This window comes from Microcella sp. (genome assembly GCF_030645145.1).
GTDB lineage: Bacteria > Actinomycetota > Actinomycetes > Actinomycetales > Microbacteriaceae > Microcella.
In genome coordinates, this window is record NZ_JAUSMI010000101.1 from 1 (window position 1) to 41,755 (window position 41,755).

31 protein-coding genes and 1 pseudogene are annotated in these 41,755 nt (G+C 68.9%); 5 read left to right on the plus strand and 27 right to left on the minus strand.

Features of this window, described 5'->3' with window-relative positions; translation table 11 throughout:
- Positions 1-95: 95 nt before the first annotated feature.
- Together Q7T15_RS06950 and Q7T15_RS06955 are read right to left on the minus strand one after the other, a co-directional pair.
- On the minus strand, positions 96-1,511 hold the full coding sequence (locus Q7T15_RS06950) for a phosphomannomutase/phosphoglucomutase (RefSeq protein ID WP_304694655.1): 1,416 nt from the start codon (positions 1,509-1,511) through the stop codon (positions 96-98).
- Between the two features lie 53 nt (positions 1,512-1,564).
- On the minus strand, positions 1,565-1,777 hold the full coding sequence (locus Q7T15_RS06955; RefSeq protein WP_304694657.1) for a DUF3499 family protein: 213 nt from the start codon (positions 1,775-1,777) through the stop codon (positions 1,565-1,567).
- A 34-nt stretch (positions 1,778-1,811) separates the two neighbouring features.
- Between Q7T15_RS06955 and Q7T15_RS06960 the strand changes: the two genes are divergently transcribed.
- Positions 1,812-2,270 (plus strand): metallopeptidase family protein, encoded by a 459-nt coding sequence (locus Q7T15_RS06960; RefSeq protein WP_304694659.1) that lies wholly within the window; start codon positions 1,812-1,814, stop codon positions 2,268-2,270.
- Between the two features lie 21 nt (positions 2,271-2,291).
- Here the strand turns inward: Q7T15_RS06960 and Q7T15_RS06965 are convergent, their stop codons facing one another.
- From Q7T15_RS06965 to manA, 6 genes are all read right to left on the minus strand, one after another.
- Positions 2,292-3,680: a DUF5719 family protein gene (locus tag Q7T15_RS06965; RefSeq protein ID WP_304694661.1), complete on the minus strand. Its 1,389-nt coding sequence runs from the start codon at positions 3,678-3,680 to the stop codon at positions 2,292-2,294.
- The gene (locus Q7T15_RS06970; protein ID WP_304694663.1) at positions 3,673-6,555 is read right to left on the minus strand and encodes a glycosyltransferase; all 2,883 of its coding nucleotides are present in this window, start codon (positions 6,553-6,555) and stop codon (positions 3,673-3,675) included. Before Q7T15_RS06970 ends, Q7T15_RS06965 begins: the two co-directional genes overlap by 8 nt.
- A 112-nt stretch (positions 6,556-6,667) precedes the next feature.
- On the minus strand, positions 6,668-6,985 hold the full coding sequence (locus tag Q7T15_RS06975; protein ID WP_082514747.1) for a WhiB family transcriptional regulator: 318 nt from the start codon (positions 6,983-6,985) through the stop codon (positions 6,668-6,670).
- A 235-nt stretch (positions 6,986-7,220) separates the two neighbouring features.
- The gene (gene galE / locus Q7T15_RS06980) at positions 7,221-8,192 is read right to left on the minus strand and encodes a UDP-glucose 4-epimerase GalE (protein ID WP_304694667.1); all 972 of its coding nucleotides are present in this window, start codon (positions 8,190-8,192) and stop codon (positions 7,221-7,223) included.
- 42 nt (positions 8,193-8,234) lie between these two features.
- On the minus strand, positions 8,235-10,436 hold the full coding sequence (locus Q7T15_RS06985) for a cell wall-binding repeat-containing protein (protein ID WP_304694669.1): 2,202 nt from the start codon (positions 10,434-10,436) through the stop codon (positions 8,235-8,237).
- Between the two features lie 97 nt (positions 10,437-10,533).
- The gene (gene manA, locus Q7T15_RS06990) at positions 10,534-11,673 is read right to left on the minus strand and encodes a mannose-6-phosphate isomerase, class I (RefSeq protein WP_304694671.1); all 1,140 of its coding nucleotides are present in this window, start codon (positions 11,671-11,673) and stop codon (positions 10,534-10,536) included.
- Between the two features lie 115 nt (positions 11,674-11,788).
- Here manA and Q7T15_RS06995 point away from each other — a divergent pair, with 115 nt between their 5' ends.
- From Q7T15_RS06995 to Q7T15_RS07010, 4 genes are all read left to right on the plus strand, one after another.
- A complete protein-coding gene (locus tag Q7T15_RS06995; protein ID WP_304694673.1) occupies positions 11,789-12,970 on the plus strand; it encodes an acyl-CoA dehydrogenase family protein in 1,182 nt (393 codons plus the stop codon).
- Positions 12,971-13,050: 80 nt separating this feature from the next.
- Positions 13,051-14,343 carry an O-antigen ligase family protein gene (locus Q7T15_RS07000; RefSeq protein ID WP_304694675.1) on the plus strand — a complete coding sequence of 431 codons (1,293 nt, stop codon included), beginning with the start codon at positions 13,051-13,053 and terminating at the stop codon, positions 14,341-14,343.
- The gene (locus Q7T15_RS07005) at positions 14,340-15,611 is read left to right on the plus strand and encodes an O-antigen ligase family protein (protein WP_304694677.1); all 1,272 of its coding nucleotides are present in this window, start codon (positions 14,340-14,342) and stop codon (positions 15,609-15,611) included. Before Q7T15_RS07000 ends, Q7T15_RS07005 begins: the two co-directional genes overlap by 4 nt.
- Positions 15,612-15,994: 383 nt before the next feature.
- Positions 15,995-17,359, plus strand: a complete 1,365-nt coding sequence (locus Q7T15_RS07010) for an O-antigen polymerase (protein ID WP_304694679.1) — start codon at positions 15,995-15,997, stop codon at positions 17,357-17,359.
- Between the two features lie 206 nt (positions 17,360-17,565).
- On the opposite strand, the gene Q7T15_RS07015 is transcribed toward Q7T15_RS07010, so the two are convergent.
- From Q7T15_RS07015 to Q7T15_RS07105, 19 genes and pseudogenes are all read right to left on the minus strand, one after another.
- Positions 17,566-18,813: an oligosaccharide flippase family protein gene (locus Q7T15_RS07015; protein WP_304694681.1), complete on the minus strand. Its 1,248-nt coding sequence runs from the start codon at positions 18,811-18,813 to the stop codon at positions 17,566-17,568.
- The gene (locus Q7T15_RS07020) at positions 18,810-19,715 is read right to left on the minus strand and encodes a glycosyltransferase (protein WP_304694683.1); all 906 of its coding nucleotides are present in this window, start codon (positions 19,713-19,715) and stop codon (positions 18,810-18,812) included. Before Q7T15_RS07020 ends, Q7T15_RS07015 begins: the two co-directional genes overlap by 4 nt.
- Positions 19,716-20,077: 362 nt before the next feature.
- Complete coding sequence (wecB, locus tag Q7T15_RS07025; RefSeq protein ID WP_304694685.1) at positions 20,078-21,202, minus strand: non-hydrolyzing UDP-N-acetylglucosamine 2-epimerase; 1,125 nt, start codon at positions 21,200-21,202, stop codon at positions 20,078-20,080.
- A complete protein-coding gene (locus Q7T15_RS07030) occupies positions 21,199-22,287 on the minus strand; it encodes an NAD-dependent epimerase/dehydratase family protein (RefSeq protein ID WP_304694687.1) in 1,089 nt (362 codons plus the stop codon). Before Q7T15_RS07030 ends, wecB begins: the two co-directional genes overlap by 4 nt.
- On the minus strand, positions 22,284-23,333 hold the full coding sequence (locus Q7T15_RS07035) for a polysaccharide biosynthesis protein (RefSeq protein ID WP_304694689.1): 1,050 nt from the start codon (positions 23,331-23,333) through the stop codon (positions 22,284-22,286). The genes Q7T15_RS07030 and Q7T15_RS07035 overlap by 4 nt, the downstream gene beginning before the upstream one ends.
- Positions 23,334-23,335: 2 nt before the next feature.
- Positions 23,336-24,568, minus strand: coding sequence for a glycosyltransferase family 4 protein (locus Q7T15_RS07040; protein ID WP_304694691.1), 1,233 nt, complete (start codon positions 24,566-24,568; stop codon positions 23,336-23,338).
- A 3-nt stretch (positions 24,569-24,571) separates the two neighbouring features.
- Positions 24,572-25,540 carry an NAD-dependent epimerase/dehydratase family protein gene (locus Q7T15_RS07045; RefSeq protein WP_304694693.1) on the minus strand — a complete coding sequence of 323 codons (969 nt, stop codon included), beginning with the start codon at positions 25,538-25,540 and terminating at the stop codon, positions 24,572-24,574.
- Positions 25,537-26,556, minus strand: a complete 1,020-nt coding sequence (locus tag Q7T15_RS07050) for a UDP-phosphate glycosyltransferase (RefSeq protein ID WP_304694695.1) — start codon at positions 26,554-26,556, stop codon at positions 25,537-25,539. The genes Q7T15_RS07045 and Q7T15_RS07050 overlap by 4 nt, the downstream gene beginning before the upstream one ends.
- Entirely contained in the window at positions 26,553-28,382 is a 1,830-nt protein-coding gene (locus Q7T15_RS07055) for a nucleoside-diphosphate sugar epimerase/dehydratase (protein ID WP_304694697.1), read from the minus strand. Before Q7T15_RS07055 ends, Q7T15_RS07050 begins: the two co-directional genes overlap by 4 nt.
- Complete coding sequence (locus Q7T15_RS07060) at positions 28,373-29,305, minus strand: hypothetical protein (RefSeq protein WP_304694699.1); 933 nt, start codon at positions 29,303-29,305, stop codon at positions 28,373-28,375. The genes Q7T15_RS07055 and Q7T15_RS07060 overlap by 10 nt, the downstream gene beginning before the upstream one ends.
- Before the next feature lie 53 nt (positions 29,306-29,358).
- Positions 29,359-29,967: a low molecular weight phosphatase family protein gene (locus tag Q7T15_RS07065; RefSeq protein WP_304694701.1), complete on the minus strand. Its 609-nt coding sequence runs from the start codon at positions 29,965-29,967 to the stop codon at positions 29,359-29,361.
- Positions 29,964-31,394, minus strand: a complete 1,431-nt coding sequence (locus Q7T15_RS07070) for a polysaccharide biosynthesis tyrosine autokinase (RefSeq protein WP_304694703.1) — start codon at positions 31,392-31,394, stop codon at positions 29,964-29,966. The genes Q7T15_RS07065 and Q7T15_RS07070 overlap by 4 nt, the downstream gene beginning before the upstream one ends.
- Before the next feature lie 98 nt (positions 31,395-31,492).
- Entirely contained in the window at positions 31,493-32,536 is a 1,044-nt protein-coding gene (locus tag Q7T15_RS07075; protein ID WP_304694705.1) for an LCP family protein, read from the minus strand.
- Between the two features lie 28 nt (positions 32,537-32,564).
- A complete protein-coding gene (gene galE, locus Q7T15_RS07080) occupies positions 32,565-33,545 on the minus strand; it encodes a UDP-glucose 4-epimerase GalE (RefSeq protein ID WP_304694707.1) in 981 nt (326 codons plus the stop codon).
- 38 nt (positions 33,546-33,583) lie between these two features.
- A complete protein-coding gene (locus Q7T15_RS07085) occupies positions 33,584-35,641 on the minus strand; it encodes an acyltransferase family protein (protein ID WP_304694709.1) in 2,058 nt (685 codons plus the stop codon).
- A gap of 27 nt (positions 35,642-35,668) precedes the next feature.
- Entirely contained in the window at positions 35,669-38,011 is a 2,343-nt protein-coding gene (locus tag Q7T15_RS07090) for a cell wall-binding repeat-containing protein (RefSeq protein WP_304694711.1), read from the minus strand.
- Positions 38,011-39,783, minus strand: coding sequence for a cell wall-binding repeat-containing protein (locus Q7T15_RS07095; RefSeq protein WP_304694713.1), 1,773 nt, complete (start codon positions 39,781-39,783; stop codon positions 38,011-38,013). The genes Q7T15_RS07090 and Q7T15_RS07095 overlap by 1 nt, the downstream gene beginning before the upstream one ends.
- A 102-nt stretch (positions 39,784-39,885) precedes the next feature.
- On the minus strand, positions 39,886-41,076 hold the full coding sequence (locus tag Q7T15_RS07100) for a hypothetical protein (protein ID WP_304694715.1): 1,191 nt from the start codon (positions 41,074-41,076) through the stop codon (positions 39,886-39,888).
- Positions 41,073-41,755: pseudogene (locus Q7T15_RS07105) on the minus strand (glycosyltransferase family 2 protein); the annotation flags it as partial. The gene Q7T15_RS07100 and the pseudogene Q7T15_RS07105, both read right to left, overlap by 4 nt.

Genomic DNA, 41,755 nt, shown 5'->3' on the forward strand with positions numbered 1-41,755 from the left:
GGCACGCGCGGCACGCGCGGCACGCGCGGCGCGGGCGGCACGCGCGGCGAGGGCCGGGCGCCGCGCGGGCGGCACGGGCGGCACGCGCGACGCCGCTACGCGCGGATCAGCCCGAGCACCTCGTCGCGGACGGCCGCCATGACCTCGGGCGTCTGCGCCTCCGCGTTGAGCCGCAGCAGCGGCTCGGTGTTCGAGGGGCGCACGTTGAACCAGAACCATCCGTCGTCGACGCTGCCGGTGAACGTGAGCCCGTCGAGCTCGTCGATCTCGGCGCGGCCGGCGAAGGCCTCGACGATGCGCGTGTAGGCCGCGGGGACGTCGGTGACGGTCGAGTTGATCTCTCCGCTCGCCGTGTACGGCGTGTACTGCGCCGCGAGCCGCGAGAGCGGCCCGTCGAACGCGCCGAACTGCGACAGCAGGTGCATCGCGGCGAGCATGCCGTTATCGGCGCCCCAGAAGTCGCGGAAGTAGTAGTGCGCCGAGTGCTCGCCGCCGAAGATCGCGCCCGTCTCGCGCATCCTGTCCTTGATGAGCGAGTGCCCGACGTGGGTCCGCACCGGGATCGCGCCCGCCTCCTCGATCGTCTCGGCGACGATGCGCGAGGTGATGAGGTTGTGGATGACGCGGATGTCGCCGGTGTCGCCGGCGGCGCGCACGCGCTCGATCTCGCGCTTCGCCACGATCGCGGCCACGGCGCTCGGCGTGACGGGCTGCCCGAGCTCGTCGACGACGAAGCAGCGGTCGGCGTCGCCGTCGAACGCGAGGCCGAGGTCGGCTCCGTGCTCGAGGACGGCCTTCTGCAGGTCGACGAGGTTGGCGGGCTCGAGCGGGTTCGCCTCGTGGTTCGGGAAGGTTCCGTCGAGCTCGAAGTAGAGGGGGAGGATCTCGATCGGCAGCGGCGCGAGGCCCGCGGCGGTTCCGAGCACGGCGGGCACGGTCATCCCGCCCATGCCGTTGCCTGCGTCGACGACGACGCGCAGCGGGCGGATGCCCGACAGATCGACGAGGGATCTCAGGTACGCGGCGTAGTCGGCCAGCACGTCGCGCTCGGAGTAACCCCCGGGCTCGGCGACGGCCGGCACGGCCCCCGCCTCGAGGTACGCCTGCGCGCGGTCGCGGATCGCGCCGAGCCCGGTCGCGAGGCTGATGCCCTGAGCGCCGGCGCGCGAGAACTTGATCCCGTTGTAGGTCGCGGGATTGTGGCTCGCGGTGAACATCGCGGCGGGCGCGTCGTACCGGCCGGAGGCGAAGTACGACTCGTCGGTCGAGCACAGCCCGAGGTTGACGACGTGGGCGCCGCGAGCCTGGGCTCCGCGCGCGAAGGCGGCGACGAAGCCCGGCGACGAGTCGCGCATGTCGTGGCCGACCATGACCTCCAACCCTGCCGCTCCGATCTCGTCGACGAACGCCGCGCCGAGCGCCTCGACGACCTCGTCGGTCAGCTGGGAGCCGACGAGCCCCCGGACGTCGTAGGCCTTGATAAACTGGCTCAGGTCGGGTGCGGTGCTCACGCCTCAACCGTAGCGGGGCGCGGCCGGGCGACCAGCCCGGCGGCGGCCCTCGCTCAGCCGACCTCGCCGAGCGCCGAGTAGCGCACGACCTGCCAGCCCTGCGGGGCGGAGAGCGACTGCGAGTGCCGCGAGCACAGGTCGTAGCTGTGCGGCTCGGGCCGGGCGCTGAGGGGGCCGAGGACGGCCATCGAGTCGGCGTACACGTAGGTGAGCGTGCTCACCGCCGTCTCGCCGCACGCGACCTTGCTGCACCCTCGACCGATCATCTCCCTCAGCATACGGCGGCGATACGCTGGAGCCATGCCGTTCGCCTCGCGTCGTCCGCGCTCGTACGCGAGCCCGCGCGCGCTGCCGAGCGCTCGGGCCCGCGCCCGGCACGGCCGCAACGGCCGCTCGCCGGTCACCGGCCCCGACCTGCCGCTCGCGCACACCCGCCTCGACACCTTCGAGACCAACGTGCAGGCGACCGCCGACTACCTGCAGGATCTCTGGCCCGACGAGCTCGCCGACCTCCGCATCGAGGTCCTGCCGATGCCCGACCAGCCGCCCGGCGTCTCGGGCGTCGCGCGCTGGCGGGTGATCCCCCACCACCGGCTCGTGGTGCTCTACCGGATCCCGATCGAGCGCATGAGCCGCCTGCACAAGGAGGACGACTGGCACCGCCGCCTCATGGTCGAGTCGTGCGTGTTCCGCGCCGTGGGCGAGCTCATCGGCAAGGATCCGTGGGATCTCGCGCCCGACCGCTTCCGCCACTGGTAGCGGCGGTCGTCGCGCCCCGGGCTACGGGAAGACGGTGATCGGGCGCGGGGCGGCGACCGGGGCGAGGATGCGCGAGGACGCGAGCCCCGCATCCGTCAGATACGAGATGGAGGCCCGCACCTCTCCGCTCACGATCATCACGGGCGCCGTGCTGCCCGCGAGCTCGAGGCTCGCGCGCGACCGGGGACCGAGCTCGATCAGCGCGCCGTCGACGGTCACGATCGCGGCGTCGTCGGGGGCGACGAGGTGGAGGCGCGCGCCGGCTCCGGGCGCGACCGCGAGGAGGATGTCGCCGTCGGCGTCGTCGAGCGGCGGCGCGGCGGTGAACCAGGCCGAGTCGATGCCGGCGTCGCTCGCGACCGACGCTCGAGCCGCGGCCACGACGGGCGCGGTCGCGTCGATGATGACGCTGTAGTCGCCGTCCGCGAGCTCGCCGAGCGCGAGGTCGATGACCGCTCCCGGCTCGACGCGGGCCGTGAGTGCGGCACCCTCTCCCCCGGTGTCGGGCAGGAGGCTCACGGTGACGTCGGCCGCCTCGTCGCCGGGCACGAGCAGCCGCAGCACGGTCGAGACGTCGATGGCGCCGAGCGCGGCGGCCGCCACCGCGAGCCCCTCGCTGTCGACGACGGGGAGGACCGGGATGACGACGCGCTGGGACGGCGCGGCGACGGGCGTGACGACGTCGACGCCCGCGGGCTCGAGCCCGATGATCGTCGACTGCTGGAGGGTCGCCGCGACCGACCCGCCGCGGCTCGTGACGCCGACGACGGGCGATGCCTCATCGGGCGCGATGCCGGAGAGCGGGATGACGCGCTGGGCGCCCGGCGGGACGATGAGCCCGGACGTGCCCGCGGTGTCGAGCGGGCCGTCGGCCCCCCACACCGCGAGGTCGACGGTCGCGGCTACCTCGCCCGGGTTGCTCAGCACGATCGTGCTCGAGCGCCCCGTCGTCGTGCTGCCGCCGACGAGCCACGAGGTGGGCGCGGGCGGGAGGCACTCGGCGACGGCGAGGCCGCGGAGCTCGGCCTCGTCGAGCTCCTGCCGCTCGGTCGCGGCGACGTCGTCGGCGGGCGCCTCGGCGGGGAGCTCGACGATCGCCGCGCCGCCCCCGACCGCGTCGCTGTCGGAGACCGCGCGCTCGACGAGGCCCTCGCCGGCGCTGCGCCGCACGGTCTCGCCGACGGCGATGATCTCGGGCTCGGGGCCGCGCGACAGGCCGAGGATGGGGCCGCCGCACACGAGCGACTGCGTCGCGCGCACGGGCGTCACCTCGACGGCGCCGGGCTCGGCGGTGACGACGGGCCCGGGCACGGCGAGCACGCCGACGACGAGCGCCGCCGCGGCACCGGCGCCGAGCAGCGCGACGCCGACGCGACGACCGCGCGCGAGGAGGAGCAGCCGATCAGTCATCGTCGTCCTCCGGGTCGAACGTCGTGGCGGGGTCGTCGATCGTGCCGTCCTCCGCGCGAACGCGCCGCGGGCGCGGCCCCGTGGGCACGGCGAGCAGCAGCGTCAGGGCGAGGATGCCGAGCTGGCCGACGAGGATCGGGAGCGCGGTCGCGGGGCGCGCCGCGATCGCGGCCGGGGCCTCGTCGTCGGCGACGACGCGCCACAGCCGCCCGGCATCCGTGTCGCCGACCGCGACGAGGAGCACGTTCGCGTCGAGCGCGGCGGAGACCGACGCGGGGGCGACCGAGTCGGCCGGGTCGCGCGGCGCGTCGGAGCCCGTCGTGCGCGAGCGCTCGGCGAGGAGGACGAAGCGGACGTCCTCCTGCTCGAGGAGGGGCGCGAGATCGAGGCCGCTGCGCACGGCGAGGTTCGCGGCGAGCTCGGCGAGGCGCTCGCGCTCGGGCGCGGGCGCGGCTGCGTCGGTGCCTGCGTCGCCCGCGAGACCCGCGGTCGCGGGGAAGGTCCGGTAGCCGATGAGCGGGTCGCCGGAGCCGCGCTCGAGGCGCGCGGCGAGCCCGCCGTCGACGGGCGTGAGGACGAGCGTCGCGATGCTCTCGTCGGCGACGGCGTCGGCGGCGACGATCGCGGGGAGCGTGCGGTCGGGTCCCGGAGCGACGACCGCGGTGCCGAGGACGAGGGTCGCGAGGGCGGGGCTCGCGGCGAGGACGCTCGCGACGACGAGGACGAGCGCGGGCACGGCTCCGGCGCGGCGGAGCCCGTTGAGGGCGACCCCCGCGGCGAGCGCGAGGCCGAGCCAGTAGAGACCGAGCGCGGGGGCGGTGTCGAGGCGCACGGCGGCGCCCTCGGCGGTCACGACCGCGATGCCTGAGACGAGGACGGCGACCACGAGACCCGACGCCGCGGCCACGAGCGGGATGATCGCTCGCGACCCGGACCGCTGGGCGAGCGCGACGAGGGCGAGCGCCGCGAGCGGAGCGGCGAGGGCGGCGAGGACGGCGGCCACGACGATGGGCGGCGCGTCCGCGGGGAGGAGCCCCGCGATCGGTCCGAGCGCGATCGAGAGGTCGGGCCAGCCGAGCAGGAGCCCCGTCGGCGCGACCTCGGCGGGCTGCGCGGGCAGCCCGGGGTCGGCGAGGAGCCCGAGCGGCGTGCCGCGCAGCACGTGCGCGATCGCGAGCGGCGCGAACAGGGCCGCCGTCGGCACGGCGAGCGTCAGCAGGCGCACGACGCGACGCGGGTTCGCGACCATCCAGGCGACCCAGACGACGGCGAGAGCGAGCCCGAGAGTCGGGGCGGATGCGGTGGTCACCGCCGCGAGGAGCCCCGCGACCGCGGTCGCGCTCCACGATCGCGGCGCTCGGGCGGCCGCCACGATGAGCCACGGCAAGGCGAGCAGCGCGACGAGGGCGGGGAGCCTCGCGTCGACGAGCGACACGACGACGGCCGGGGCGAGCGCGTAGACGGCGGCGACCGCGGCGGCAGGGCCGCGGCGCTCGACGAGGTTCGCCGCCGCCCACCACGCGCCGAGGGCGGCGAGTGCGGGAGCCGCGACCCACAGCGCGACGACCGCGAGCGAGGGCTGCCAGAAGGTCAGCGACCCGAGGGCGGCGAGGACGAAGGCGAAGGGGTCGGAGGGGGCCTCCGCGGTCGCGAGGGTTCCCGCCCAGAGGGTCGGGGCATCCGGAGCCAGCGGGCCGAGGGCGCCGCCCGCGAGGGCCGGCGCGGTCAGCAGCGACGACATCAGGAGGCCGCCGGCGAGGGCGAAGCCCGCGACGACGAGGCCGCCTCCGGGGAAGAAGTCGGGGCGGGGACGGGCCTGCGCCTCACCCGCGCCGAGAGCGGCGTCGCGCGTGATCGCCCGGCGGCGGCGCACCTCCTCGGGCGACATGCGCAGGGCGTCGATCGCGGCCCAGCCGACCGAGCGTGTGCGCGCGATGCGGCGGCGGGCGGCGGGGACGGCCGCGCCCGAGAAGGCGACGGAGAACGCGGCGCCGAACTCGCCGAGCACGCGCGTCGGGCGCTTGCCGAGCAGGTGGCCGAGCGAGCGGAGGACGGCCGCCGGCACGAGGCTCAGCCAGAGCAGCGGCACGAGCGGTGCGGGCGCGTACACGAGGCGGCGGTGCAGCTGGGCGGCGCGGCGCCAGCGGGCGACCGTGCGGGCGTGGACGCGCGGTCGCTGGAACTCGGCGATCGAGCCGTGGACGAAGACGCGGGCGAGCGGCACGCCGACGACGCGGTGGCCGGCGAGGCGAGCGCGCACGCACAGGTCGAGGGCCGCATCGATCGTCGGGAGGGCGGGGTCCATGCCGCCGAGGGCCTCCCACGCGCTGCGGCGCACGAGCAGGCCGGCCTCGCCCATCCCGAGGACGTCCTGCAGGCGATCGTGCTGCGCCTGGTCGAGCTCGCGCTCGGCGATCGCGATCGAGGCGCCCGTGCGGGTGAGGGTCTCGCCGTACTCGGCGATGACGGTGGGATGCGCGGCGTCCATCTGCTTGGCGCCCGCGATCGCGACCGACGGCGCGATCTCGACCGCGCCGAGCAGTCGCTCGAGCGCGCGAGCGTCGGGGGTGGAGTCGTGGCGGAGGAGCCAGAGCCACTCCTCGACGCCGCCGTAGGGCGAGCTCGTCGTCTCGGGCTCGGGGAGGGCGGCGACGGCGCGCGCGATGCCGTCGCCGAAGGTCGTCGAGCGGGGCGCGGTGACCGCGTGCGTCGGGGCGAGATCCATGAGCGCGGCGGTGGTCGCGGCATCCTCTGCGGCGTCGACGACGACGAAGCGGTCGGGCCGACGGGACTGCTCGGCGAGCGCCTCCAGCGTCTGCTGCAGCGCCTCGCCGCCTCGACGGGCGACGAGCACCGCGGTCACTCGGGCTTGCATCGGCCCGAGCCTACGTCGGTCTGGAGCGGCCCGGCGCAGACACGCGCGGTTCGGGCGCGCTCGCTCAGAACGTCGACCGCGTCAGAGGGTCGATGACCTGCCGTCGATGGGATCAGGCGCGGCGGCGGAGTTTGCGGCGCTCGCGCTCCGAGAGCCCGCCCCAGATGCCGAAGCGCTCGTCGTTCTGCAGCGCGTAGTCGAGGCACTCGCCTCGGACCTCGCACGTCGTGCAGATCTTCTTCGCGTCGCGGGTCGATCCGCCCTTCTCGGGGAAGAACGCCTCGGGGTCGGTCTGCGCGCACAGCGCGTCGGCCTGCCAGGCGAGCGTGTCATCGTCATCGGTCGCGCGCACGCGGCGGACGCCGGGGACTCCGAGTCGGACGGGGTCGACGAACCAGTTCTCCGGAACCGTATTGCGGTACTCGCTCATTCGTGACTCTCCTTCCCCCGGGTGGCTGCTCCCCTGCACCCCGCCGGGATGCCCCTAATTACACTCGTGTGATTCCCTCGCGTCAAGTCGCGAATCGTAAAAGGGTCGACCCCGGGTTCAGGGTTGCGACGCGCCGCCGAAACCGTTACAGAGCGAATGTCGGAAACGGGTCGCATACCAGTCCCCGTTCGGGGGTAAGCGGTTGCAGAAGGAGTCGTGCGGCGGGCCGAGAGCGTCAGAGGGCGGATGCCCGGCGCGCCTCCCACGCCGACCGCACCATCTCGGCGAGCGAGTGGCGCATGCGCCAGTCGAGGTCGCGCGCCGCGAGCTCGCCGCTCGCCACGATGCGCGGCGGGTCTCCGGGGCGGCGGGGACCGATCTCGGGGTCGATGGCGATGCCGGTCTCGGCGGCCATCGCATCCATGATCTGGCGCACGGAGACGCCGTCGCCCGAGCCCAGGTTGTAGGCGCGCTCGAGCGGCTCGCCCGCGTCGAGGCGACGCGCGGCTGCGACGTGCGCGAGGGCGAGGTCGGCGACGTGGATGTAGTCGCGCACGCACGTGCCATCGGGCGTCGGGTAGTCGGTGCCGTTGATGCGCGGGGCGCGGCCCTCGAGCAGCGCCTCGAACACGAGCGGGAAGAGGTTGTGCGGGCTCGTGTCGAACACGGCCGGGTCGCCGGAGCCGACGACGTTGAAGTACCGCAGGCTCGTGTGGCGCAGGCCCGCGGCGACCTCCTGGTCGGCGAGCAGCCACTCGCCGATGAGCTTCGACTCGCCGTACGGGCTCGCGGGGGCCTTGGGGGTGCCCTCCGTGACGAGGTCGACGTCGACGGCGCCGTAGACGGCGGCCGAGCTCGAGAACACGCACTTCTCGACGCCGTGGCGCTGCATGGCCTCGAGGAGCGTGATCATGCCCGTGACGTTCTGCTCGTACGTGTGCAGGGGCCGCTGAACGCTCACGCCCGCGTACTTGAAGCCCGCGACGTGGATGACGCCCGTGACGCCGTTCTCGACGATCGCGCGATCGACGGCGTCGGCGTCGGCGTCGAGGATGCTCGCCCGCACGAACGGGACCCCCTCGGGCACGAACCGCTCGTGCCCGCTCGAGAGGTCATCGAGCACGACGGCCTTCAGGCCCGCATCGAGGAGGGCGCGCACCACGTGCGCACCGATGTATCCGGCGCCGCCGGTCACCAGCCAGGTCATGCGGTCAACGCTAGCGGCCCGGAGGTCATCCGGACCGCGCGCTCAGTACTGCGTGGCGACGGTCGTGTGATGCACCCAGTACCACGAGCCGTTGAGCTTCACGCGGTACCAGACGCGGTTACTGGAATCGGCGATCAGCCGAGTGCCGGTCGGAGCCGTGCCCACCACCGTGCCGCCCGGGCCGTTGCGGAGATTGGCCGTGACGGTCGTCACGAGGTTGACCGACGACCAGGTCGCGGGCTCGATCGGCCGATCGCCGAGATGCTCGAACACTGTCCGCGAAAGCCGTGCGATGGCCCAGTTGGCCGCATTCTGATCGCCGAGAACAGCCACGGAGTACGTGCCGATCGGCGCACGCACGATGCCGGCGTCGCCCTCGACGAGTCCGCTCGTGATCCAGAGCTGACCGGTCTTGTTCCCGAATCGGGTGCCGGCCGGAACCCCGGAGGGGATCTTCGAGCGCCACAGCTGCTCGTTCATGAGCGATTTCATGAGGCTCGTCGAGCTCGGCGAGAGCAGCACGCCCTTCTCGAGCTTCTCGAGGAGCACGGCGAGGTCATCGGTCGAGGCCTTCTTCGCCGACTGGTAGTTGCCCGCCCCGTCGTAGCCGACGTAGAAGGTGTTTCGGAAGCCGGACATCCAGAGCTGCCGGTTGATCTCGGTGTTGCCGATGAGGGCGAGCAGGTCGGCGTGGCAGAGGTTGTCCGAGATGTGGATCATCGTCCGCAGGCACGAGCCCACGCTGACACCCGAGCGGGTGAGCGTGTCGAGGCTGATGCGCCCCTGGTCGACCCGCATGAGGACGACGTAGGCGGCGAACAGCTTGATGACGCTCGCTGGCTCCTTCCGTGCCGACCCGCCGATGCTGACCGACCGGTTCATGCCGCCGTGCTCTCGCACCGTGATCGAGTACCGACCGGGAAGCCCTGCCATCTGATCGAGGAGCTTCTTCGTGAGCTGCGCCGCCGACTCGGTCCGTGACGGGATGCTGCAGCCGCGCAGCTTCTCGACCGACGGCGCCACGACGCTGTCGCCGCCGAAGATCGTGACGCGACCGACGGAGAGCCGGTCGAGCGCTTCGACGAATGCGCCCGCCGTCGGGCATCCCTGCGGAACGAGGAGGAGCGGCGCGCCCAGGCGCCCGGCATAGGCGGCGCCCGCGAGCGCGTCCGGGAAGTTCATGCCCGAGGCGAAGAACGCGTGGTCGGAGGCGGTCATGAAGCGCTTGCTGATGGCTTCGGCGACGGCGAACCGATCACTGCCGCCGATCCGGTCGACGCGCGGCACTGCGGAGCGAAGCCCCGCCTCGATCCCGGCGCTGACCGCGCCGGGCCCGCCCAGCACGGTCGCATCGGTGATCCCGAGTCGCGTGAGCAGCTCGCGCGTAGCCGCGTCGAGGTCCGTCAACCGGCCGTCGACGAGGATGACCGGCGCACCCAGGCGGCCCGCGACGCCAGCGCCGGAGAGCGCGTCGGGGTAGTTCTGGCCGGTGGCGATGAAGGCGCGCTTCGCGGTCGGGAAGTAGGTCGACGCGAGTACGCGGGAGACCACGTACCGATCGGCGCCGCCCACGCGCTCCACGGCGATCCCGAGAGCACGGATGCGCGACTCGACGGCGGCGGTCACCGCGCCCTCGCCGCCGAGGATGACGACCTTCGCCGGCGCGAGCCGCACGATCTCGCTCTCGACCCTCGCCGGCAGCGCTGTCGACGGCGTCAGGAGCAGGGGGCCTCCGTGCGCGACGGCTGCGGGGGCGCCGGAGAGCGCGTCCGGGAAGTCGAACCCGTGCGCGAGGAAGACGATCGGCGCCCCCTCGGGGAACGCACCCTCGGAGATCCGGACGGCTACGTCGAACCGGTCCTGGCCCGAGATGCGGTCGACGGTCACGCCGCCGACGACGGTCGCCCCCGGCTGGGGCGCCGCAGCTGCGGCGCCCTCGAGGATCACGGGCGGCTCGGGGGTCGGTGCCTCGTCGGACTCCGGCTCGGCCTCGCCCGACTCCGGTTCCTCCGTCGGCTCCGGTGCGTCGCTCGGCGACGGCTCGGCCGTCGGCTCGGGCTCGGCGCTCGGCTCGGGGTCAGCGCTCGGCAACGGCTCCACACTCGGCGACGGCTCGACGCTCGGCTCCGGCTCGGCACTCGGCGCCGGCTCCGCGCTCGGCGACGGCTCGACCGCGCCGATCGGCTCGAGCGCGCTGATCGCGGCGTTCGCCGGCGACGGCAGCAGCATTCCGAATGCGGCCACGGCCGCGATGATGGCGAGCCGTCGGCTCGCAGAAGAGTTCCCCATGACGTATTCCCCCCGGTGTGCGTCACGCGAAGGCTACATCAGCGCCGGCCGTTCAGGAGGTCGCGATCGCGATTCGGCCCGTTCCGGAAATCCGCAGCGTCTGCTCCTCGGCGACGAGAGCCGACTCGCCGCGACGCAGTTGACCGAGGTCGCCGAGCGTCACCGCTCCCTCGAGGCACAGCACGATCGCGGGGCCGTCGAGCCGCGCATCCGCCCCCTCTGCCAGGGCGACCGTATCGAGGACCGTCAGCGACAGCGGGACGCCCTCGGGGCGGTAGACGGCGATTCCGGGGCGCGGATGCTCGGGCTCGAGCAGGGGCGGCGGCAGCGGCCGCGCATCGAGCACGCGCGTGAGCTCGGGCACGTCGACGTGCTTCGGGGTGAGCCCGCCACGCAGGACGTTGTCGCTCGCCTCCATGAGCTCGAGGCCGAGCCCCTCGAGGTAGGCGTGGATGTTCCCGGCGGGCAGGTAGAGCGCCTCCCCCGGCCGCAGGACGACGGTGCGCATGAGGGCGGAGACGGCGATGCCGGGGTCTCCCGGGTGGTGGGCGCTCAGCCGCGCGACGGTGTCGAGCCAATCGGGGCGGTCGGGCCGGTCGGCCAGATCGACGGAGCGGTCGGTGAGCGCGTCGACGATGGTGGAGACCCCCGGCGAGCGCGCTATGAGCCACGCGACGACCTCGGGCAGGGCGTCGTCGTCGGTCAGGCGCTCGAGCAGCGGAGCGAGCCGCGCGTCGTCGAGCGCGGCGAGGTCGGCACGCGCCTCGGCTACTGGCCGAAACCCGCAGAGGGCGCGGAACGGGTCGCTCAGCGCGACGAGCAGCTCGGGCTTGGCGAACGGGTCCTTGTAGTTGCGCGCGGGGTCATCGATCGGCACGCCCGCGGCGTTCTCTTGCTCGAACCCGGCGCGCGCCTGCTCGGTCGTCGGGTGCGCCTGCAGCGAGAGCGGGGCGGATGCCGCGAGCACCTTGAGCAGGAACGGAAGCCGACCGCCGGGCGCGTGCGCCGCGGCCCACTGCGCGAGATCGTCCTCGTCGGCGCCCTCGACGATCCACGCGGGCGAGCCGGGGTGCGCGCCGAGCCAGAGCTCGGCCTCCGGGCCGCCCGACGGCTCGGTGCCGAGGAGATCGGCGATCGCCGTCGTCGAGCCCCACGCGTACGGGCGCGGGGTGTTGGTGATGCGGATGAGCATCCCGTCGTCTCTCTCTTGCAGGGTCGCGACAACGCGCCCGACGGAACCGCCGACGACGTTGACTCTTCGACCCAACCACATCGACGCGGAGCGGTCTCGACCATAGCCTGACGGAATGACTGACTTCCCTACTCTCGCCAGCGACTTCCTCGGCTTCGAGGCCGACCTCGCCGACCACGAGCGCGAGGCGCTGGTGGCTCTCCGGCAGCACGCCGAGCAGAGCATCCGCCCCCTCGTGAACGACGCGTGGGACAAGGCGGAGTTCCCGCACGAGATCCTGCCGGGCCTTCACCAGCACCCGATCTTCGGGCAGCTGTGGGAGGAGACCCGCACGGGCGACTACTCGGCCGTCTACGGCGGCTGGACGGCCCTCGAGCTCGCCCGCATCGACGCGAGCATCGCCACCTACGTCGGCGTGCAGAACGGCCTCGCGATGGGCTCGATCGGCGTCAACGGCTCGGCCGAGCAGAAGGCGGAGTGGCTGCCGAAGCTCGCGAGCGGCGAGGTCACGGGCGCGTTCGGCCTCACCGAGCCGCTCTCGGGCAGCGACGCCGCGCAGGGCCTGCGCACGACCGCGACGCCCGATGGCGACGGCTGGGTGCTCAACGGCTCCAAGCGCTGGATCGGCAACGCGACCTTCAGCGACATCACGATCATCTGGGCGAAGTCGACCGAGGACGGCCAGGTCAAGGGCTTCATCGTGCCGAACCCGACCCCCGGGTTCACGGCGACGAAGATCGAGCGCAAGCAGTCGCTGCGGATCGTCCAGAACGCCGACATCACGCTCGAGAACGTGCGGGTGGATGCTGCGCTCAAGCTCGAGAAGGCGAACTCGTTCCGCGACACCGCGGCCGTTCTGCGGCTCACGCGCGCCGACGTCGCCTGGGCTGCGATCGGCACCGCGATCGGCGCGTACGAGGCGGCGGTGGCGTACACGAAGGAGCGCGTGCAGTTCGGCAAGACAATCGCGCACCACCAGCTCGTGCAGGACCTCCTGAGCCGCAGCCTCATGAACATCACCGCCTCGATCGCGATGTGCACGCGCGTCTCGCGCATGCAGGACGCCGGAACGCAGCGCGATGAGCACGCCTCGATGGCGAAGGCGTTCTGCACGACGGCGATGCGCGAGACGGTCGCGCTGTGCCGCGAGGCGCTCGGCGGCAACGGCATCGTGCTCGACTACGACGTCGCGCGGTTCCACGCCGACGCCGAGGCGCTCTACAGCTACGAGGGCACGCGCGAGATGAACAGCCTCATCGTGGGCCGCGCGATCACGGGGGTCGGCGCGTTCGTGTGATCGGCGGTCACACCGCCCGTGCCGCCGGCACCGCTCGCGAGCGAGTCGGCGACCGGAGCCCCGCCGGTAGGCTGAGGGTCATGTCCTGGCTCCGCGAGCGCCGCGTCGCGCTCGCCGCCGTGACCCTCTTCGTCCTCCTCGCCGGCGACGGCGTGCGCTACCCGCTCACCTGGTTCGGGTGGGGCGCGATCATCGCCGCTCTCGGCGTCTGCTGGATCGCCCTCGCCGTGCGCTCCCGCCTGTCGTGGCGCGGCGTGCCGATCGCGCTCGCGCTCTTCGTCGGCCTCGCGGTGCTCAGCATCATCTGGTCGGCGTACCGGCTCGAGACGGCGATCGGCGCGGGGCTCCTCGTGCTCACGGCGCTCGGCGGCGTCGTCATGGCCCGCACCCTCACGCTCGAGCAGGTGGTGCGCGCCCTCGGCGTCGCCCTGCGCTGGGTCATCGGCCTCTCGCTCGTCTTCGAGCTCGTGGTCGCGACGATCATCCGGCAGCCGGTCCTCCCGTGGTGGACGGACTACGAGGGCGAGATCCCCCGCGCCTTCTACTGGTCGCGCAACGAGCTGTTCGAGGTGCTCGACGGCGGGAGGATCCAGGGCATCGTCGGCAACGCGAACCTCCTGGGCTTCGCCGCGCTCCTCGCGATCATCGTCTTCACGATCCAGCTGGTCGACCACCGGGTCGGCCAGGCGGCGGGCTACGGCTGGCTCGCCGCCGCCGCTCTGGCATTCGTGTGCGCGGGGTCGGCGAGCATGATCGTCGCCGCGGCCGTGGTCGCGATCGTGGCCGGGCTGCTGATCGTCGCACGGCGCCTCGGGGCTCGCGCGCGCATCCGTCTGCTGGCCTTCAGCGCCGTGGCGGCCGTCGCCGCGCTCGTGCTCATCGCCGTGTTCCGCGACGCGGTGCTCGGGCTGTTCGGCCGCTCGGGAGACCTCACCAACCGCGTCGACATCTGGGCCGCCGTGACCGAGCTCGCGCTCGAGCGGCCGTGGTTCGGCTGGGGCTGGGTCAGCTACTGGGCTCCGTGGGTCGAGCCGTTCGACGGGCTCGCCGTCATCAAGGGCGTCGAGTACCTGCAGGCCCACAACGCGTGGCTCGACGTGTGGCTGCAGCTCGGGGTCGTCGGCGTCGTCGTCTTCGCGGTGCTCGTCGTCACGATGCTGCTCCGCACCGTCTCGTGGGCGGTGGATGCTCCGCTCGGCGACGTCGCCGACTCCCCGGCCCTGCGCCTCCTTCCGGCGCTCATCGCCACGGTGCTGCTCGTGCAGAGCCTCGCCGAGTCGCGCATCCTCATCGAGGGCGGGCTACTGCTGCTCGTCTGGCTCGCCGTCGCGAGCCGCACCCACGGTCGCGCCCTCGCGGGGATCGGGCGATGAACGACCGCGCCCGCTCGATCGTCGACGCCGGGCGCTCGGCGCTCGCGTCGCCGCGCTTCACGCAAGCACTGACCGAGGTCGCGATCGCCGTCGCGCTCTGCATGCACGCCGTTCGGGCGTTCCTCGGCTGGCCGGGGGCGCTCGCGGTGCTCGCGGGCCTGGTCGTGCTCGCGGCCCTGTCGCTCGCGGGCCAGCCGGAGCGCGTGGAGTGGCAGGGCATCCTGCCCATCTCGCTGCTCGCGCTCGTCGGCTTCATGGTGGCGAGCGGCTTCTGGAGCCAGTACCCGCTCGCCACCTGGGGCGGCGTGCCATACATGCTCGCGTTCGCCTTCCTCGGGCTCTACATCGCGCTCGCGCGCGACACGATCCAGATCGTGCGCGGGGTGGGCAATGCACTGCGCGTCGTGCTCGTGCTGTCCTTCGCGCTCGAGATCCTGTCGGGCATCATCATCGACACCCCGCTGCGGTTCTTGAGCATCGAGGGCAACCTCGCCGTCGGCGGCCCCATCGAGGGGCTCGCGGGCACCCGCAACTACTTCGCGTTCTTAGGCGGGCTGGCTGCGCTCAGCTTCTGGATCGAGTTCCGCACGCGATCGGTGCCGCGCGGTCTGACGATCTTCTCGCTCGTGCTCGCGGCAGCGACGATCGTGTTCGCGCGCTCACCCGTGACGGGCGTCGTGCTCGCGGCGGTGCTCGCCGCGGGGCTCGTGCTCGTGCTGCTGCGCCGCCTGCCCGCCGAACGGCGGCCGGCCGTGCAGAGCGTGCTGCTCATCTCGGCGGTGGTCGCCGCAGCTCTCGGGTGGTTCTTCCGGCAGCAGCTGCTCGCCCTCGCGGGGGCCACGGCCGATGTCACGATCCGCACGAGCGTGTGGGCCGACCTGGAGAAGTTCATCGGCCAGTACCCAGCGCAGGGCTGGGGCTGGCTCGGCGCGTGGCGCGAGGACCGCTACCCGTTCCTCGTCGTGCGTGATGCCGTCGGCCGTCAGCCCGACTCGGCCCTGAACGCCTACGTGGATGCGACGCTGCAGCTCGGATTCATCGGCCTCGGCCTTCTGCTGGTCGCGCTGGGCCTCGCCTTCGTGCGGGCGTGGCTCGTGGCGACGGAGCGCCGCTCGACCGTGCACGTGTGGCCCGCGCTGACTCTCGTACTGCTCGCGACGACGAGCATGACCGAGAGCTACCTGCTCGTCGAAGGCGGCTTCATGCTCTTCGTGATCGCGGCCCTCGTCGCGGCGCGCGAGCGGTCGTGGCGCGGGCGGTTGCGGTGAGCCCCACCCCCGCTAGGCCACGGAACGCACGGCGCACGACGGCACGCGGCCGAGACTAGTAATCTGGCAGGACTCGAGCTCTCGATTCGTCTTCCGCCTCCCACAGGCGCCACTCGAGCTGTCGGCGCCCTCTTGGAAGCGGGTCCCCGTCGGATCCGCCGCCTCGGCTTAGGCCTATACGACCTCGCTTGGTCCTAGGCGTACGCTGGTTGGGCACGACGTGACTGCCCGGCCCGTACGATTTCTTCAAACCGATTATGTTCCGCGAAAGAAATTCCGTTGCCGAGCCGAGGCCATGAAGGGAACATTTCCACTATGACTTCAGACTACATGCCGGGAGGGCCGGATTGACCCTGGGTGCAGTAGCAATACTTCTACTGTCCATGGCCGCAATTGCATTACTAATTGTTGCGAGCGGGCGGGTCGGTCTCCTTTCAGCCGTCGGTCTATTCACCGCAACAAATTGGGTAATGGCAGTCGGCACTATCGCGCGTTTGGACTTCACTCGCGAGGATGACCTGTTTCATGCGGTTCTTCTGATCGCGACCTCGCTCGTCTTCACCATCGTCGCAATCGCCGCGCTGTTTACACTCAAGCATGAAAGGTTCGAGATTTCATCAGTCCGCCGGCCGCATCTCTCGGTAGATCGGACAGCCATCGCAGCCCTCATCGTGATTTCTCTGCTGATCTCAGTGGCATACTATTCGGCGATCGGTTACCTGGCCTTCTTCGACGGACTTGCAAACACATTCCGCGGGGCAGACAACGATGTCGCCTCGCTTCGTCTCGAGTCTTACAGCGGCAGTCAGTACTTTTTTCCAGGGTACGTAAATCAGTTTAAGAACAGCCTTCTGCCCGCGCTCGTCATCGTAGCGGTCACCCAAATTTGGGTCAGTAGACTGCGGCTGAGGTTTGTGCTCACCGCCACTCTTATATTGGCTTCCTTGATTATGCTCCTTGGCACGGGTCAACGCGGCGCTTTTGTTCTCGTAGGCATAGCGCTGGCCATCTACGCCGCTCTCTCTTTTCCAAGCACTTTCAGGCGAATACTTTTGCAAATCGCCGTCCCAGTACTGGCAATCTTTCTTCTATCCACGGCAGCAACTGGTCGTGCGTCCGTAGGCGTTCGATCCCAGAATACCGCGCTGGACCAAGCAACAGAGCTTTGGAACCAGCTCGCTTTTAGGATATTCGGCAGCAACCAAGAGTCGTCAATTATCGGATTTCGTTATGTGTCATCACTCGAACCAGTTGGCGGTGCCGATTGGTGGTCGACTCTCGTTGGTCTCCTGCCAGGGCAGTCCACATTGTCCATTGACAATGTTATATTTGGGCTAATATATGGCTCGCAACGCGGAACTGCTCCTTTATCGATCTGGGGTTCCGTTTTCCACAACTTCGGGTTCGTTGGTGCAGTTATGTGGGCTGCTCTCATGGGACTTGCAACAGTGTTAATCAGTCTAAAGGCTCACAAGTTGCGAGGCAGCGGCTCGCTAGTCAGCATCGTCGGGGCCGCCGGGACGAGTGCGGTTGTCGGCACGTGGATCGCAGGCTCACCGCTTTTCCTCCTGAATTCAGGAATCGTCGTTTATGCATTCCTCTGGGCTTGGGGACGCCAAGGCGATAGGCGGTTCAACAGTGCAGTAGCTCCTACAACAGCGCCCGCAACACGGGGCCGTTTGAGACCAAGACGGCTGACCGATTCCGGCCCACGGGCCCGCAACGCGAACAGTGCCGTATTCCCGTAGGCAGTCTGCAGCCGCCATCGGACCGCACGCCTCTTAGCCAGGGCGACTCAATCTTAACGGGCCTGGTTTGCTCGAATCTGTGATTTCTATTCCTGGCCGGCGGCGCCATGCACGGAATTGCGGGCACTGGACTCTTGACTAATCAGCGCCGGTTCTTGCGAAGCATTTCAGTTGCGAACACTTCGAGTAGAGCATCACCTCGCTCTTCATCCGCCCGAAAGTGAGACGGCGCGAAAACAAAGGCACCATAGGGCTGCATAGGCTGCAAAAGACGAGATGGAGAACGCCCATGCCATCCCGGAGGCGTCCGCTCCCGCGGCGAATGCGCCAAGAATTACTACAACTACAACTATGAAACGTGATGCATCCCAATAAAACTGCGCTCGATGGTGTCCATGGACGATCATAGTCTGGCTTAGCGGCACGACAATTAACTGCGCTCCCACTCCTAGCGACAATGCCTGAGCGATGAGGCCCGCCTCAACCCAGGCGTCGCCGAACACTGGCTCAAAGGCTAGAGGTGAGAGAAAGTAGACGGCAAGCCCCACAGTGGCCCCCGCAATGAGAAGTAGCAAGCTGGTCTTCAGAAACAACGAGCGAGAGTTTCCCTGCATATTTCGCAGAGAGAAGGCGGTCTCGGCGGTGTAGACCTGCGCGAGTGATTGCCCGAGGAGCGCCGCAGGCGCGGATAAGATCCGCTGCGCGAAACCAAATAGTCCCGCGGCCGCTGGACCCAGTAGGAGGCCAAACAGCAGTATCGGGGCCTGTGTGCCGAGGGTGTTCAGCAAGGATGACGGTGCGACAACCAGGGGGAAGTGGGCCGTGCGCTTCACGACAACACCTAAGCCCGTTTGACGAAGCCCCCGAACATCGCGCGCCAGACTCAGGCCTCCAACGCGTGCCGAATAAACGGTGCCAATGACTCGACTTAGGAGGTAGCCAACGGTAAGTCCCGCGGGAAATGAAAATGCACCGAGCCCGACCTGCGAGCCCGCCAGGGAGCCATTCAAGATCAACGATCGCCAGGCAGCCTGTCCGTAGCGACCGCGTCGGACCAGGTATGCGGAGGAAAGCTCGAAGAGTCCCGCAAATACAACAACAACTGGAATGAAGAAGTATTCGACGGCCAGCGTATCGACTAGCCCAGTTGCGCTACCGACCGCAATAACGAGGAAGACTATTGCGATAGCTGTGGCACCCGCAGTTAGGTAGCAGGCACCGAGCATCGCAGCTTCGCGCGCCTGGCGATTATTGGCCGATGTCGCCACCGCAAGGTCGAGCCGTCCCGAGAGAATCACCATCAGCATGGCTGACACCGAGACAATGATAGCGTAAATGCCGAATTCTGACGGGTCGAAGAGGCGCGAAAGTACCGGTGAAACTAAGATCACGATCAGTTGGCCAGCAGCGACGCCGGCCCCGATTTTCACAACCCCCGCGAGGAGTCTTCTCATACGACGGGCCGACCAGGCTCGCTCCCACGGTTGACCCGAGCCGCCATCGCTTCCAGTACCGGTCGCACTTCGGCTTCCCAGGTCAGTTTCTCGTCTCCGAATGCTCGGCACCGAATCGCATATTCGCTCAACAGCCCGCGGGTCTGACTTATCGACGTAACCGAGTCCGCAATGGATCTTGCGGTCACCTCTGTGAGCCATCCCACGCGGTGAGCGTCGACGAAACGCCTGTTCTGCGGCAAGTCACCCGCGAGAACGGGTCGGCCAGAAGCCACACACTCTAAGATCTTATTGGAGAGCCCGTCGTTTCCCGGGGTAGCTGGGTCATAGAGCACGAATCCGAAGTCGTGAGCGAGATATAGCGCTGATACGTCTTCATTAGCAATTGGTCCAACCCAGTTGATCATGTCCTGAACATTGCGGGAGGCGGCTCGAGCTCGGAGGTCGGCGAGGTAGGCCTCTCGACCGGGGCCGGCGATTGTCACCGAAAAGGCTACCCCTCGGTCTCGGAGGATCGCGAGGGAGTCGACCAGCTGTTCGAGTCCTCGACTCTCAAAAAGTGAACCGATCAGCACCCCCCGAAGCGGTGTCCCCGGCTTCGCCAATAATGGTTCGAACGGGGCACGCCACGACTCCAGTGGCGCGTTTCGCACCTCCGCGACTGCGGAGAACCCGAGATTCCGCAGGAAAGCTGCGTCTTCACCCACCGCGATCGTCGCGAGAACCGACTGTTTGCTCGCCGACGCAAGCCGTCGTCGTTCGACTCGGGCGAACACCGTCGCAAGAGAGCCCTTGGCGACTACCTCTCCCGGGCGTTCGGGAACGTCAATGATCAGGTCTGAAGCGAACTTTCGTCGATGTCTTAACGCCAGCCCGAGTAGGGCAGGCGTGGTGACGTACACGAACCTGCTCGGTTGTCGGAGCACCGCCTTCGCAAGTCTGCGGTGTGCTGGTGCATATGCGATGAGGAGGTTCCATATTCGGCTATTTATTCCACTGGACTGTTTGATCGGGCCGACCTCGACTTGGCTGACATTCACGCCGTCTATCGCCCAGGAGCCCGGGCGATCGCGAACACCGGTCCGCCCCACCGCAGCGAGGGATAAGAAAGCAGTCCGCCACTCTTGCGCAATGACAAACGCGGCCTTGCGGGCTCGAGTTGCAAAGCGATATGGAACCAGTGAAAGCACAAGGACGTCAACGGGGCTTGCTCCGACATTGCTTACTCGCAAGTGCATGCTTTCGTTTGCCGATCGAAACGGGGTCACGATTGCCGAATGCCCGCGCGGCGGTGGTGAGTGCGAGTGTTCGAGAGGATAGAGGCGACCACTCGACGCGATGTGTCAGAGACCGCGTATTCGGCTGGAACGGTCGCCGGCTCGCGGGCACCAACAGCAAAAGCAATTCCTTCCCTGATGGATGCCAGGTGAACCCCAGCGGTTATGATCCCTCCGACATCCAATGCCTCCGGGCGTTCGATCTGGTCGCGCAGGGTCACAGCTGGGAACCCGAGCAGGATCGATTCCTCGCTGATCGTGCCACTATCGGAAAGCACGACCATCGCGTTGCACTGGAGCTGCAAGTAGTCGTGAAAGCCGAAGGGAGCGTGCATTCGGATCCGTGGACTGGTGTCGAGTCCGCTAGCTTCCAGCCGTTTCCTGGTCCTCGGGTGCGTCGAAACCAAGACATCGACATCATGCTCGACCGCGAGCGCTTCGAGAGCCGCCACGGCGGCCGTCAGACGGCTGGGCTCGTCAACGTTCTCTTCTCGATGGAGGCTGACGAGGATGTATCGGCCCGGTGCGACCTCTGCCCGCCTCAGTACATCGCTCGCCGACACGGCAGCCCGATTGGCATCCAACACTTCCCTCATCGGAGAGCCGGTCAGCAGGACGCGCGACGGGTGGATACCCTCTGCGAGCAGATTGCGGCGAGCGTGTTCGGTGTAGACGAGGTTGTAGTCGGCGACGTGATCGACGAGACGTCGATTCGTCTCTTCGGGAACGTTCTCGTCGAAGGAACGATTTCCCGCCTCCATGTGGAAGACGGGAACTTTCATCCGCTTGGCCATTACGGCGGAGATGGCGCTGTTGGTGTCGCCCAAGACGAGCATCGCGTCAGGAGCGTGCTTGAGGATTGCCGCCTCGGTCTTCAGGAGGATGGACCCGAGGACGGCCCCGAGCGAACTCGTGTCGGCCTCGAGGAACACGTCGGGCCGGCGGAGCCCAAGGTCTTCGAAGAACACCTCGTTGAGCTCGTAGTCGTAGTTCTGCCCCGTGTGCACGATGATCTGCTCGCAGTGCTCGTCGAGCAGCTTGATCGTCTCGGAGAGTCGGATGATCTCGGGCCTGGTGCCGATTACGGTCATGACTTTCAGGCGTTCGGTCATCGCACTGCCTCCGCATACGTATCAGGGTGATCGGGGTCGAAGATATCGTTCGTCCAGAAGAGCGTCCGCAGTGTCGAGTCGCCGATGTTGGTGATGCTGTGGGACCACAAGGCGGGCATGTCGATGCTGACTGGGTCCTCCCCGGAGACGACCACGTCAACGATCTTGTCCGTGAGCACGCGCCTCAGCGAAATGCGAGCCGTCCCGTCGATCACGGTGAAGCGTTCGACCTTCCGTCGGTGGAAATGATCGCCCCGGGTGATGCCGGGCACGGTCGTGGAGTACGACGCCTGCCCGGTGCCCCCGTGGGACCGGATGACCTCAACGAAGTCCCCCCGCGCATCGACGTGGCGTCGATGAGCGATCGGACGCAGTTCCTCGGTGAGGAAAGACCGGTAGGTGTTGAAAAGGTCGATGTCGAGGTTCGATGAGAGCGCGGGGATCTCGCCGGTGCGGTAGACGGACGAGATCGAGCGCAATCGGTCGAGCAACTCGCTTACTGACAACCCGAACGAAGGGAGCGCCGGGTGTTCGACATCAGCGAGCAGCAGCACGTCAGCGGCATCCTGCGCGTGCAGCATCGTGAGCTGCTTGTCGGCGACGACGCTGGGAGATTCCCCTTTCGCAAGTAGGCTGCAGAATGTGGCGGTCACGGAGTTGTAGTGCGGCCGGCCGTGCTCACCGAAGAGGTTCGGTAGCAGCACGTCGACGAACATGACGCCCCGATCGGCGCACCACCGCCTCAACAGCTGGCCGGCGTCGGCCTTCGTCTCTCCGTAGACCGTGCCATTACCGGCCTGGGTGGAGTTCGCGTAGACGAGCACCGAAGGTACGCTCGACGCGCCCTCGAGCGCGGCGATGAGCTGCTCAGCCATCAGGCGATTGCCGGAGCGCACTTCATCATCGTCGCCGCGGTTCACGCCGGCGAGGTGGATCACCCGATCGGAGGCGGCAATCCCGTGGGATGCTCTTGCTAGATCGAAGCCATCCCCGAGCGCTATCGCTGTAGTCGGAATGCCCGCCGCGAGCGCTGCCGCACGGAGGTGCCATCCGAGGAACCCGTGCCCTCCCGTGACGGAGATCACGGCGACGACACTCCGTTGCGCGCGGCGCTCGCCAGTTCCGCTCGGATCTCGGGGAGCCCTTTGAGCATCTGCTCGACCTCGGCGACGGAAAGACGCGGCACGGTGTGGGAGTCGTAGTCGGCGTACTCATTGAGCGAGGTGTCGCCTTCGTCGACGAACAGCGAATAGTTCAGGTCGCGAGCGTCGGCCTGGATGCGGAAGTACTCGCCCATGTCGGTCGCGCGGGAGAGCTCTTCGCGACTGGCCAGCGCCTCGCTGAGCTTCTCGGCGTGCCGGGTTCCAATGACCTCGATGCGAGCTTCCGGCCGGAAAAGGTTGATCATCGCCTGCGCGAGATCGCCGATCGTGCACGCGGAGGCCTTCTTGATGAACAGGTCGCCCTGCGCCGCCTGGTGGAAGGCGAAGTCGACGAGGTCGACCGAGTCGCCCAGCGACATCATGAAGCGCGTCATGGCGGGGTTGGTCACCGTCAGGTTGCGACCGGCCCGAAGCTGTTCGAGGAAGAGCGGGATGACGGAACCGCGCGAGTACATGACATTGCCGTATCGCACGCACGACACGATGGTCTCGGCTCCGCGGTTGTTCAGCCCGAAAGACTGCGCGACCTTCTCCATGAGCGCCTTGCTCATACCCATCGCGTTGACCGGGTAGACGGCCTTGTCGGTGCTCAGGCATACCACCGAGGAGACGCCCGCGTGATCGGAGGCTCGGACGACGTTCTCGGTTCCGATGACATTGGTGCGCACGGCCTCCATCGGGAAGAACTCGCACGACGGCACTTGCTTGAGCGCCGCGGCGTGGAAGACGAAGTCCACGTTCTTGACTGCACGCTCGACACTGCCCGGGTCGCGTACGTCGCCAACGTAGAACCTCAGGCGAGAGTCAGTGAACGCGTGCCTCATGGCGTCCTGCTTTTCTTCATCCCGGCTCAGGATGCGGATCTCCCCGACCTCCTGCTCCAGAAGCCGTCGAGCGACGGTGCGCCCGAAGGATCCCGTTCCTCCAGTGATGAGCACAGACCTGCCCGCGTAGCTATCCGACAACACTCTTACCAATCCTTACTTTGGGTGGTTCGCCTCACGTCGTGAAGAATCCGCTCGATCTTGTCCACTCCCGACGACCTCGAGAGCTCCGACTCGTAAAGAGCGCGCGCACGACCTGACATGGCCGTTCGATCACCAGCCGACATCGCCGAGGCCCGGCGCAGACCATCCGCCAGCGCCTGCGGGCTGCCGGGCGCGCAGGCGATGCCCACGGAATGCGCTTGCACCAAGGCGGCGACGTCACCCTGCACGGTCGTGATGACAGGTTTGCCGGCGGATATCGCCGCCTGGAACTTCGAAGGGATCGTTCCTCGAAAGATCTCCAGATCGAGAAGAGTGACCAACTGGAAGTCGGACATGCGGTGGATCTTGTCCATCTCCTCCGGCGGAACGCGGCCAACGAACTGGACGTTTCGAATGGACAACTCTCTCGCGAGCTTCTTGAGGCGGCTTTCTGCCACCCCCGATCCGACCAGAGTGAGGGTCAGCGATGGTACATCCTCGACAAGCTTGGCAGCCCGGATCACCGTCTCCAGATCCTGATGGTCACCGAAGTTGCCCGCGTACACTACGTTGATCGCGTCCGACCCATCCACACCGCGCAATGCTCCACTCTCACCAGGTTCCGGTGTCGCCCAGTTCCATACGTGATGCGCACGCTCGGCGGGCACTCCTCGATCGATCAGCATCTCAGACATGGATGGTGCGATCGCGATGGTGGCGGAGGCAGTTCGGTAGAGCATCCTGAGCCACGGGTTAAGGATTGCGGCGATTGCGCTCTTCGATCGCTTGCCTCCCGCCATGCTCGAGCCCGTTATCGACTCCGGCCAAAGGTCCTGTATGTGCAGGACGTAGGGGAGCCGGAATATGCGCCTCCAGATCGAAGGGCCGACTGCGGGCGTCATCTGCGTCGCATATACGTACACCACGTCCGCCCGTCTAATCCACCACCCGAACATGGCCGCGGAGACTGCGAAGCTGAAGTAGTTCAGGAAGCGCGCGAGAGCGTTATAGGAATGGCTGATGTACAACGGAACCCGACGGAGTTCGACATCATCCACCTCTGCGACGTCGTTGAATCTCATCCGATACCCATCGAAAATGCGGCCGCTCGGATAGTTCGGGTATCCCGTGATGACACGAACGCTGTGCCCTCGCGAAACGAGCTCCGTAGCGAGCGACTCGGGTATGCGTATCGATTCCGGGGCGTAGTACTGGGTGACGATTGCGATTTTCATGGTCTATCCGGCTGCGTCTCCGTGAGCCGCAGCTTCAGCTCGACCACTCACAGTCCATCGCAGACCCTGCTCGGTCGAATAGGGGGGCGTCCACTCCCACGAATCGTTCGTGCATCCCGGGCGGGTCTCGAGAGACTCAGTGAGTCGACGGACCGCCTCTGTACGCCTGGTCATTCGTGCCAGCCTGCTGAGCCCGGATACTGGGAAGGGGAAGATGAGGCCAGGCACTCCGAACGCCGAGCGAAGCCCGGCGACAAGTTGACCGGTTGAGAGTGCGGTGGCGTCCGACGCAAGAAGTACGGTCACCGAAGGTGCGGGCGTGTCGATCGAGAACCGCAGAGCGTCGGTGAGGTTCCACACGGCCGTCATCGAGCGACGATTGCGCAGCGAGCCGAACGGAAGCGGGATCGGCCGACGCGCGATCGACATCATCGTTCGAAAGTTCCCCCGTACTCCAGGCCCGTAGACCAAGGGAGTCCTGACGATTACCGCTTCGAGGTCAGTCGCGGATGCAAGTTCGGTGAGAGCCTCTTCGGCCTCCGCCTTTGATTGCCCATAGGGGTCCGCAGGGCTGAGCGGCGAGTCAGCCGCGAACGGAACGCTAGCGGTGCTCTCGCCGTTGACCTTGATGGAGCTGAGGAAGACGAAACGACGCACGCCGTGCCGGACGCACGCGCGCGCCAGGTGAACAGTTCCATCCCTGTTGACCCGACGAAACTCCGCCAGCGGGTCCGTCGCGGTGTCGTCCATAACGTGAACCCGGGCAGCAAGATGCACCACTGCGTCGACCCCGTCGAGTAGGCCCTCCCAGCGAGTCGTGCCGTCGATGCTTTCTACTACAGCCTCGATCGCGCCCGCGGGGGCGCTTCCGGGAGTCCGCACAACAGCGACGACCTCGTGCCCCGCTGCCTGCAGGTCGGGCACGAGCCAGCCGCCGACAAATCCCGTCGCCCCTGTGACCAGCACCCTCATCGCGAATCTTCCCGGAAAGAGACCAACTGTCGACCGGTGCGGATCGCACGTTCAGCCAGAGCAACAAAAGCGATGAGAATCACGCCCTGCCCAACCAGCCCGACGACCTCGAACCCGTCGGTCAGCATCAGGGCGCCGAGACCGGAGAGAGCGGCCGCGACAAGGGCATAGACAAGCGCTACGGGCAGATGGCCCCACTGCGCGTCGGAGGAGAGCCTCTGATAGAGATGCTCTCGATGAGCCTCGTACCAGCGGGCTCTCGAGAGAATGCGGCGCGATAGCGTGTAGGCGGCGTCCGTGGCGTGCAGGAGGACGGGGCTGACTGCCACCAGTAGCGGAACGTCAGCGGACACTGCGATCCCTACGCAGCCTGCGACGGCTCCCCCCAGAAGGTAGCTCCCCACATCTCCAAGGAAACGAAGCTGCGGACCGACGTTCCACACGGTGAACGCCCCGAAGGAGATCGCCAGTAGGGCGCCGGCGAAGACGAGCGCTTCGACCCCGAGGAACACGCCGATCGCAGCAAAAAACGTGCCGACGACGACGCCGTGGAGACCCGAGATGCCGTCGACGCCATCCATGAAATTGGCGATGTTGACGTATGCGATGAAGAAGGCCGCGATCGCCACCATCGTCCAGGCGCCAGCCCTGCCGAGAGCCGGCGCGAGCGCGACCGAGAGTCCGATCCCGACAGCCACCTGCAATCCGATTCTCACCACGACCGGCAGTCCGATGATGTCCTCCACGAGCCCGACCAGCCCGATGGCGAGCGAGGCGCCTATCGCAACGATGAGGACCTGATTGTCATCGGAGTCCTTCAGTGCGACCACCAGCGCGGCAGCGAAGGCGCCCCATGGGGCGATCCCCAGCCCGCGAAGTGCCACGCCGCGGTGCGAGGAACGGTGATTAGCAGTGTCCGTGAGCCTGATGGTCCGAAGAATCGGAATGGCCACGAAGGGGAGTACCGCCGACACGATTCCCCCCGTCAATGCCCCGAGAATGACGAGCTCGGTCATTCGACCGCGCCCGGAACGACACGCTGCGGTTCTCGAGCGACGACCGCGCGAAGCCAGGACTCCTCATCGAGGAGCTCGGGGTCGAGTGCAGGGATCGCGGTGTGCGCGATCTTGGGGTGGAAACGACGATCGTCGGACTCACCCTCCGCAACCAGCTCCTCGTGCAGCTTCTCCCCCGGGCGAAGCCCCGTGTACACGATCTCGACGTCGCGCCCCGACATCTCCACCATCCGCTGCGCTACGTCGAGGATCCGGACGGGCTCGCCCATATCGAGGATGAGCACCTCGCCGGGCTCTCCGATGCCGCCAGCCTGCATGACGAGCTGGCACGCCTCCGGGATGGTCATGAAGTAGCGGGTCACGTCCGGATGGGTGATCGTGAGCGGCCCCCCCGACTCGATCATCGAAGTGAAGACAGGCAACATCGACCCTCGGCTGCCGAGCACGTTGCCGAAGCGAACTGATAGGTATGGACGCCCCGTCTCAGCAGCAGCCCACGCGGTCAGGCGCTCTGCGATCCGCTTCGAACGACCGAGCACGCTGGTCGGATTCGCAGCCTTGTCAGTCGAGACATTGATGAACGTCGCAACCTCGGCGCTCATCGCGGCGCGCAGGACATTGAGTGTGCCGAGCACGTTCGTCTTCCATGCCTCGCCTGGGTACTGCTCGAGCATCGGGAGGTGTTTGAGAGCCGCGGCGTGGAAGACAACTTCGGGGCGCCGGTTGAGGAAGAGCGCCTCCAACGACGCGGCATCCCGAATGTCGTTGAGCACTACTTCGTCGGAGTCCAGAAGCCCGTGGCCGTGAATGGTGAGCTGAACTGACTGGAGCGAAGTCTCGTCGCGATCGAGCATGATTAGCTCGGCCGGATTGAAACGTGCGATCTGGTTGCAGAGCTCCGCTCCGATCGAACCTCCGGCCCCCGTCACGAGAACCCGCTTGCCGGTGAGGTAGCCCGCCACGGATTCGATCTCGGTGTCGACTGGATGCCGACCGATGATGTCCTCGATCGCGAGATCGCGCAGGTCACTGATCTTGGAGTGGCCGGCGAGGACCTCATTGAGCGGAGGCAGGACCATGACGTGCATGTCCGCCGCCTCGGCCGCAGCGCTCGCCTGCTGAAGCAGCTCAGCGTCGGCGCGCGCGATCGTGATGATGAGAACGGTCGCGCCCGTCGCGCGCGCAATCAATGTCAAGTCGTCGATCGTTCCAGCCACCGCAACCCCATCGAGCTGCAGGAATCGCTTTGCCGGGTCATCGTCGATCAGCGCAACCGGGCGGTAGGGCGAGTCCCGGTCGAGCTTCATCCGGCGCACCATCGCCTGGCCGACATGGCCGGCCCCGTAGACGACCGCGTTCTCCACCGGGCCCGAGTACTCCATGGCCCGCTCGACGAGATAGCGCTTCGTGTACCGCCCGGCACCCATGATGATGAAAGCGATCGGGAAGGCGATCAGCGGCGTCGACCGCGACAGCCCGAAGAGACCACCGATCGTGAGCACTGCGAGCCAGACGATGACCGTCACCGTGAACGCGGTCGCAACAAGGGCTCGGACCTCGGCGAAGCTGCCGTACGGATGCCGTCCGCGATAGAGGTAGAAACCCCATCCGATCACGAACTGCAGCGTGACGGCGAACAGGATGAGAACAGCGAGCGCGACCCATGGAACTCGCGTGTAGTCGAAGTCGACCCGCAGGAGGCGCGCGGCGAACAGGGCGATGACCCAGGCCAGAGCATCCAGTAGGTACTGGCTGCCGAATCGGGACAGTGGCCCGCGCGAATATGCGTTCTGCATCCGGCGGGTGAGCGAGTCGACTAGGACCATGACGCACCTCCGTCACTCGATCGCTGGATCAGGTCACCCGCCCACAGCCACACCGTGCTCGCCGCCTCGGCGATCGCGATGACGCCGGCGAACTCCGCTGGGGCGATCTCCGTCGGGAGGCATCCGGTAACACTCGACGCGGCTGAGGCTGCGTCTACCTGCAGCACCTGAATTCCTGCGCAGCCGTCTCTGCCCACCGCGGCCGCGATGAAGCCGGCGGATGCGCTGCTGATCGCCTGGACGCCCGGGGAGGGAACGGCGGCCGTCCACGACGCCCCGCCGTCCGACGTCGCCGCCAGGCTCCCGTCTCCGCATAGCACGAGGGCTGAGGCCCCGTCGCGGGCCGCGAGCGAGACGACCGACGGGCACGGTGCAGTCGCTGTCCCCGTCGGCGACTGCACGCGCGAGCGATCGGCCGGGTCGACGAACCAGGCGGCCGCGAGCTCGTCCGGGTACTCCTCGTAGTTGTCGCCCCCGACGAAGGTGCGGATCAGGGTCGGCGCGCAGTCCGTGCCCCTGAGCGCCACCATAGTGGCGACATCGCGCGCCTCCACGACGATGCGCTGAAGGGAGGCCACTCCTGTCGGAGCGGTCGCGTCGGTGTCGCGCCAGTTCGCTCCGCCGTCCGTCGTGAGCTGCGGCGTCGCCGGCGTCTGCGGGCACGGCCCGGTGAGGGCGCGCCACGCTACTTGGGCGTCGAGCGCCGCTAGCACTCGGGTGGCGGGTTCGGGCGCGATCGCTTCCGACTCGGGAGCGGACGAGGCCGAGGGGCTGACGGAGGGCGCGGGAGACGTGGTCTCCCCCGGCTGCGGCGACACGATCGGGACTGCATCCGGCGCGCTCTGCGTGGCCGCCCGGTGGGCGCCCAGAGCCCACGCCACGAGGACGGCGTCCAGTACGAGGAACGCGACGAGCGCGAGCACCGGCCAGAACCGACGCTCGACGCGCCTCTGAGGTCGTCGCGGAGCCGCCATCGTCACTCCCGCGGGGCGCCGGACACGGCGCGGATCGCGCTCGAGATGATGCTCTGCACAGCGGGAACGAGCTGCGCTGCCGACTCCTCGTAGACCTCGTCGCTACGGCGATACGGGTCGATGATGTCGTCGTCCTCGGGCTCCTCTGGGGGCACGGCGATACCGCGCTTGGTCGCCGCGAGCTCGACGAAGAGCCGCAGGCGGTCGCCCGGACCCGAGGGCGCGGCGGTGAGCTCGCGGAGGTCCGAGTCGTCGAGCGCCTCGGCGAGACGCGCGAACTCGCGAATCGTGAATGTGTGGCGGGACGCCCGCGGCAGCAACTCGACTGCGGCGCGGCGGTGCTCGCGCGTCGCACCCAGAACGAGGTCCGCCGAGCGCAGCTCCTCCTTGGAGAGCTGACGCGCGAGATGTACATCCGCGCCCTCTCCAGCGAACCGTCGGGAGAGCGCCTGCGCCTGCTCGGTCATGGTCTCACCGACCAGGGCACCGGACCCGGCGCTGCGGACGCGGACTCCGGGGACCGAGCCGAGACCCGACCGTAGCAGTTGCTCCGCGAGCGGCGAGCGGCAGATGTTGCCCGTGCAGACGGTCAGGATGGTGAAGTCGCTCACGGCTGCTCCATCACGGCGGCGCGGCGCGTCTTCGTCCGACGAGTGGTGTCCGGCTCGACCGACGAGATGTCGCCGTACCCGTAGACGCCGTACCCATACGAATCCGGACCCTTCGAGGGCAGCATCGTCACGATCACGCCGACGAGGCGGCTGCCGATGCTCTCCAGCACCGAGGACGAGCCGCTGATCTCAGCCTTCTTCGTCCGGCCGGACGCGGCGGCGAGCATCGCGCCGCCGGTGAACTTGCTGATCACCGCGGCGTCGGTCACGAGCAGGAGGGGCGGCGCGTCGACGATGACGTAGTCGAACTCGGCGGTGAGCGTCGCGAGCAGGTTGACCATCGCGGTCGACCCGAGCAGCTCGCTCGGATTCGGGGGAATCCGCCCGCTCGGCAGGACGTACAGCGCGGCCCGGCCCCAGCGCTGGATCACGTCGGCGAGCTCCGCGCGCCCGATGAGCACATCCGTCAGTCCGACGCCTCCCTCGATACCCATGTAGTGCGCGACTCGGGGCAGACGGAGGTCACCGTCGACGAGTGCAACTCGTGCGCCCGTATCGGCCAGGGAGATCGCGAGGTTGCAGGCCGTCGTGCTCTTGCCTTCGCCGGGGATGGAGCTCGTCACGACGAAGCTACGCGGACCGCCCTCGACGTTGAGGAACTGGAGGTTGGTGCGCAACGCGCGGAACGCCTCCGCGCGAGGGTTGCGGGGGTCGACGTGGACGACGAGGGGTCGCTTCTTCGCCTCGGGGTCGTAGTTGATCCGACCGATGATCGGCGCATCGGTGACCTGCGCGATGTCATGAGTGGAGTGGATGCGGGTGTCGAGAACCGTCCGCAGGGCCGCGAGGCCGATCCCCACACCGAGACCGATGAGGAGGCCGAGCGCGATATTGAGCGGGACGTTGGGGCTCGACGGGCGCGTCGGTGCGACCGCGTCCTGAACCGTCTGCACGCTGACGGGGCTGGCGCCTTCGCCCTCGGGGCGCTCGAGCTCGTTCACGACGATGTTGGAGAGGCTACGCCCCACCGCGTTGGCGAGGGCCGCCGCGGCCGCCGGCTCATCATCGCTCGCCGTGATCTCGATGAGAACGGTATTCAGGGGCGATGTGGCCGAGACTCGGCCGGCGAGCTGCTGGGGCGTGACGTCCAGCCCCAGCTCGTCGATCACGGGCTGCAGCACGCGCGAGCTGTTGGCGATCGAGACGTAGGAGGTGACCGCCTGACGCGCGAAGCTCGTGCCCTGCACGAGGTCGCTCGTCGTCCCATCACCCGCGGAACGAACGCTGACGTAGAGCTCACTGGTCGCGTCGTAGCGAGGCGTGGACGCGATCGCTCCGATGGCGGCGAAGGCGACGCCGATGAGAGTCGATGCGACGATCAGCATCCAGTTCTTGTGCAGAATCCGGATGTAGTCACGCAGGTCCACTCAGTTCTCCCTTGATGTTCACGAGCAGACAGCTCGTGGTCTCTCGTTCCGTACGCGCCAGTCGAGTCTTTCACACGAAAGCCCCAGCGAGGCCCCCATCAGCCCGCGTCGGCGACCGCCTGTGCGAGGGTCGCGACGTCGTCCGTGCGGAAGGACTCGGCCACGAAGGCGCGAGTCGGGTCATCGATGAGCACGACCGCCTGGTCTCCCACGTACGCGGAGCCGGCGTTGGGCATCGTGAAGAACTCGATGTCGTCTGCTCGCAGGTCGCGAAGCTCAGCAGCCATACCGACGATCGTCTGGGGCGTGAGACCGGCGTCGACCGCCAGGAACGGCGAGATCGACGACACCAGGTCGAAGACCTTGGCGGGGTCGGAGAGCGTCGAGCCGCTGAGGGTCTTCCGCAGCACCGCCCGCAGGAACTCTTGCTGCTGCTGGGCTCGATTGAAGTCGTTGCCGGTCAGCTGCCGCTCACGGACGTACATGAGAGCCCGTTTACCGTTTAGCTCCACCGGTCCGATGCCGAAGTACTCGCCGCGCCTCTGCCACTCGATCGTGTTGTTGACGGTCACGCCGCCCAGGGCATCCGTCATGCCCTTGAAGCCCTCGAAGTCGATCGCCGCGACGTGATCGATGCGCGCGTCGATGAGCTTCTCGACCGTCTGGACGAGACCCGCCGCGCCCTGCTGGCTCCCGAAGGACCAGTTGATCTTCCCCATCGAGCCGTTCGGCTGCTCGACCCAGGTGTCGCGGGGGATGGACATGACGTGCACGTCCTCCCGATCGGCCGAGATGTGAGCGACCATGATGACGTCGGCGAGAGAGGGCCGGACATCATTGACATCGTTCGACCCGAGCTCTCCTCGCGTGTCGGAGCCGACGAGGAGGATATTCATCGCCTCGCCCGCGGGCCCCTCGATGCGCTCGGGCCGGTCGGACTCGACGGGGAAGACATCGGGGAGCGTCGTGACGTTCTGCTGATACGTCGACGTGAGCATGACGGCGTACGCGCCGATCGCGGTGATCACCAGGGCGAGAACGACCCCGATCGCGACCAGTGCCTTTCGCCGACCCGACCAGCGCCGATTGACGGCGCGACGCGGGCGCTGGCGGTTGCCCCTCGTGCTCGTCGGCTCAGTCACCTGACAAGGGTACGCGACCGCCGCTCGACTACTCGCCGCGCGCGCCGCTCAGGGCGTCGACGGCCGAGTCGAGGATGGCGTCGAGCCCGTACGCAGCGGTCCAGGCCAGCGCCTCCCGCGCGCGCGCCACATCGGCGACCACGGCGGCCGGGTCACCCGCGCGTCGCGGCCGGATGACCGGCTCGGGGCCCTCGCCCGTGCGCCGCCGCAGACCCGCGACCACCTCGGCCACCGACGCCCCCGACCCCGTGCCGATGTTCAGCGCGCGGTGCGGCTCGAGCTCCGAGCCTGCTCCCACGAGTGCATCGAGCGCCGCGAGATGGGCCTCCGCGACGTCGAGCACGTGCACGAAGTCGCGGACGCAGGTCCCGTCAGGAGTCGGGTAGTCGTCGCCGAAGATCACGGGCGCCTCGCCCGCCTCGATGCGCTCGAGCGCCATCGGGACGAGATTGAGCACGGCCCGGTCGGCGAGCTCGGGCCAGCCGGCGCCGGCCACGTTGAAGTAGCGCAGGCTCGTCGCCCGCAGACCGTGGGCGCGCGCGGCATCCGCGACGAGCCACTCGCCCGCGAGCTTGCTGCGGCCGTACGGGTTCACCGGCTCGGTGGGCGCGTCCTCCGCGACCACGCCGGCCGCGTCGCCGTACACGGCGGCCGAGCTCGAGAACACGAGCGGCACCACGCCCGCGGCGACCATCGCGCTCAGCACCGCGTGCAGCCCGACGAGGTTCTGCCGGGCGTACCAGAGCGGGCGCTCCACCGACTCGGCGACCTGCTTTCGGGCGGCGAAGTGGATGACGGCGTCGGCGCGCTCAACCCGGAGGATCCTTTCGAGCTCGGCGGGAGCATCCGCTGCCGCCAGGTCGAGCTCGTGGAGCTGAAAACCGACGATGCGGTCTCGGATGCCCGTCTCCAGATCGTCGACCACGATGGGCTCGTCGCCGCGCTCCGCCAGGAGGCGGCAGACGTGCGAGCCGATGTACCCCGAGCCGCCGGTGACGAGAACGCGCATGGCGCCCAGTGTAGGAGGGGCGCTGCAGGCCCAGGCAATCACCGTGGCGAGTAGATGGCACTCTCGAGGTCGTCCGCCAGAGTGAGAGCAACGCGCGTGGCGATGTGGTGCTGGTCTCGGTAGAGCAGAAGATTCCCCATGACCGAGCCACACCGATCGACGTCGCACAAGAAGTCGTTCATGTCCACGGGCTGTCCCCCCGCGGACTCGACGGCAGCTCGCTGCTCCTGCGCAAAAGGCTCGTTGATGGCCCGCTCCCGGGGAAAATCGCAGATGGACGCGTCCCCCACATTCGCCGACAAGCAAAGGGCGGGGGTGCGCGGGAATCGAGGCGTGTCGGCGATCACGACAACTTTCGAACCGGCCGAAAGCCGGTGGACGAGACGCTTGACCGCCTCAGTCCATCGGTCGCCGACAGCAACCCGCGACCCGAACTCGGCGTAGTGCGCGAACGCGGAGATGACGACCGTGTCGGGTTGGCTCTGCTCCAAGAGGCGGATGACCTGCTCCCGCCACTCAGCGCACCCGGTGTCAACAACTCCATTTGTCACGATCTCGACATCGAATGGCGGGCAGCTGGACTTGGTGTGCGATTCGAGCCGCAATCCGCGTGAGGTGGCGATCGCCTCGATCGCAGGGAACCACTGTGCTGCGTGCGAGTCACCGAAGAGGACCACGACCTCGCCGGCCTGGACATCGCCGAACGTGCAGTCCGTCGGCTCGGTCGCGTCCAGCCCGAGGTGGCACCCCGTCGAGTAGATCGAGGGAAGGTCGGCCGGTGCATCGGCCAGGGCCGGGCGTAGATCAGCCGGCACGATCTCCGAGTACAGCGGCCAGGATTCCGTTGCGGGAGGCGGGCCCGCAACCGTCGCGGTCGCCAGGGGCCGCGCAGCGACGGCAGTCTCCACGCCGAGGACAGCGACAATGCTGAGGATGATCGCCGCAGCACTCCCTACGAGCACGACCCTCGGCCCGGGCGTGTCGACGATGGTGGAACGAAGGATTGGCCTCTCGATACCGCGGTGTAATGCCCACGCCACCGGCACCGCCAGCACCGCGAGCGCGACGGACTGCGACAGGGGCAACGGCTCCCCCATCGCGCTGCCGATCACGGGAAGGACCAGCAGCGGCCAGTGCACCAGGTAGAGCGAGTACGAGATTCGACCGGTGAACTGCATCGGCCGTCGGCTGAGCATCCCCCCGGGCCCCAGGCGCCCGGCCGACTGCGCGCCGACGATCACCGCAGCGGCACCCAGCACGGGAACCGCTGCCGCAGCACCGGGAAACACCGTCTGATCGGAGTACATGACGGCTGAGCCGACGATCAGCAGCAATCCGGCCCATGCCAGAAAGGCGGCGAGCAGTTCGGGGATGCGGCGCGCGTGAAGCCCGAGTGCCGCGATCAGTGCACCCGTGCCTAGCTCCCAGGCGCGGGTCCAGGGAGCGAAGAAGCCCCAAGGCTCGTTGTAGTTCGTCACCAGAACCGACGCGCCGAACGACGCGACGACCAGGAGGCCGAGGACGGGCACAAGCAGGTGCGGCGCTCGGCGAGTGATCGACCACAGCAGAAGGAGAAGAATCGGCCACACGATGTAGAACTGCTCCTCGACCCCGAGCGACCAGAAGTGGAGCAACGGAGACGGAGAGTCCTCGGCGAGATAGTCGGTGGCACGATCGGCGAACAGCAGGTTGGGCACGAACACGAGGGACGCGCGCGAGTCGTCCATCACCGGGGGGACGAGTCGTGGTGGCGCTACCAGTGCGACCACGACGACCGTCACGAGAATCACGACGAGTGCGGCGGGGAGGAGCCGCCGAGCTCTCCGCGCATAGAACCGGAGGACCCTCACGGACCCCGTTCGTGAGAGCTCGGACAGCAGATGATTCGTGATGAGAAAACCGGACAGGACGAAGAAGACGTCGACACCGACGTATCCCCCCGAGATGAGAGGGATTCCCGCGTGGTACGCGACCACGAGCACGACCGCGACCGCCCGCATCCCCTCCAGGTCAGTGCGAAACGGCAATGCCTGATCGACGCGCAGCTCCGTGCGTCGTTGTGGTGGCGCATCCATCACAGACTCGTCGCGGGTCACGGGTCGACTGTAACGGGGCGGGATGTGTCAGCAGGTCACGAGGCGCGCGGCATTGGCATTGAGGACGCTCGTGCCGCCGAAGAGGACCAGCCGCTCGGCCTGCACCCGCACGATGTCGTCGTTCACGCCGGGAGCCACGCAACCCACCGGCGCGATGTACATCGGCGCTCCCCGCAGCCCGGCGAGCACGCTGCCGGCGAGCGCGTCGGGGAAGTTCGTCCCCGACGCGAGGTAGACCGTGGGGGCCGTGCCGACGGCGTCGGCGTTGATCGCGAGCGAGGTTCCGTAGCGGTCCTTGCCGGCGAGGCGACGCACCGTGTCGGCGACCGTCTTCAGGGAGTTCTCGATGCCCGAGCTCACGACGCTCGGCCCGCCCGCGATGCGGGCCTCGGAGACGCCCAGGCCGGTGAGCGCCGTCGCCGTCGCCGCATCGACGGCGGCGTCCGTGCCCTTGACGAGGATGACGGGTGCGCCCACACCGACGCCCGCCGCGCCCGCGGAGAGCGCGTCGGGGAAGCTCGAGCCCGTCGCGATGTAGGCGATCTCGGCTCCGGTGCGGAAGGCCTTCTGCGCGATGACGCGGGAGGTCTCGTACCGGTCCTTGCCCGCCCAGCGCTCGACGCGCGCGGTCTTGGCGAGCTCCGTCACGACCGCGCTCGACACCATGGATGCGCCGCCGACGACGATGATCCGGGTCGGGGCGAGGCGGGCGAGCTCGGTCTTCGTCGCCGCGGGAAGCGCCTTCGCGTCGGTGAGGAGGAGCGGAGCGTCGAGCAGTCCTGCGGCCGGCCCGGCGCTGAGCGCGTCGGGGAACGACAGGCCGTTCGCGATGAGAACCGTCGACGACCCGGACGGGAAGGCGTCCTTCGAGATGCGGGCGGCCGTGTCGTACCGGTCGGAGCCCGCGATGCGGCTGGCCGAGAGCTCGATCCACGAGCCCGTGGCGGCCGATGAGGCCGAGCGCTGGCCCCAGCGGCCGACGAGCGAGTAAGTGTGGCGCCCGGGGCCGAGATCCCTGATGTCGACCGACCACGAGCCGTCGTTGGCGACGGCCGCGGTCCTCTTCGCCCCGCCGTCGATCACGACCTCGACGCGGTGGCGCGAGCGGCCCGCCGGAAGCGTGCCGCGCAGCACGTCTCCCGAGAAGACGGTGTCGTTGCCCGCGAACGAGCTGACGGTCGGGCGGTTCACCGCGATGAGCGGCTCCCAGGCAGCGCCGTAGAGGCTGTTGGCGCTCGCGACGGTCGAGGACGGAGAGTAGAGCGGCGTGAAGAGGCCGAGCAGCTGAGGAGAGTTCGGGCACATGCTCGGCGCGGAGCCGACCGCTGAGGTCACCCCGACGGCGGTCGCGCCGACGACCGCGGCGCCCCCGCTGTCGCCGGAGCCCACACGGATGCAGACCGCGATGCCGTCGATCGTGTAGGCAGACGGGCTCGCCGGGTCTCCGACGATCTGGTCCTCGATGATGCCCTGCACGACGCCGCAGGTCCATCCGGTCGTGCTGCCCGACTTGCAGAGGGTCACGCCCGGAGTCGACACCGCGGCCGCGTCGCGCACCGCGAGGGGGGCCGAGGCGAGCGGGGCGCCGGTGCCGCCGCCCCAGGTCAGCACGCTCGGCCGCGGGACGACGTTCGCGTTGCTGACCGCGATGAGCCCGGTATCGAACCCACCGCCGGCACGGTAAGAGTTCGCGACGGGCAGCCCGATCGACTCGCCCAGGATGCCCACCTGGTTCGGCGCGCTCATCGTCATCATCCGGCGCGCCACCGTCGACTGACCGAGGCAGTGACCGGCGGTGATGACCTGACGCGCGCCCGAGACGGGCTCTATGCCGGCGAAGCCGACCGAGCATCGAGCGCCCGTGGTGCCCGAGTCGTAGTAGTACGGCGCCCCGGCGTGCAGGTCGACCGTGGGGTCGAAGACGATGCCGCTGAGATCCAGCTCGGGCACGGGCTCGGTGGTCGCCTCGACGCCGAGCTCGTCCGCGCGCGCGACGTCGGCCGCGGTCGCGACCGTGACGACGAGGGCGCCGTCATCGATCTGCGAGCCGGTGACATCGACATCCGCCGCCTCGAGAGCCGAGACGATGTCGAGGCCGCGGACGGCGAGGTCGGCGTGGGCCAGGTACTCCGCCCCCGTCAGCCCGACATCGCGCGACAGCGCCTGCGTGAGCGCCGCCGGCAGCGCACGGGCCTCCTCGCGGAAGGCGGCCGGGTCGGCGAACGGCGGCGTGATCACCGGCGGGCGGGCGGTGGAGGGAAGGCCGACACCGGACACGGGCGGCTGGGGCCTGGCGAGCGCGGGCGACGCACCCAGCGGCGCCAGGAGCGCGACGGCCGCGACGACGACGCCGGGGATGAGCGCGCGCATCAGCACTGCTGGAAGTCGTAGACCGGCTGGCCGAGCACTCCGCTGCCGCCGACGAACGAGACCTTGCCCACCTTCGCCTCCACCATCGACCTGACCGAGACCACGGGCAGGCACTGCGGGAGGGAGAGCACGAGCGGCGACTTGGTCGCACCCGCCACAGCGGCGGCGCTCAGAGCATCGGGGAAGTCGAGTCCGCTCGCGACGTAGGCGCCCGCGGCGCTCGGGAAGGCGAACTTGTTGATCGCGGCCGCGGTCTCGTAGCGATCCGCGCCTCCGTAGCGGGCGACCGAGGCGATGCCCGTCGCCGTGCGGATCGACGTGACGTACGCATCGCTCACCGCCGACGCCCCGCCGGCGACCACGAGTGCCGTGGTCTTGAGCGCCGTGAGCGTCTCGAGCGTCGCCGCGTCGGCCGCCGTCGCCCCCTCGGGGACGAGCAGCACGGGCCCGCCGAGCGCTCCCGCCGCCGCACTCACGGCCAGCGCATCGGGGAAGTCGGCGCCGCTCGCGAGGAAGACGCGCGCCGCGCCGGTCGGGAAGCTCGCGAGCGCGATGTTCCGAGCCGTCTCGAAGCGGTTGGCGCCCGCATCGCGTCGGATGCTCGGCGCGAGCGTCGCGAGACGGTCGTAGACCGCGGGGCTGACGACGCCCTCGCCGCCGACCACGACGATCGACTGCGGGGCGAGTCGACGGATCTCCGCCTCGACCTCGGCGGGCAGGGCCGTCGAGTCGGTGAGGAGGAGAGGAGCCTTGACCATCGCGGCCGCGGGCGCCGCGGCGAGGCCGTCGGCGTAGAAGGATCCGACGGCGACGTAGACCGTGGCCGCGCCGGTCGGGTAGGCGGCGGCCGACAGCGCGACCGAGGTCTCGTACCGGCTGTCGCCCGCGGAACGGGTCCGCTGAACGCCCGACGGCATGAGCCCGGTCGGGTTGCCGAACCAGTCGGTGTAGTAGCGCCAGAAGTTCCGGTTGCCGTAGGACGAGCACGCGTCACCGGTGCCGTAGAGGTTCTTGAGCGAGGCGGCGTTCGGCGTGTACGGCGTGTAGTTGTAGAGGCCCGCGGTCGCCGCGTTCTTGATGTTCAGCGTGACCGAGCTGCAGGTCGGAGGGCTGACCACGAAGGAGTTCGGGTGGTAGAACACCGACTGCTGCCCGATCTGGTGCTTGAATGACTTCGGGCTGAGGCGGTAGCGCTGGAACTGCGCGGCCGCGGTGTAGACCTGGTTGAAGAAGCCGTAGTACAGCGAATCGCACGGGGCCGTGTCCGGGCATCCGTACCCCATGGCGACGCGGATGGCGCGGTCGCTCGGAGCGGAGCTCGTGATGATCCCCTGCTCCTTCTGGAGCGTGACGAGGAGGGCCTTGGCGCTGATGCCGCACGCGACCTGAACCTTGAAGAGGATCCGAGCAGCCGACTCGTTGGCCGCGCCCGTGTACTCGGCGCAGCGCGTGGTGGCCGCTCGGGTCGTCGTGGTCTGCGTGAAGACATCCAGGCAGTTCGAGTTGCTGCAGGGGTTGCCCTTGGAGAGCAGGAACGCCTGGATCTCAGCCTCGGTCATCGCCGCCGTGTTGTAGAACAGGTAGTCGCTGATCAGGTAGCCGGGGTCGAAGTCGCGGATGTCGGCCGCCTGCGCCGGCGCGCTCGGTGCGATGGCGGTCAGCAGCGAGCCGGCGAGCGCGGCGGCGAGCAGGCCGCCCAGAGCGCGTCGCAGAAACCCGGTGCGACTGGTGCGGTCGCCGACGACACGGCGACGAGAGAAGTGCACGTTCACGAGAAGCCCCCCTGAGACGCATCCCCCCCGGACGCGAGCTCCCCCCCAGGGTAACCCGAGCCTGCGAAATCGCCCATAGTTCCGAGGGCCCGGAACTGGACCCTATTCGGGGGGTCGCAGGAGGACCCGATCGATCGTCTCCGCCGTCAATCGGCCGTCGTGGACGGCTCGCGCGAAGGCGGGGCCCTCTGCGGCCGTGGCCATCGCACCCTCCCGATCGCGCGCGATGCCGCGCAGGCGGTCCTCGAGAGTGGCCGGGGTGGCCGACACCATGGGAAGGCGGAGGCCGGTGCGGTTCAGGACTGCGTCGACGGTGTGCTCGTGGAGGTGCGCGATGACGAGCCGGCCCGCCGCCATCGCTTCGACCGAGACGGCCGAGTAGATGCCCATGCGGAACTGGTCGAGGACGACGTCGGCGGCGGCGAAGTTCTCCGGCATGCGCTCCGCCGGGACTCCCTCGAATCTGCGGTACTCGATCACGCCCTCCGCATCGAGCCGGCGCAGCACCGGCTCGATGAGGTCGGTGCCCTTCACGACGCGGTTGGTCGGCGCGTGGGCGACGACGAGGCGAGGCCGCCGCAGAGCGGGCTCGTCGGCCGCCCACAGCTCCGGGTCGACGACGAGCGGCGTCCAGTGCGCGCCGGGCCAGTCGAGGAGGAGATCGGGTGTCGTGACGAACACCGGAGCGTCGACCTCGGCGAGAAGCCGACGGTACGCGGCGCTGCGCTCGGTGAGCGTGGGGATGGCATCCCACCCCTCATCGCGGAACGGCGACCACTCGTCGATCGCCCGATGACGGTCGGGCTGCCGCAGCTCGCTGCCGTGCGCGAGATGCGCGATGCGGACGCCGCGCGCGCGGAGCGCCGCGATCTCATCCCCTGTGCGCCCCCCGAACATCGTGCCGAACTGCGGCCGGCCCGACTCGACGATCGCGTGGGTGAAGCGGGTCGCCTCAGCGAAGTGGCGTCGCCGCCACGGCGCGGACAGAGCCGTCAGCTCGGAGCGGATGCGGGCGTCGGCCGAGAAGCCGAAATCCCTCGCGAGCGAGATCTGCAGCGACCGGGCGCCGACCCCGTCGAGCCCCTCGAGAGCGCGCGCGAAGCTCCACCCCTGGCCCGCGGCGTTCGAGGGGGCGATCAGGACTCTGACCGGCTGATCAGGCACCCCGAGCGGCGGCGGGAGCTCGGCAGCGTCGTAGCGGAGCCGTCCGCGCTTGAGCGGGGCCCCTGCTCGCGCCGGCAGGAGATCCGTCAGGCGATCCAGCGCTCGGCCCACGGCGCCCAGCACGGTCATCGCCCGCCCTCCGCTCGGCGACGACCCGCCGCTGATCGCACGAATGAGGCGGCCATCATCCGCAGCGGCGCCTCGCGGTGGAGTACTCGCGCCGGCGATCGCGTGAGGAGCGTGGAGGGCCGACCGAAGGCGCGGCGGGCTCGGGCGAGGGCGAGCAGGCGCCGGGCATCCGCCCCCGAATCGGCGGGGAGGGCGTCGAGAACGCGGCGATCCGCGATCGACATCGCCTCGATCGCATTCGGGGCTGCGGCGCGGATGCTCGCCACGAGCCGCGCGAGGGCGTCGCGCTCGCCGCTCGACCACTGGGCCGGGTCGGGGCGGTTCACGAACTCGCCGAGCACGTTGATGCGCAGCAGCTTCGCCCCGAGCGCGTCACGGGCGGCTGACGGCAGCGCTCGGAACCAGCGGTCGTCGAGCACCTCGTCGATGAAGGCGAGCGCCTCGCCGATGGGTCGCGGGGCGAACGTGACGCGGTCGCGGGCGTCGTCGTGCACGACGTAGGCGGGGCCGTCGTCGAGGGCGATCGCGGCGCCCGAGAACCAGAGTCGCGCGGAGAAGAGGACGTCCTCTCCCTGCGGGAGGCCGCCGCCGAAACGCAGCGCGCCGACGAGTGCGCGGCGGAGCAGCCCGAGCGGAGCGCTGCGGTAGGCGAGCCGATCGCGGGCGCCGTCGAGGCCGG

Excerpts from the sequence above, each read along its gene's own strand:
- Q7T15_RS06955 (WP_304694657.1), bottom strand. The coding sequence starts at position 1,777 with ATGATCGGTCGAGGGTGCAGCAAGGTCGCGTGCGGCGAGACGGCGGTG.
- Q7T15_RS06960 (WP_304694659.1), top strand. The coding sequence starts at position 1,812 with ATGCCGTTCGCCTCGCGTCGTCCGCGCTCGTACGCGAGCCCGCGCGCG.
- Q7T15_RS06965 (WP_304694661.1), bottom strand. The coding sequence starts at position 3,680 with ATGACTGATCGGCTGCTCCTCCTCGCGCGCGGTCGTCGCGTCGGCGTC.
- Q7T15_RS06970 (WP_304694663.1), bottom strand. The coding sequence starts at position 6,555 with ATGCAAGCCCGAGTGACCGCGGTGCTCGTCGCCCGTCGAGGCGGCGAG.
- Q7T15_RS06975 (WP_082514747.1), bottom strand. The coding sequence starts at position 6,985 with ATGAGCGAGTACCGCAATACGGTTCCGGAGAACTGGTTCGTCGACCCC.
- galE (WP_304694667.1), bottom strand. The coding sequence starts at position 8,192 with ATGACCTGGCTGGTGACCGGCGGCGCCGGATACATCGGTGCGCACGTG.
- manA (WP_304694671.1), bottom strand. The coding sequence starts at position 11,673 with ATGCTCATCCGCATCACCAACACCCCGCGCCCGTACGCGTGGGGCTCG.
- Q7T15_RS06995 (WP_304694673.1), top strand. The coding sequence starts at position 11,789 with ATGACTGACTTCCCTACTCTCGCCAGCGACTTCCTCGGCTTCGAGGCC.
- Q7T15_RS07000 (WP_304694675.1), top strand. The coding sequence starts at position 13,051 with ATGTCCTGGCTCCGCGAGCGCCGCGTCGCGCTCGCCGCCGTGACCCTC.
- Q7T15_RS07005 (WP_304694677.1), top strand. The coding sequence starts at position 14,340 with ATGAACGACCGCGCCCGCTCGATCGTCGACGCCGGGCGCTCGGCGCTC.
- Q7T15_RS07010 (WP_304694679.1), top strand. The coding sequence starts at position 15,995 with ATGGCCGCAATTGCATTACTAATTGTTGCGAGCGGGCGGGTCGGTCTC.
- Q7T15_RS07015 (WP_304694681.1), bottom strand. The coding sequence starts at position 18,813 with ATGAGAAGACTCCTCGCGGGGGTTGTGAAAATCGGGGCCGGCGTCGCT.
- wecB (WP_304694685.1), bottom strand. The coding sequence starts at position 21,202 with ATGACCGAACGCCTGAAAGTCATGACCGTAATCGGCACCAGGCCCGAG.
- Q7T15_RS07040 (WP_304694691.1), bottom strand. The coding sequence starts at position 24,568 with ATGAAAATCGCAATCGTCACCCAGTACTACGCCCCGGAATCGATACGC.
- Q7T15_RS07045 (WP_304694693.1), bottom strand. The coding sequence starts at position 25,540 with ATGAGGGTGCTGGTCACAGGGGCGACGGGATTTGTCGGCGGCTGGCTC.
- Q7T15_RS07050 (WP_304694695.1), bottom strand. The coding sequence starts at position 26,556 with ATGACCGAGCTCGTCATTCTCGGGGCATTGACGGGGGGAATCGTGTCG.
- Q7T15_RS07055 (WP_304694697.1), bottom strand. The coding sequence starts at position 28,382 with ATGGTCCTAGTCGACTCGCTCACCCGCCGGATGCAGAACGCATATTCG.
- galE (WP_304694707.1), bottom strand. The coding sequence starts at position 33,545 with ATGCGCGTTCTCGTCACCGGCGGCTCGGGGTACATCGGCTCGCACGTC.
- Q7T15_RS07090 (WP_304694711.1), bottom strand. The coding sequence starts at position 38,011 with ATGCGCGCGCTCATCCCCGGCGTCGTCGTCGCGGCCGTCGCGCTCCTG.
- Q7T15_RS07100 (WP_304694715.1), bottom strand. The coding sequence starts at position 41,076 with ATGACCGTGCTGGGCGCCGTGGGCCGAGCGCTGGATCGCCTGACGGAT.